This window comes from Streptomyces sp. NBC_01260 (assembly GCF_036226405.1).
Taxonomy (GTDB): domain Bacteria; phylum Actinomycetota; class Actinomycetes; order Streptomycetales; family Streptomycetaceae; genus Streptomyces; species Streptomyces laculatispora.
In genome coordinates this window covers 1-56657 of record NZ_CP108465.1, presented here as the reverse complement: position 1 = coordinate 56657, position 56657 = coordinate 1, and the positions used below count along the sequence as shown (strand labels likewise).

The following is a 56657-nucleotide window of genomic DNA, read 5'->3' as shown; positions in this document are numbered from 1 at the left end:
CCGCAGCAACACCTGGTAGCTGCTGTGGCCGGTGCTCGCCTCCTCGTTCGGCCGCACCACGTTCGCGAGCCGGACGGGACCCATTTCCATGCGGTACAGCGCCTCGGCCACGATCGTCGTGGGCGCCTCGATCCGCTCGATGCCCCGCGGACCGCTGAGCACCAGTGCCTGGCCTTCCTCGTCCCACCCGACCGCCGTGTCCTCGTGCAGGGACCACAAATGGTGCAGGTGCAAGGGGGAGTCTTTCGGAGGTGGAATCATGGACAACAAACCTCCTCGGGCCGCTGGAGCCGCCCGACAGGCCGCCCCCTCGCCCGGGATACACGCGCATCCCACAGCATGAACCCCCGTGCGGCGGTTCCGTAGCGAACGAGTCACATGGAAAGCATGAGGAATTCATGGGGCCACGGAGTGAACACTAGGCGGCGACCGCGCCTTGCGCGCTCCTGGGACGTGCGGCGGCCGAGTCGTCCCCGGCGGACTGCAGGCACTCCTCGAAGAAGGCGAGTGCGCGCAGGTGGTAGGAGCGGGCGGCCAGGCCGAGGCTGATGTTGTGGCCCGCGCCGGGCTGGCGCTCGACCCTCAGGACGGGGGCGTTGGTCAGCCTGGAGGTCATCTCGGCGATGTCCGGCTCCTCGTTGCGCCACCAGGTCTCGTACTCGGCGAAGGTCAGCCGCAGTGGAACAGCGATCTGCGGTGCCAGTTCCTCGAACTTCTGCGGCCACTGGGCCACCTCGGCGGACTCCCGGACCGGGATGGGTGCGACCAGGGCCTCGGCCGCGCGGAACGTACCCGGCGGATAGAGACCCAGCGGGCCCCAGTTGTGCTCCCACTCCAGATGACGTCGCAGGCGCCGCCGGTCGGCCGCCTCGACGCCGTAGCGGTGACCTGTTCCCGAGACGTCCACGGCGAGCAGGCCCGACGTCCGCGCGGCGGTCGTCAGGGCGAGTTTGCCGCCGTAGGAATGGGCAAGCAGCAGGAAGCCGCGCCCGACGGGATGGCCGTCGGCGAACGTCTCCAGCGCCCCGGACAGCACGGCGGCCTGTTCGTCGAGGGTCATGCCGTCGGGTATCCGGGCCGCGGACCGGCCGTAGCCGGGCCGGTCCAGGGCCAGCACCGTGAATCCGAGCCGGGCGCCGAGCGTGAGCAGGGACAGGTCGGCGTCGGCCTGCCCGTCGAAGTACCCGGCCCGCATACCGCCGCCGTGCACGGCGACGACGGTGGCGCGCGGCGGCCCGTCGGCCGGCTCGGCCAGCAGGCCCGACAGGGTCAGGCCCGCGGACTCGAGCAGGAGCGGGCGCACCCCGGCCGAGTGGGTCTCCGACGGTGCCTTCCGGTCCGTCCTGGACACGCTCATGAGTGATGGTCCTTGTCGGTCGGCGATGAACGGGACCCGGGCCGGCTCAGGCGAGCTGGCGGGCGAAGGTGTCCAAGTCGAAGTACAGCGTCTCGTCGATCAGGACGTCGCCGTCGAAGTGGAAGAAGACGGCGACAGGGGCCTCGACGGTCTTGCCGCGGTTGGGTATGCCGCGCCAGTCCGCCTCCTGCTTGGCGCGCATCTGCGCCTCGAGGATCACCGCGGTCGGCGTGTGGTGGACGATGAACAGGTCGTGCTCGGGGTTCGGGAAGGCCTTCTGCAGCTCCGCGAAGTAGCCCTTCTTGATGGCCTCCTCACCGATGAACGGGCTCTCCTCATACGCCATGACCCGGTAGACGCCGCCGCGCGGGAACGTGGCGAGCACGCCGTCGATGTCCCAGGCGGACTCGGCGATGGTGTGCTCCGCGACAACGGCCTCGCGCCGCTTGCGCAGCTCGGCGTCGGGCTGCGGAAGATCCGCGCCAGGCAGCTTGAACTCGTGCTCCTCGGAGGACATACGGGCTCCTTCAGACTTCGGCTGGTTCGGTATGGAGAGCGACGCTAGGGCGCGGCCCTCGTCTGCCCCTCGCACCCCACTGGAGCGTGCGCAGCCGGTGCCGGACGGTGCCCGCCGGCGCGGGGCGCGGGGTTCGTCGCAGGGCGCCGACCTGCCCGTACACCGCTGCTCAAGTCGCCCTCCAGTCCCGCACCCATCGCGGTGCCCCACGGTTGCTCCCGAGGCCCATACGCGACACGGCGGCTCCGTCACCGCCCTCACTCAACCGACCAGGGAGACGTTATGGAACGCCCGCGTCCTTCGGTGGACAACCTCTACGGGTTGCTCATGGAGCCCGTGGCCGTCGCTCCGGACAGGCCCGCGGTGGTGGAGGCGGACGACAAGGGAGTCCTCCACGAGACCTCCTACCGCCGCCTCGATCTTCTGATCCAGGAGTACGCGGCCGTTCTGGACGGCCTCGGCCTCGACGTCGGTGACCGGGTGATCGTCGAGGCGGACACCTCGGCGGCATCGGTCGCCATGCTGCTCGCCTGCTCGATGCTGGGCCTGCCGTTCGTGACGGTGAGCCCGCAGACCCCGGACACCCGGCTGCAGACCATTGTGAGCGCGGTAGAACCCGCTCTCCACGCCCGCGCCGACGGTCTCGCGCCCAGGGAGCGGGTGGACGTGGAGGGCAGCGCCCACTTCAGCCCGGACGGGCTGGTGGTGGAGCGGGCGCCGGCCCGCCGGGTGCGCCGGCGCCGGAACGTGCTCGCCACCGACACCGCGTACATCGTCTTCACCTCCGGCTCGACCGGACGCCCCAAGGGCGTGGTGATGAGCCACCGGTCGATCGTGACGTTTCTGCGCGCGATGCGGACGGACGAGCTGGCCGGGCCCGGCGACCGGGTGGCCGGCACATCGCCGCTCCAGTTCGACTTCGCGCTGTTCGGAATCGGTGTGGCCCTCAGCAGCGGTGCCACCCTCGTCCCGGTGCGGCGGGAGGACCTCTCCTCGCCTCGGCGCATGATCGGCTTCCTGCGCGACGCCGAGGTCACCCAGGTGCACGGCGTCCCGTCGCTGTGGCGGCCGGTCCTGCGTCACGACCCCGACCTGCTCAAGGAGCTGGAGCCCCTGCGCTCGGTCGTCTTCGCGGGCGAGGAGTTCCCGATCCCCGAACTGCGCCGGCTGCAGGAGATGCTCCCCGGCGTCCGCGTCGTCAACGGCTACGGGGCGACGGAGTCGATGGCCGCCTCCTTCACCGACGTACCCGATCCGCTGCCGGCCGGCCTGGAGCGGCTGTCGATCGGCTACGCCCACGCCGGCGCCGAGATGACCCTTGTGGACGGCCGCGGCGGGATCGTCACGGAGCCTGGGCAGACCGGCGAGATCTACCTGCGCAGCCCGGCGCTGTTCACCGGCTACTGGAACGACCCCGAGGCCACGGCCGCGGTCCTGGTGCCCGACCCGGCCGATCCGCGGCACGGGCAGAAGGTGTTCAAGACGGGCGACCTGGCCCGCTTGGGCGCCCAGGGCGATCTCTCCTTCGTGGGCCGGTCCGACCACCAGGTGCAGATCCACGGGAACCGGGTGGAGCTGGGTGAGATCGAGGGCACCCTGACCCGCCTGCCCAGGGTGACGGCGGCCGCGGTCACCCTGGTGCCGCGATCGGGCGACCACGTGCTGACGGCGGCCGTCGTCCTCGACGGCCCGGGCGATATCGACACCCGCGCGGCGCTCGCGTTCTGCGCGCAGCAACTGCCCGCCTACATGGTGCCGCGCTCGATCCACACCTTGGCGGAGCTGCCCCTGACCGTGAACGGCAAGGTCGACCGCGCCCTGCTCACAGAGAAGCTGGCCTCCCCCCGGAGGACATCGGACTTACGACACGCTACGAACGCTTAGGAGCCACACGTGACTTACACCCTGTCCATCGGCAAGCGGGTGCCACTGGCCGACGTCGCGTCCAGCGCGGTCTCGGCCACCCCCGTGGCCATCGACGACACGGTCCGCGAACGCGTCCACGCCTCGCGCCGGATGCTGGAGAAGTTCGTCGCCGAAGAGCGGGTCATCTACGGCGTCAACACCAGCATGGGCGGGTTCGTCAACTATCTGGTGCCGGTCACGATGGCCCGGCAGCTCCAGGAGAACCTGCTCAACGCCGTGGCGACCAATGTGGGCGCCCACCTCGACGACACCACGGTCCGCGCGATCATGACGTCCCGCATCGTGTCGCTGTCCCGCGGCAACTCGGCCATCTCCCTGACGAACCTGGACAAGCTGATCGCGGTCCGCAACTCGGGTGTCGTCCCGTGCGTTCCGGAGAAGGGCTCGCTCGGCACCAGCGGCGACCTCGGGCCACTGGCCGCGATCGCCCTGGTCTGCATAGGCCAGTGGAAGGCGCGGCTGAACGGTGAGGTGCTCCCCGGCGCCGAGGCGCTGAAGCGGGTCGGCCTCGAGCCGATGGAGCTCAGCTTCAAGGAGGGCTTGGCCCTGATCAACGGCACCTCCGGCATGGTGGGTCTGGGCAGCCTCAACATCACCCGGGCCCGACGGCTGCTGGAGACGTATCTGCTGGTCTCGGCGCTGTCCGTGGAGGGCCTCGCCGGCAAGACCAAGCCGTTCGACCCGCGGGTCCACGCGCTCAAGCCGCACAAGGGACAGCAGGCCGTCGCCACGTTCCTGTACGAGACGCTGGCCGACTCGACCCTGGCGGTCGACGAGCTCGACACCGAGCACCTCCTGTCAAGCGAGATGGGCGACACCGCGAAGGCGGGTTCGCAGTCCATCGAGGACGCCTACTCGATCCGGTGCACGCCACAGATCCTCGGGCCGGTCGTGGACAGCCTCGCCTCGATCGAGCAGGTCGTCGAGGACGAGCTCAACTCGTCCAACGACAACCCGCTGGTCGACCCCGACGAGGCCGAGGTGTTCCACAACGGGCACTTCCACGGGCAGTACGTGGCCATGGCGATGGACCACCTGGCGATCGCCATGACCACACTGATGAACCTGTCCAACCGCCGCGTCGACCGCTTCCTCGACAAGACCAACAGCGAGGGCCTTCCGGCGTTCCTGTGCAAGGAGGACCCGGGCCTGCGCCTGGGGCTGATGGGCGGTCAGTTCATGACGGCCTCGCTGACCGCGGAGACCAGGGCGAAGTGCATGCCCATGTCCATCCAGTCGCTCACCTCGACCGGGGACTTCCAGGACATCGTGTCCTTCGGCTTCGTCGCCGCCCGGCGTGCGGCCGAGGTCCTGGAGAACGTCGCCCACGTGGTCGCCTTCGAGCTGCTCTGCGCCGCCCAGGCCGTCGACATCCGGGGCATCGAGGGCCTGTCGCCGGCGACCCGGCGGCTGTACGAGAAGACGCGCGAGGTGGTCCCCTACCTCGACCACGACGTGACGATCACCGAGTACGTGGAAGAGCTCGCGCAGCGCCTGCTGTCCGAGCCGGGCCTGGGCTGAGGAACACCGTGCCTGCCCCGACCCGGACAGCGAAGGTGTTCGACGCGCTGCACAGCCCGCCGCTGACCGAGCAGAGTCCCGAGGGCACCCGGGTCACGGTGCGGGTGCCCGTGGAGCGGGCCGCCACACAGATGACCGGCCACTATCCGGGCTTCCCGATCATGCCGGGAGTGCTCCTGATCGACTCGGTGCGCCAGGCAGCCGGTTCCGCTCTCGGCGCCGAGCTGCGGCTGTGCCGTATCGACCGCGCCCGCTTCGCCCGCCCGTTGCTTCCGGGCGACGAACTGGAACTCTCCCTGCTGGTGACCCACCCGACGGACAACCAGATCACCGTCCGGGCCCGGGGCACGCGCGGCGACGGCCAGATGGCGGCGGACCTGACCGTCACGCTCGCACCGGTGGTGGCCGGTGCCTGACCACAGCCAGGTGCTCGACCACAGCCAGGTGCGCAGCCGGCTCCGCCAGCGCCCGCCCATGCTCCTGCTCGACACGGTGCGGGAGTTCACGCCGCCCGGCTCGCTCGTCGCCACCAAGGCGATCACCGGTGGGGAGGACTGCTACCGGGACATGGCCGACGGTGCAGGCATCGACGGCTTCTCCTATCCGTCGGTACTGCTGCTCGAGTCGTTCGGCCAGGCCGTCTCCCTGCTCTGGTCGCTCGCCGGGCTCGGCCCGCCGGACGAGGTCCCGCTGATGGTCGGCATCCGCGACCTGGTCCACGTGGCGCCGGCCGTCCCCGGCGATGTCCTGGAACACCACGTACGGCTCAACCACCACTCCGGCCAGGCCGGCGAGTTCACCGGTGAGACGCGCACGGCCGACGGCCGGACGGTCCTCACCGTGGGCTCGATCCTCGTCGTATCGCGCTCTTCCGCGAGCCTGCTCCCCGCCCCACCGGCACCGCACCCAGACAAGGACGGCAGATGAACGACACCGACAACGCGCTCTCACGGGTCCGCGCGATCGTGGCGGAGATCCTCGCGCTCGGTCCGGACGAGATCGACGACACCGCGGACCTCTTCGACCACTACCAGGCCGACTCTCTCAACCTCATCGAGATCGTCGCGCAGGTGGAGAAGCAGTTCCGGACGGCGCTGCCGCTGGACGAACTGCCGCAGGCGCGCACCATCGCCGCCCTGTACGGCCTGGTGACCCGGCAGGCCGCCTGATCACCAGGCCGTACCGGCCCCTCTTTTCCGGAGACACAGGAGCCAGCCAGTGACGACCCCGACCAGCCAGGTGATCGAACCGGTCCCCCTCGCCGTGCGTGCCGTGCGCGGTGCCACTCAGGTCGCGTCCGACGACCCCGCACTCATCGAAGCGGCCACCAGCGAGCTCCTCGGCGAGATCCTGCGACGCAACGACCTGAGCGACGCGGACCTGATCAGCATCGTCTTCACCACCACCCACGACCTGCGCTCCGCCTTCCCGGCGGCCGCGGCCAGGAAGCTGGGCCTGACCGATGTACCCCTGTTATGCACCGCCGAGATCGCGGTCCCGGGTTCCCTGCAGCGCGTCGTCCGCATTCTGGCGCACGCGCACAGCCCGCGGCCCCGCGACGCCATGCACCACGTCTATCTCGGTGCCGCGGCGGCGCTGCGTCCCGACCTGACCGCCCCGCCGCCGAGAACTGACTCCCCTCTGACCCAAGGAGCATGATCATGTCCGCGATGCCTGTCGCGTCACCCGTTCATGACCGCGGTCTCCCTCCGCTGGCGGCCACCGGCGTCCACCCGGACCTGCTCGTCGCCGCGGAACAGCAGCCCGTGTGGGCGGACCCGGCACGCGCGGCCGCCGTGCGGACCGAGCTCGCCGCACGGCCCGGCCTGGTGGGCTGGGAGGAGATCCAGATGCTCCGCATGCTGATGGCCGAGGCGGCCGTCGGCACCTACCAGATCATCCAGGCCGGGGACTGCGCGGAGGACCCCGCCGAGTGCGGGCCGCAGGCGGTGAACCGAAAGATCGGACTGATCGACGCGCTGGCCGGCGTCATGAAGATCAACACCGGTCGGCCGGTCATCCGGATCGGCCGCATCGCCGGACAGTTCGCCAAGCCACGCAGCTCCCCCACCGAGGTCGTCGGCGGGCGAGAGCTGCCGGTCTACCGTGGCCACCTGGTCAACGGTCCCGCGGCCACGCCCGAGGCGCGCCGCGCCGACCCCGACCGGATGCTGACCTGCTACGCCGCGGCGGACCGCGCCACCACCCTGCTGCGCCAGCGCACCGGTGCCTGGATGCCGCCGACCGGGGCACCGGTGTGGACCAGTCACGAGGCACTGGTCCTGGACTACGAGCGGCCGTTGCTGCGCCGCGCGGCGGGCGGCCAGAGCTATCTGTCCTCCACCCATCTGCCCTGGATCGGCGAGCGCACCCGCGATCCGGCGGGCTCCCACGTCCGGCTGCTCGCGCAGGTCGCCAACCCCGTCGCCTGCAAGGTCGGCCCCACCATGTCGGCCGTGGAACTGGTGGATCTGTGCGCCAGGCTCGATCCGGGCCGGGAGCCGGGCCGCCTGACGCTGATCGCCCGCATGGGCGTCGACCATGTCGCCGCACGGCTGCCGGCCCTGGTCGCGGCGGTGCGCGAGGCCGGGCACCCGGTGTCCTGGCTGTGCGACCCGATGCACGGCAACACGGTCAAGGCGCCCGTCGGGCTGAAGACCCGGTCGGTGCAGACCGTCATCGAAGAGGTCGTGGCCTTCCAGCAGGCGGTCACCGGGGCGGGCGGGATCGCGTCCGGCCTGCACCTGGAGACCACGCCGGACGATGTGACCGAATGCGTCTGGAGCCAGGTCCAGTCGGCCGACGTCGGCCAGCGCTACACCACACTGTGCGACCCGCGGCTCAATCCCCGACAGGCTGTTGCCGTCGCCGGGGCCTGGAGTGCCGCCTGACCGGTCGAGCCCGGAGGTATCCCTTGATGTCCATAGCCTATCTGGGCCCGCCCGGCTCGTTCACCGAAGCAGCTCTGACAGGGCTCGACGTACCGCCCGATGCGGCGGTGCCGTATCCGACGGTACGTCAGGCGCTTGACGCCGTGCGCCGTGGCGAGGCGGCGGCCTGCGTCATCCCGTGGGAGAACTCGGTGGAGGGGTCCGTCAACGAGTCCGTCGACACACTCACCGCCGAACGGGACCTGCGCATCGTGGGCGAGACACTGCTGCGGGTGGAGTTCGCCCTCGCCGTACCCCCGGCCGGCACCCTCGCCGCCGTCCGGCAGGTGCTCACGCATCCGGTCGCGCACGCTCAGTGCCGTACCTGGCTCAACGAGCATCTGCCACGGGCCGACATCGTCACCGCGACCTCCACCGCGCAGGCCGCGCAGGAGGTCGGTTCCGCAGCCGCGCCCGGCCGGGCCGCCATCGCCTCCCCGAACACGCTCCGGCGTTACGGCCTCGACGTCGTCGCGTCCGACATCGGGGACCGGCGGGACGCGGTCACCCGCTTCGTGAAGGTCACCCGGCCCGTAGCGGGCTCACTGCCCACCGGTGTCGACCGCACCAGTCTGGTCGTGCCGCTGGCCGACAAGATGCAGCATCTGCACTCCGTGCTCGAGGAGTTCGCCCGTTTCTGCGTACCCCTGACAGCCGTGCTGTCCCGGCCCGGTGGCCTGGGCCTCGGCACCTACTCCTTCCTCCTGGAGTGCGAGGGACACGTGGACGACGCCTCGGTCGCCCCCGTCGTCGCCACCCTCGCCCGGCGTCATGCCGCCTATGTGCTCGGCAGCTATCCCCGTGCCGATCCCGGTCTGCCGGCCCTGTCGAGCTGACTCCTGTTCCGTTCTTCCTCTCCTTGTTCTGTCCCAATGGCCTCCGTCCTGCCGGTCCAGGCCGTCTCAGACCGGTTCCATGAGCCTGGCCAGCGCACGTTCGACGACGGCGGTCTGGGCCTGCGGCGGTGCCTGTTCCTGTTCGAGCCTTCCTATTTCGACGGAGCTCTCGACCACGAACCGGCACCGCTGCTCGTGCCTGGCGGAGAACGCCGCGAACGCCTCGGGAACCTCGCCGTGGCGGGCGAGTTCCTCGGCGAGCACCAGCGCGTCCTCGACCGCGATACCGGCGCCCGAGGCCAGTTGCGGCGTGGTGGGGTGGGCCGCGTCACCGACGAGGATCACCCTCCCCCGGTGCCACGGCCCGGGCAGGCTGAACGACTCCAGTGGGCGGTACGCGATCTCGGTGTCCTCGCGGATCGACTCCCGGAACGTCGCCACGTGCCCGCCGTACGGCTCGAGCAGTCCGGCGAGCCCGCCCGGCAGCTCGTGGGGTTCCCGGAACCTGCGCGGTGTGCGCTCGACCGCGAACAGATACATCTGCGTGGCTGAGACCGGTGTCCAGCCGACCTTGACCTCACCGCCGAGGAAGTAGTGCCGACGGTCGACGCCCGGCGGTCGGGGGACGAAGACGCGCCACACGCTCTGGCCCGTGTACGCGGGTTCGGGAGCACCGGGGAAGACCTGGTGGCGGGTGCGCGAGTTGATCCCGTCCGCTCCGACCACCATGGCGTAGCGGCCCATGGTGCCGTCGTCGAAGACGACGTCGACGCCGTCGGCGTCCTGTGTGATCTTGTCGACGGACCTTCCGAAGCGCGGGCGCACCCCGCAGGCCAGTACGTGCGAGGAGAGAATCCCGTACAGCGTCGGCCGGGCGATGCCGCCGGAGCCGCGCACCCCGGCCCCGGGCGGCATCGGCGTCGGGATGTCCCGGATGTACGTGCCGTCGACGCCGCACACCCGGATGCCCTCGCCCACGTATCCCTGTGCGGCGACCTCGTCGTACACACCGAGCTGCCACAGCGCCCGCAGCGTCGGGCCGGTGATGGTGAGTCCGGCGCCGAGCACGGTGCCGTCGGGCGCCACGTCGATCAGGTCGACCGACACGCCGGTGCGCCGCAGGGCGATGGTGGCCGCCATGCCGGCGATCCCGGCGCCCACGATCAGCACGCGGCCCGTCCGGTGCGACGTCATCGTGATCCTCCCGTCCTTCGCCATGGTGCGTGTCAGCCCGCTTCCACGGCCCTGTGCAGGGCGGCGGCCCGGTCGGTCCGCTCCCAGGTGAACTCCGGGAGCTCACGGCCGAAGTGGCCGTAGGCCGCGGTACGGGCGTAGATCGGCCGCAGCAGGTCGAGGTCGCGGATGACGGCGGCCGGGCGCAGGTCGAAGACCTCGGTGATGGCCCGGGAGATCCGCTCCTCCTCGACCGTGCCGGTACCGAAGGTCTCCACGAACAGACCCACCGGCTCGGCCTTGCCTATCGCGTACGCGACCTGTACCTCGCAGCGCGTGGCAAGCCCGGCCGCCACGACGTTCTTGGCCACCCAGCGCATGGCGTACGCAGCCGAGCGGTCCACCTTGGACGGGTCCTTGCCGGAGAAGGCGCCGCCACCGTGCCGGGCCATGCCCCCGTACGTGTCGATGATGATCTTTCGGCCGGTGAGCCCCGCGTCGCCCATCGGGCCGCCGATCTCGAACCGTCCCGTGGGATTGACCAGCAGGCGGTAGCCGTCCGTTTCCAGCTTGATGCCGTCCGCGGCCAGCTCGGCGAGGACGTGCTCGACGACGTGGGTACGGATGTCGGCGCCGAGCAGCGCGTCGAGGTCGATGTCGCTCGCGTGCTGCGAGGAGGCCACCACCGTGTCCAGACGGACCGGCCGGCTCCCCTCGTACTCGATGGTCACCTGGGTCTTTCCGTCCGGCCTCAGATAGGGGACGGTGCCGTCCTTGCGGACCTGCGACAGGCGCCGCGCGAGACGGTGGGCGAGCTCGATCGGCAGCGGCATCAGGTTGGGGGTCTCGTCGGTCGCGTACCCGAACATCAGGCCCTGGTCGCCGGCGCCCTGACGGGCGATCTCGTCGTCCTGCGCGGTGTCCCCGGCCCGCGCCTCGTACGCCCTGTCGACACCCTGGGCGATGTCGGGGGACTGCGCGCCGATCGACACCGACACTCCGCACGAGGCGCCGTCGAAGCCCTTGGCGGAGGAGTCGTAGCCGATCTCCAGGATCTTCGCCCGGACCAGTTCGGCGACGTCCACGCAGGCGGAGGTCGCCACCTCTCCGGCGATGTGCACCTGACCGGTGGTGATCAGGGTCTCGACCGCCACCCGCGCGGCGGGATCCTGGCGCAGCAGCGCGTCAAGGACGGTGTCGCTGATCTGGTCGGCGATTTTGTCAGGATGTCCCTCGGTCACGGATTCCGAGGTGAACAGGCGGCGGGACATGACCCTCCCAAGTGATGTGGAAGCGGATCGCTGGACGGATGGTCAGCCGTTCTTCGTCGCACTGAGGATGCCCTGCAACGGCAGTGCGTCCGGGGGCAGTTCGGCCGGGTCCTGGGCGATCTCCCGGGTGACCGTGAAGCCCGCCTCCTCCAGCCAGGCACGGAACGTCGACATCTTCTGGGGTCCGCCCTGGCCGGTGGCGCAGCCGAGGAAGAAGGACGGGTAGTAGTCGACGCTCCAGGAGTCCTTGATGTTCTCGGTGTATATCGGCCCCAGGATGTGGACCTGCCCGCCCGGGGCGAGCGACGCGTGAACGTTGTTGAGGATCTTGAGCACGTCGTCCCTGTCGAACATGTTCAGGAAGTGCTTGATCAGGACGACGTCGAACCCCGGGGGGACGGCTTCGAAGACGTCTCCGCCGATGAACGACGAGATGCCGTCCACGCCGTGCTCCCGGAAGTTGCGCAGGCATTCCTCGCGCTTGTCCGGCAGGTCGAAGGTGGCCACCCGCATTCCGGGTGAGCCTTTGAACCGGTGGGTGTGGATCGCGCCGAGACCGGTGTGGCCCGCTAGGTCGAGCACCTGCGAGCCGGCCGGGATGTCGACGTTGCCGAAGAACCAGGGGTCGATGCGGTCGGTGACCGAGTCCATCAGCTTCGACCACGGCGCGCGCAGGTCCTCGTGCACGGCCATCGCGCCGTACAGGTCCCCGTCGAATCCGTAGAGCTCCTTCAGCCCGACGACGCTGCCGCTGCGCACGCTCTCGGTGAGGTAGTACAGCTGCCGCAGCGTGGTGGCCTTGATCTTGCCCATGAAGGCGAGCACGCGGTCGAGGTCGACGTCGGCGACGTCCGCGAGCGCGTCGAGGCGGTACGTTCCCGACGCCTCGTCATAGGCGACGAAGCCCTCCTTGACCGGCAGGTTCAGCAGTTGTTCCACCGCGTCCGGCCTGGCCCCGACAGCGACACCGAGCTCGACTGCGCTCGTCCCGGGGTGCTCCCGGAGCTCGTCGATCAGACCGAGTTCGAAGCAGGACAGCAGGTTCATGAACCGTGCGGGCCCCACCATGTACTCGCGGAACCGGGCGAGCGTGGCGTGTGCAGTCATGGAGCTTTCCCTTCGAGTTCAACGGGGTGTTGCCGGCCCGGCGTCCGTCGCCCGGTCATGTCATGTCCGCGGGAAGGTCGCGGCCGGGGCCCGTTCGACCGCCGGCCGCTCCTTCGCCCAGGTCCGGCCGGCCGCCGCTTCGATCCGCAGCCTGAGCCGTCCGCGGCGCATCCGCCCCGTGGTCTCGTACAGCGCCCTGGCCACCACGGCGTCGGTGAAGCGGAACCAGCCGAGGCGTCGTTCGTCCTCGTCGACCAGGCCCGCCGCGATCGCGCTGTCGAGCACCGCGAGCGCCGTATCGATCTCGACCGACGCCACGTCCGCGACGACCTCGATGTCGAAGTGCCGGCCTGCGACGGCCGCCACGGCCAGCAGCTCGGCCGAAGGCCTGGGCAGTTGTTCGATGCGGCGCAGCACCACCTCGCGGACAGGGTCGGGGACCGGCGCCGCGGGGAAGTCGTCCGGGCGCTGCTCGCCCACAAGGAGTTTGATCATCTCGCGCAGCAGGAACGGGTTTCCGCCGGACCTCTCGCACAACCCCTCCACGGTGGGTGCGCCGATGTCGCTGCCGATGATCGCACCGGCCAGGGCCCCGGTGTCCCGGGGCGTCAGGCCCCGCAGTTCGATCTGCGGCGGCTGCTCACCGGACGGCGCCGTCAGGGGGTCGGCCAGGACCTGCACCTCGTCGGAGCGGCAGGACACGATCACCAGGAGCCGGCTCCTGGGCACGCACCGCGCCAGATGGACCGCCATCCGCAGGGAGTCCGGGTCGGCCCGGTGCGCGTGGTCGAGGGTCACAACCAGTGCTCCGGTCCTGGACAGACCGGTCAGGTACCGGCCGATGGCGTCGAACAGTTGTGGGATATCGGCAGCCGGCTGCCGGGCGGCATCGTCCAGCAGCTCGGCCACCGCTTCCGGCACCGGCCGGTGCGGGAAGCCTGCACGGGCCGCGCGGAGGATCTGCGCCCACGGCGCGAGCGGCGGTGCGGTGAGGTGCTCGGCGCAGGTGCCCGAGAACACCGGCACGCCCGACCGGTCGGCGAACCGCCGCAGCAGGCTGGTCTTCCCGGCCCCCGGTTCCCCGGTCACCATCACCACCTGGCCGCGGCACGCCTCCGCCGCGGCCAGGGCCTCGGTCAGTTGCCTGATCGCTCCCTCGCGGCCGACGAAGACGTCCTCGGCGGTGCCGCCCGCCGACGGCAGAACGGCGGTGTGACGCCGGAGCGACCCCCGGGCCCCCTCGACGACCGCACGCGTCGGGTGTGCCGATACCGGACGCCAGTCCAGGTCGGGGTCCTGGTTCAGAATCCGCTGTGTCAAGTGCTGCAGCCGCACAGTGGGGTCGACTCCCAGCTCCTCGGACAGGCTGGCCCGGACGGACCGAAGCACCTGGAGTGCGTCGGCCTGCCGTCCCGCCCGGTAGAGGGCCAGGCTCAGCAGTTCGCAGCCGTACTCCCGCAACGGGTGGGACTGCACGAAGGCCCTCAGTTCGGCCACGGCCACTTCATGGGCGCCCAGGGCCAGCAGCATCTCGCAGCGCATCTCCACGACGGACAGCTGCACCTCCTCGAGCCGCGCCACCTCGGGCACGACACAGGAGACACCGCTCACCTCCGCGAAGGGCCGGCCTCGCCACAGCGCGAGCCCCGCGTCGAACTCGCGCATCGCCTGGCGCAGATCCCCACGGTCCCGAGCCCGCCTGCCCGCCTCGGCGTGCGCGACGAACCGGTGCACGTCGATGTCGGCGTCCCCGGATTCCAGCAGATAGCCACCGGGACACGTCCGCAGGACCGTCGCCGGTGTTCTCGGCGCGCGGCCCGGTTCCAGGATCTTGCGCAGTTTGGCCACGTACGCCTGCAGCGACGTCATCGCCGACGGCGGCGGGTCACCCTCCCAGAGGGCTTCGAGAATGACGTCCGTCGTCACGGTCCGGCCCGCCTGGCTCACCAGCAGAGCGAGAAGTGCGCGTTGCTTGGGCGCCCCCGGCTCCACCAGTCGCCCGGAAACCAGTACCTCCACCGGGCCCAGCGCATGGAATTCCGTCATGATGAGCCCTTCCGGTTAGCCGTATTCCGGGTTCCGTCCGACAACGCAGGCCAAAATTCTCCTCGTTGGCCGACGCTACGGGCACCCCTTAAAAACTCACTCGAGTACTCCTAGGAGTTCGCTCGGATTCCGCTAACCCATCTGGTAAGCACCGCACTTCGGATGCTAATAACAAGTTCAAAGCAACGCGGAAGAGAGGCCGATCATGAAGGCAGTGCGTTTTCATTCCTACGGCGACCCCGACGTTCTGGTCCACGAGGAGGCGGACCGTCCCCGGGCCGGTGCGGGCCAGGTCGTGCTGAAGGTCGCGGGGGCGGGGGTGAACCCCGTCGACGCCTCCCTGCGTGCGGGGTACGTCAGGGAGGTGTTCAAGCCCTCCATGCCGCACGTGCCGTGCTATGACGTCGCCGGTGTCGTCACCGAGGTCGGCGACGGGGTGAGCGACTGGAGCGTGGGCGACGCCGTGGTGGGCTGGCTGCCGATCGACGGGCCCGGCGCCGCCGCCGAGTACGCCGTGGCACCCGCGCAGGCGCTGACGCCCGCCCCGCGCACGGTGGAGCCGGCCGACGCCGCCGCGCTGCCGTCCGTCGCGCTGACCGCATGGCAGGCGCTGTTCGAGCACGTCGGGCTGACGGCGGGGCAGAGCATCCTCGTCAACGGCGCGGGCGGCGCGGTCGGCGGGTACGCCGTGCAGCTCGCGGCACAGGCCGGCGCGTCGGTGACGGCGACGGCCAGTGCCGGCAGCCGGGACCGTGTCCAGGCCTACGGGGCCGAGCGGATCATCGACTACACCGCCACTCCGCTTCCGGAGGCGCTGGCCGGAGAACGGTTCGACGTGGTGCTGAATCTGGTGTTCCTCGCCCCGCCGGAGCTCGCCCGGCTGCTGGACCTGGTCGTGGACGGCGGCGCCTTCGCCGACACCGTTCCCCCGGGCCTGACGGAGACCGCGCGCGGGGTGCGCATCCTCCCGGTCTTCGGGCGCAGCGACGCCGCACAGCTCGCCGACCTGGTCGCCAAGGTGGACGCCGGTGACCTGAAGATCCACGTGGCCCAGCGGCGTCCGCTGGCCGAGCTGCGCACCGTGCACGAGGAGCTGGCCGCTCAGAAGCTTCCCGGCAAGACCGTCCTGATCCCCTGAACCGTAGCCCGGCGAGGGCCGCGGCCACACGAACGAGGAGCACTTTGTCCATGTCTTCCACCTTGGAATCGGACGCTGTCGCGGCAACCCTGAACCGGCTGCTGGCAGCAGAGGACGAGCAGGATCTGGCGGCCGAGTGGGCGGCGGCCGGCGTAGATCTGGGCGGTGAATTTCCCGTCGGGATGGGCGCCGCCGAGATGGCGGAACGCACGAAGGACATCATCATGTCCGTGTCCAGGGAGGGCGGGCGTCTGCTCTACCTGCTCACCAGGGCCGTCAGGGCACGCACCGTCGTCGAGTTCGGCACCTCCTTCGGGATCTCGACGCTCTATCTGGCGGCGGCGGTGCGCGACAACGACGGCGGTCAGGTGATCACGACCGAGCTGCAACAGGACAAGGCGCGCAAGGCGAAGGAGAACTTCGCCGCCGCGGGGCTCGGCGATCTCGTCGATCTGCGGCTCGGTGACGCCCGGGAGACGCTGCGTGAGCTGCCCGGTCCCGTCGACCTGCTGCTGCTCGACGGCTGGCTCGATCTGCGGCTGCCCATCCTGCAGGTCGTGGAACCACGGCTGCGTCCCGGCGCCCTGGTCGTCGTCGACGACGTCGACCTCGACATCGGCCGCGGAGTGTACGAGGAGTTCCGCGATTACATCAACGACCCGGCCAACGGGTACCTGTCCATCACGCTCCCGGTCCATCAGGGAGTCCAGCTGGCCCTCAAGCTCGGCTGACGCACACGCGACAGGCCGCGGCCACCGGGTTCTCGCCCGGTGGCCGCGGCCTGTCGCGTGCGGGGGCTACTCCCCCGCCGCGATCACCCGTGCCACGGTGTCGTCGACGATGCGCTCGGCGCGCTCCCGGGAGACGGCCCCGTCGATGTAGGTGAAGTTCCACGAGAGCTGCCCGTGGCTGGTGGTCACCGAGGACCCGAAGTAGCCGACGACGGAGATCCCGCCCACGAACTGCGCCTCGGACAGCTGCCAGTCGCCGAGTTCATCGGGGAACTCGAACCGCCCGATGTTGGACACGAAGAAGTTGAAGGGCCCGTGCTCCTCGAAGTGGCGCACGAAGGGTTCGCAGTCGACGACGCCGGTCGGCCCCTGGGCCGCGAGCAGGCTGAACACCGCGTACTGTTCGCCGAGCTGCTTGCGCGCGGTGATGTCGTTTTTGATGAACCGGGCCATCGACCACAGGTCCTCGGGCTGCTGGCGCACCACCGAGTGCAGCGCTGACACGAAGCAGCCGACCTCGTCCTCGGACACCGGGCGCCGCAGCTCGTCGCGCAGGGCGACCGGGGAGCCGACCGCGAAGGGCGCGAGCGGCGCGGCCCCGGCATCGTCGGCCACCGCACAGACCAGCGCCGCGGCCAGCAGACCGTGCAGCGTGGCCCCTTCCCGCTTGCACGCGAGCGTGAGCTCGTCCAGCACGTCACTGGTCAGCGACCGGTGCAGCATCCGTGTGCGACGCCGGTCGAAGGGCACGAACCGCTCCGGCTCCAGCCGGCTCACGACCTCCGGGGCCGCCGCGGTGTCCGCCTCGTCGGCCGCCGGTGCCTCGGACAGCGCGGGGGCTCCGACCCGAAAGCGCTCCGGGAAGAGGGTCTCGAACGGCTCGGGTGCGGGCCCGGGCGCGGCGGTGGTCCGGCCGGGGGCCGGCGTCGCGGCGGCGAGCCGGACCCACCTGCGCAGCAGGGAGAGCGCGGTGGTGCCGTCCGCGATGCAGTGCGGGACGGTGAGGAGGAGGTCGTGGGTCTGCTCCGGCCCGCTGATGAGGACGGCGCGGGCCAGCGGGCCGGACCGCCAGTCAAGGGGCTCGGTCAGCTCGTGGCCGTCCACTTCGCTCACCCACCGCTTGTCATCGGGACTGGTCAGGCGCACCTCGCGCAGCGGGATCGGCCGGTCGGCCGGTACGAACCGCGGACCGTCACCGGCCTGTCCGGGCGTGGTCTGCGCTATGGCCGTACGCAGCTGCGGATGCCGGTCCTGCAGCGCGCCGAGCGCGGAGCGCAGCTCCCGGGCCGAGAGCTCGCCCTTGATACGGACGTGGGCGCAGATGTTGAGCGTGGAGAGCTGGTCGATGATCCAGTACCAGCGTTCCCCCGGGCTCAACACGCGTGACATGGAAACGAGTTCGCCGGTGTCGTCGTCCTTCAGAGCACTCGGTGCGTTCATGGCCGCCACTCCCCATCGTTTTTCCTCGCACGTCGGCCGATGCCGCATCGGCCAGGCGCAGGAAGTTAGCAACGACTCATCGAATATCGATCGAGTATTCGACGAGTCGGCCGGCGCAGGCGATAGACCTGCGCATTGTGGTCCGTGGATAGTCGTTGGTTAGTCGTTCCCAAGTGAGTTCTGGTGACATTTTCGACTCACGCTCAAGGCGGCCAGGATCGGGACTCAACTCGGCCAGATCCTGGCTCCATCAGCCAGGAGGACGTCGCCATGACCGACACGACGATCAGTCAGGTATCCCAGCCGCTCTTTGCCATCGACCCGTCGGGTGCCGACCGTCATGGCGAGGCGGCCCTGATGCGCAAGATCGGCCCGGTCGTCCACGCCGTGCTGCCCGGTGGCGTCCGCATGTGGGTGGTCACCGACTACACGCTGCTCGCCGAGCTCACCGCCGACCCGAGGGTGGGGCGGGACTGGCGCAACTGGGAGGCCCTGCGCCGTGGCGAGATCCCCGACGACTGGCCGCTGCTCAGCATGATCCGGCTGAATAATCTGATGGCCCGGGACGGCACCGAGCACCGGCGGCTGCGCCGCCCGCTGACCCGCGCCTTCACCCGGGCCCGGGTCGAGCGCATGGGCCCGCGCATCGACCAGATCGTGGCCACGATGCTGGACGACCTGCCCCGGCAGACCGGTTCCGACGGCACGGTCGATCTGCGACGGCACTACGCCTACCCGTTCCCCATGCAGGTGATCTGCGAGCTCATCGGGGTGCCCGAGGCGTGGTGGTCGCGGTTCCGCGCGCTCATCGATACCGTGATACGCGCCGACACGACCGCGGAGCAGTTTCTCGCCTCCCAACAGGAGCGGCACGAACTGTTCCAGCGCCTGTTCGCGATGCGACGCGCGGCGCCGACGGACGATCTGACCAGCGCGCTGCTCGCCGCCCGCGGCGACGAGGACGACGACGCGTTCACCGACGAGGAGCTCGAGGACACGCTGTGGACGCTCATCGGCGCCGGCCACGAGACGTCGATCAGCCTGATCGTCAACGCGACGCGCGCCCTGCTGACCCACCCCGACCAGCTGGCGATGGTCCGCGACGGCGGCACCGCCGTCTGGAACGAGGTCGTCGAGGAGACCCTGCGCTGGGACTCCCCGGTGGGCAACTTCCCGGCCCGGTTCCCGACCGAGGACATCACGGTGGCCGGCGTCACCATCCCCAAGGGGGACGCCATCCTAGCGCCCTGGAGCGGCGTCAATCGTGACCCCCGGCAGTACGGCGAGGGCGCCGACCGGTTCGACATCACCCGGACGGTCAAACGGCACATGGCGTTCGGCAGCGGGCCGCACGTCTGCATCGGCCCCGCCCTGGCCCGGTTCGAGGCGATGGCCGCGCTGCCCCCGCTGTTCGCCCGCTACCCCGAGCTCCACCTCGCCGTCGACCCCGCCGATCTGACCCCGGTCCCGTCGCTCTTCTCCAACTCCGTGATGGGCCTGCCCGTGCACCTCGGCCCGAGGAAGCGCTGACCCCTGCCTCAGGACCCGCACGGCACGAGGCCCCGTACATTTCGTACGCGGCCTCGCTCCTGCCCCTGCCCGAAGGCTGAGGCAGGAGCAGGCAGCTCAGCTGCCGTCGCCGCCGGACGTGGTCGGCGGGATGTTGTGGTTGAGCCGGAAGAGGTTCTCCGGGTCGTGGGCGGCCTTGATCTCGGTGAGACGCCGGTAGTCCTCGGAATCGTACGCGGAACGCACGTACTCGCTGTCCCGCTGTCCGTTCAGGAAGGTCAGGGCCCTGCCCCCGGTACTCCACGGCGCGAGCGCGCCGATCAGGCGCTCGTGCGCGGGCTGGATGTCGGCGAGGTCGGCGCGCTCCAGCCGCGACACCACGTTCACCAGGTACTGCGCGTCGCGGTTGCCGACCGAGTTCGAGACGTCGGCGGGGCGGGCGAGCCGGCCGCCCAGGTGGCGCAGTTCGACGACGTGCGGCACCGGCGCGTGCGGTCCGACCAGCTCCAGGAAGGCGCCCACCGCGTTGGCGTCGAGCTCGCCGAGCAGCGTCGTGGCCGAATCGAAGGAGCCCGCGCCGGGCGGGTCGTTGTGGATCGTGCCGACCTCGGCGTAGGGCAGCTCACGGACGGTGTCGTTGAAGGGGCCCAGCGCCCGCAGCGGCGCCACCAGGTCCTTGCCTGGGCCGAGGTCGTCCGCCGAGTAGGCGATACGGATGTGCAGCACATGTCGGCCGCGCAGCGGCGGCGGGAGCATCGGCACGTCGGGGAAGGAGATCACCGCGAGCGAGGAGGTCATCTCGTCGGGCAGGTCGGCCGTCCAGCGTACGTACGCCTCCAGCACCTCGCGGGCAGACGCGTAGTCGAAGAACAGGCCGCCGCCGTAGAGCGTCGGGACCGGCATGAGGTCGATCTCGATCCCGGTGACCACACCGAAGTTGTCCCGGCCGCCGCGCAGCGCCCAGAAGAGGTCCGGGTCCGACGCCGCCGTGACCTGCCGCAGCCGCCCGTCCGCCGTGACGACGTCGATGCCGCGTACGTGGTCGGCGGCGTATCCGTACCGCCGCGACAGCAGTCCGAGGCCGCCGCCCAGGGTGTACGACACCACGCCGACCGACGGGGCCGAACCGGCCAGCGGCGCGAGGCCGGCCGACGCCGCCTCGTGGATCACCTGGTCCCAGCGCACTCCGGCGGCCACCCAGGCGGTGCGCTCCCGCGCGTTCACCCGGACGCCGGTCATCCGGGACGTGTTGATGAGGACGCCGCCCTCGGCGGCGACGGCCGCCAGCGCGTGCCCGGTGCCCTGTACCGCGACCGGCAGCCCGTGGCAGTGAGCGAACTTCACGGCCTGCTGCACATCGGCGGGGCCGACCGCGCCCACCAGGATCTCGGGCCGGTGCGAACGCGCGATCTGGTTGCCGGAGCACTCCGCTTCGTACGCCTCGTCCGCGGGTGTCAGAACCGGCCCCATCACCCGCGTGGCTAAGGCTTCGACAGCCTCACCGTCGAAGCCGGTGGTCCTGCGGTTCTCCTCGCCCGAAGTGCTCATAACTCTTCCCTTCACAACCGGTGTGGCGCCGTGTCTCGCGGCCGGGATGCCGGTGCCGCTAGCTTTAGTCAAGCAACCGTACTACTTTTTAGTCAAGCCCCCTGACTACTTTCCTGTACCGGAGAGGTGCCCCCGAAATGACCACGCGGCCGGAAAAGCCGTACGAGCGCCAGGTGCCGCTGCCCACCCTGCTCGCACAGGCCAAGGACCTCACCATCGACCAGCTCCATCGACAGCTGCACGAGGAGGGGTACGAGGGAGTCCGGTTCCGGCACGGCTCCGTCTTCCGGTTCGTCGACCCGGAGGGCACCCGGCTCACTGTGCTGGCCGACCGCTCCGGGTTCAGCAAGCAGGCCATTGCCGAAGTGGTCGACGAACTCGAACGGTTCGGCTACCTCGAGCGGACCGCGGACCCGCGCGACCGCCGGGCCAAGCTGATCCACCTGACCGAACGGGGCCGGGCGGCCCAGCTCGCCGCCGCCCGGATCCTCGGGGACATGGAACGGATGTGGGCCCGGCACTTCGGCCGGGACGGGATCGACATGATGCGACGGATGCTGGAGGACATCATCACACGCCGGATCGAATAGCGGCATGCGCCGCCCAGCCCGCCCGAGGCCGCTTCAAGCCGCTTCCGAGCGCACTGGACAAAGGTATTGAGGTGTCGAACTCCGATCCGGCCCTCAGAAGGTGGACTTCACGGATATGCCAACGCTATGCAAACCGGCGGTGGATGTGCCGGAATACGTCATCACGATGGACGAGACCCTGAAGTTCGCCGAAGATACCCATAGAGGGAAGCCACAACTGCCCCTCGCGCTTCGGCTGATCAAGAACACGGGTGTGCAGAAGCGACACGTCGTGCAGCCGATCGAAAAGACGCTGCGCCACCCCGGCCTCGAGGAACGCAACCGGATCTTCGAGGCCGAGGCCAAGAAGCGGTGCCCCAAGGTCATCGAAGAGGCCCTGATGAACGCCGGGCTGACCGCCCGGGACATCGACGCGATCATCTTCGTGTCCTGCACCGGGTTCATGATGCCGTCGATGACGGCCTGGCTGATCAACAACATGGGCTTCCGCACCGACACCCGGCAGATACCCATCGCCCAGCTGGGCTGTGCCGCCGGCGGCGCCGCGATCAACCGGGCCCACGACTTCTGCATCGCGTACCCGCAGAGCAACGTACTGATCGTCTCCTGCGAACTGTGTTCCCTGTGCTACCAGCCCGGCGACGACGGCATCGGCTCACTGCTGTCCGACGGCCTGTTCGGCGACGCGGTGGCGGCGGCCGTGGTGCGCGGCAACGGAGGCACCGGGGTGTCGCTGGAACGCAACGCCGCGTACATCATCCCGGGCACCGAGGACTGGATCTCCTACGCGGTGCGCTCCACCGGCTTCCACTTCCAGCTGGACCGCCGGGTGCCCGGAACCATGGAACCGCTCGCCCCGGTGCTACGGGACCTCGCGAGAAGCCACGGCTGGGACGTCGGCCGCCTGGACTTTTACATCATCCACGCCGGCGGCCCGCGCATCCTCGCCGATCTGAGCACGTTCCTGGGCGTCGATCTGCACATGTTCCGGCACAGCTGGGCAACGCTCACGGAGTACGGGAACATCGCCAGCGCGGTCGTGCTCGACGCGCTGCGCAGGCTGTTCGAGGAAGGCACGATGACGCCGGACGCCAGCGGTGTGATCGCGGGATTCGGCCCCGGCATCACCGCCGAGATGGCCGTCGGCAGCTGGCGCGTGGACGCCCCGGCGATCACCGCGGACCTACGTCGGCAGCCCATGCCGGCATCCCTGTGAGGAGAAGGAAAATATGACCGGCAACCTGCCTTCCCCGAGCCGCATCCTCGAGATCGCCAGCGGCTACTGGGCCACCGGACTCCTCGGCGTGGCGACGCAGAACTCCCTGTTCACGCTCATCCACGACGGCGTCGACACCGCCGGCCGGCTGGCCGAGAAGACCGGCATGGCCGAGCGCGGGGTGCAGTCCCTCCTCGACGGACTCGTCGGGCTGGGGCTGCTGCGCACGCACGATGGCACCTACCACAACACCCCCGAGTCCGAGCTCTATCTGGTCGAGGGCAAGCCCACCGACATCAGCGGCTTCGCGCAGCTCAAGCTGGCCGAGATGGACAAGCTCGCCGGCCGGCTCGAGGTATTCCGCGCCGGGGGCCCGCTGACGGAGCCCATGGTGGAGGTGGCCGACAACCCGCACTGGGAGAACGTCGTCACCGCCATCGCCGGCCTGTCGGTCACCGCCGCCCGGACCGCCGCCGACGTGCTGGGCCTGGCCGAGCGCGAGAACCTGTCGATCCTCGACGTGGGCGGTGGGTCGGGCATCTTCTCGTCCGTCTGGCTCCGGCTCAACGCCACCGCCCGCGCGACCCAGCTCGACTGGGAACCCATCAACGCCATCGCGCGCCGGCTGCTCGCACAGCACTCCCTGGCCGACCGGTTCACATGCCTGGACGGTGACTTCCACGCCATCCCGCTCGAAGCCGCCGCCTACGACGTGGCCCTCTACTCGCACGTCGCCCACCAGGAAGGGCCCGAGGACAACGTGGCGGTCTTCGCCAAGCTCCGCGAGGCCCTCAAGCCCGGCGGCGCCCTCGTCGTCTGCGACTACATCGTCGAGGACGACCGCAGCGGCCCCGCCTTCCCGCTCCTGTTCGCCTCGGAAATGCTGCTCAAGAGCAACCATGGCGGAACATGGCGCCGCGCCGACTATGCCGCCTGGCTGGCCGAGGCCGGCTTCGAGAAGGTTTCCTTTCACCCCACCGCCTCCCCCGCCTCGCTCGTCATCGCCCACTGAACCCTTCTCCAGTCCTTCACTGAACCGGAGAAGGACTGGAGAAGGACTGGAGGCTAGCTGGAGGGAAGCTCAATTACCTCCAACTACGTTTCCAAATCGCTTGGTTCATGTTGCACGGCCGTAGGTCAACCGGGTTGGATCGTAGATATGACTTTGCGTCTGTCACTCCTTTCCCTGCGTATCACCATCGGATTGCAGGCGATCCTGATGTTCGTCGAGGTCGCTCTGGCCGGAGGATTTCTCGGCGGCCATTACGATCTGCTGGCGATCCACGGAACGCTCGGCCGGGTCCTGACCGTGGTCACCTTCCTGACGACCGTCGCCGCCTTCTTCGTGCGCCGCCTCGGAGGGCCCCGGTCGGTCTTCCCCGCATCGGCCGTCATGGTCGTGGCGCTCGTGGGCCAGATTGCTCTGGGCATCGCCCACAGCGTCACCGCCCATGTCCTGCTCGGCGTCACGCTCGTCTCCACCGGCGCGGTGCTGGCCCACCAGGTGCTGACGACTCCGCTGCCCTCCGGGGCTCCGGACCCGGAGGTCCTCGCTCCCGCCTCCGACGAGGCCGACGTGGAACCGGAGCCGGCCAAGTGAAGCGGCGCGCGCTCCTGGGCGCCGGCGGGGCCGTGCTCGGCGCGGGTGCCCTGACCGCGGCCGGCTGGCCGGTGCTGAGCCGCTACCTGCGCGAGGGCCTGCCCGGCAAGGTGATGGCCAGCCAGGCCAAGCTGCCGCCCGCCTTCCGTACGCCGCTGCCAATCCCCCGGGTCCTCAAGCCGACGTCGACGAGCGGCACCACGGACACCTACGACATCACCCAGCAACACGCCGAGCTGGAGATCCTGCCCGGACTGCGCACCAAGGCATGGACGTACGGCGGCACCTTCCCGGGGCCGACGATCGTCTCGCGTTCGGGCCGCCGCACCGTGGTGCGCCACCGCAACGAACTCGACCGCCCCACCGTGGTCCACCTGCACGGCGGCCACACCCCGGCGGCCAGCGACGGCTACCCGACCTCCCTGATCCTGCCTGCCGACGGCTCGTACGACATGCGCCGCGCCCACCAGGACATGAGCGGCGGACCGCACGGCATGACCATGGACCACGGCGCGATGGACCTCGCCGAGGGCTCGCGTACCTACACGTACCCCCTCGAACAGCGCGCCACGACGCTCTGGTACCACGACCACCGCATGAGCTACACGGGCGCGGCCGTCTGGATGGGGCTCGCCGGGTTCCACCTCGTGCACGACGACGAGGAGGAGCGGCTGCCGCTGCCCAGCGGCGACCGGGACATCCCGCTGATGATCACGGACCGTTCGTTCGCCGAGGACGGGTCGTTCCAGTACCCCTGGCTGGACAGCGAGTTGCGCACCCCGGGGGTTACGGACGCCTACATGAACGGCGTGCTCGGTGACGTCGTCCTGGTCAACGGCGCGCCCTGGCCGGTGCACGAGGTGGACCGGCTGCGCTACCGGCTGCGCATCCTCAACGCCTCCAACGCCCGCCTGTACAAACTGGAGCTGGACCCGCAGCCCGAGGGCGGCGGCGGCTTCGTCCAGATCGGCAGCGACGGCGGGCTGCTGGACGCGCCGCGCCACCACGACGCGCTGGAGATCGCCCCGGGCGAACGCTTCGACGTCGTGGTCGACTTCTCCCGCTACCGGCCGGGCACCAAGGTGCGCCTGCTGAACCGCTTCGGGGACGGCTCGACGGCCCAGGTCATGCGCTTCGACGTCGGCTCGGGCTCCCCGCGCGACGACACGAAGGTGCCGCAGAAGCTGAGCGAGGTCCGCCGGCTCGACCCGAGCCGCGCGGTGGTCACCCGTGACTTCCACTTCCGCGGCTCCAGCGCCGGGTGGACGATCAACGGCAAGGAGTACGAGCCGGGGCGCGCACTGGCCCGCCCGAAGCTCGGGCAGGTGGAGGTGTGGCGGTTCACCACGAACTTCCACCACCCCGTCCATCTGCACCTGGACCCCTTCCAGGTGGTGTCGCGCAACGGGCACGGCGTCGGCGCGTTCGACCACGGCTGGAAGGACACCGTGGACCTGCGTCCGGCCGAGGCCGTCGAGGTGGTCACCCGGTTCACGGACTACCCCGGCGCCTTCATGATCCACTGCCACAACCTGGAGCACGAGGACATGGCCATGATGGGCGACTTCGTCACCGAGTAGCCCCTCCCCCGGCCTTCGGGGGACTGCCGGACCGCCGCGTCCGCGTCAGTCCCCCACGCCCGCCCGGTCCATGGCCTCGGCCAGGGTGCGCAGGGTGGCGATGCCCTGTTCGGCGTCATCGGGGAAGATCATGGCCGAGAGCGTGGTGACACCCGCCTGCGCATAGGCCTGGAGCCGGTCCGCGACGCGGTCGGCGGACCCCAGCAGGGCCGTACGGTCGAGGTACTCCTGCGGCATGGCCTCGGTGGCCGCGCGCAGCTTTCCGTCCAGATAGAGCTTCTGCACCTGCTCCGCCTGGTCGGGGAAGCCGCTTCGGGCCATGAGCCGGGTGTAGAAGTTCTGCTGGCGCGACCCCATGCCGCCCACATAGTGCGTGGTGAAGGTGCGCACCCGGTCCGCACAGTGTGCGAGGTCGTCGCCGAACGCCACCGGCACCGCCGCGACCACGTCGAACCCCCGCAGATCACCGCCCCGGCGCGCGGCCCCGGCACGCAGTTCCGCCATGAACTCGTGCCCGGACTCGGGCTGGAAGAAGATGGAGAGCCAGCCGTCCGCGATCTCGCCGGCCAGGCGAGTGCTGGCCGGGCCGACAGCCGCGAGGTAGAGCGGCACCGCCCTGCGACGTGGGCGCATGCCCAGCTGAATGGCCTTGCCCGGCCCGTCGGGCAGCGGCAGCGGGTAGTGCTCTCCGCCATGGTCGACCACCTCACGCCGCAGCGCCATCCTGACGATGTCGACGTACTCGCGAGTGCGGGCCAGCGGCTTGTCGAAGCGGGCCCCGTGCCACCCCTCGGCGACCTGCGGCCCCGACACCCCGAGGCCGAGGCGGAAACGGCCCTCCGAGAGCAGGTCGAGGGTGGCGGCGGTCATCGCGGTCATCGCCGGCGAGCGGGCCGGGATCTGCATCACCGCGGTGCCCAGCTCGATCCGTGAGGTCTGCGCGGCGAGCCAGCCGAGCAGCGAGACGGCGTCCGAGCTGAACGCCTCGGATGTCCAGGCCACCGAGAAGCCCAGGCGCTCGGCCTCGCGGACATAGCGCGCAGAGTCCCGGGGGGCCGCACCGGCACCCAGAGGGCCGAGATAGCGGAGATTGAGTCCGAGCCTCATGAGGCGGGGTGTCCCTTCACGTGTGGTCGAGGACTCCGGCACCGTCCGGGGCGGGTCCGGAGTCCGGGTGCTCAGATCACCAGGCCGCCGTCCACGCCCAGGACCTGCCCGGAGATGTACCGGGCGCGGTCGGAGACGAGGAAGGAGACGAGGTCCGCCACGTCGTCGGGCCGGCCGAGGCGGCCGAGCGGGACATTGTCGAGAATGTCCTTCCTGGCCGCCTCGGTCAGGCCGGCGGTCATGTCGGTCTCGATGAGACCGGGCGCGACCACGTTGGCACGTACACCGTACTTTCCGCACTCCTTGGCGAGGGACTTGGTGAAGCCGATGATGCCCGCCTTGGAGGCCGCGTAGTTGGTCTGCCCGGCATGGCCGTGCACACCGGTGATGGACGACAGCGTCACCACACAGCCGGTGCGGCGCTTCATGAACGAGAAGATCGCCGCGCGGCAGACGTTGTACGTGCCGTCGAGGTTGGTTCCCATCACCTCACGCCAGTCCTCGTCGGACATCCGCAGCAGGGAGTTGTCGCGGGTCAGCCCCGCGGAGGTGACCACGGCGTCGAGCGGGCCGAGCTCGTTCTCCACGGCGGCGGTGAAGGCCCGGACCTCCTCCAGCGACGCCACGTCGACACGGTGGGCGATGACGCGCGCCCCCGTACCGGTGGCCTCCTCGACGGTCCGGGCGGCCGCTTCGGCGTTCGAGCGGTAGCAGAAGGCGACGTCGAACCCGTCGTGCGCCAGTCGGGACACGACGGCGCGGCCGATGCCGCGGGAGCCGCCCGAGACGAGTGCCACCGGTCGCTGGGTGTCCGGCACAGGTTCCTCCTGGAAGGCGTGTCGAGCAGAGGGCGTAGGGCGTCAGGCGGCGAACTGTTCCGTACGCCTGTCGGATATCAGCCGCAGGACCTGGGGAAGCGACGAGACGTTCTTCAGGTCGCGCTCCTCCAGCTTGACGCCGTACTGCCGCTGGAGCCGGACGACGATCTCCAGCACCATCAGGGAGTCGACCTCCAGGTCCCGCACGAAGTCGGCGTCGTCGGTGATCTCCTCCACATCGAGATCGAGAATGTGTGCGATGAGGGAGCGCAGCTCTTCCTTGTCGAGTGCGACCTGGGTATTGCTCGTCATGTGCGGTCATCCCTTCGATGGCATGTCGGTGGACGGGTGTGCCGGTCCCCGGTCAGTCGCGGGCGGCGGCCGGCCGGCGGCGCCGGGCGGTCAGCGGCATGCCGTTCTTCGGCCGGATGGTGATACGGGCCAGCGTCTCGACCGTGTGCCCGGGCACGGGCTCGAACTCCCAGTCGCGCCCCACGGTGGCCAGGGCCATGACGCCCTCCATCCACGCGAAGGTGTTGCCGATGCACTGGCGCGGGCCGCCGCCGAAGGGAATGTAGGACAGGCGCGGGCGACCGGGCCGGAGCGCGTGACCCGTGAGTTCGTCCGCCGCGTCGGCGGGCGTCGGGTCCTTGAGCCAGCGCTGCGGGGCGAAGCGCTCCGGCTGCGGCCACCACTGCGGGTCGCGGTGGATGACCCACGGGACAACGGCGACGAAGCTGTCCTTGGGGATGTGGTGACCGCAGAGCTCGAAGTCGTCCAGGGGGCGGCGGGCCATGCCCATGATCGGCGGGTAGAGGCGCATCGCCTCGTTGAGAACCGCGTCGGTCCACACGAGACGGGGCAGGTCCTCGACCGTGGGCAGCCGGTCGCCGAGCACCTCGTCGATCTCCTGGTGCAGACGCTTTCGTACCTCGGGGTGGGTGGCGAGCAGGTGGTACGACCAGGTGAGGGCGTTGGCCGTGGTCTCGTGACCGGCCATCAGCATGGTGACCGCCTCGTCGCGCACCTGATGGTCCTCCATCGGCTTCCCGGTGTCGGCGTCGCGCGCCTCCAGCAGCAGCGAGAGCAGGTCGGCGCCCTTGGCTTCACTTTGCCTGCGCTCGTCCATGAGCCGGTAGACGATGGTGTCGAGCTGGTCGCGGCCCGCGAAGAAGCGCTTGTTGCCGGGCAGCGGAAGCATCGCCAGGTAGCGGGCGAAGGGCAGGGAGTCCCAGCGCAGCGGACCCTCGTCACGCGGAATGGAGGTGCGCACGGTGTGCGCCATATCGCTGTCGAGCGAGACGTCGAAGATCGTGCGGGAGACGACGCCGAGGGTCAGCTCGGTCATCTCGGCCGCCATGTCGAGGCGCTGCCCGTCCTTCCAGCCGGACTGGATGCCGTCGGATATCTCGGCGAAGGCCCGGCCGTAGCCGGCGATGCGCTCGTGGTGGAACATCGGCTGGATCAGCCGCCGCTGCTTGCGGTGGTAATCACCGTCGCTGGTGGTCAGACTGTTGCCGAAGATCACCGAGAGCGGGGCTTCCCACTTCCCACGTCCGGTGCTCATGGTGGCCTTCGTGAACTTGCGGTGCGAGTTGACCAGGATCTCCGAAACCGCCTCCGGGTCGCTGACCAGGAACAGATTGCGGAGGCCGAGCGGGACGCTCACGACGGCGCCGTACTGGTCGCGCAGCCCGGTGAAATAGTCCATCGGATTGCCGGACATGGAGAGCATGGCGCGCAGCCGGCCGGTGGGGCCGGGGACAGCGGTGGCGGCCACGGGGGCGGTGGAGACCTGGGTCATCGAGGGACCTTCCTGAGGTGTGGTCACATGTGGCGCGGCACGCCGGGCACGGGCCGGGTCACTGCCTGACGAACCGTCGGAGGGCGAGCGAGACGTTCTGCCCGCCGAAGGCGAAGGAGTTGGACAGGGCCGCCCGGACCTCGTACGGGCGGGCGGTGTTCGGTACGTAGTCGAGGTCGCACTCGGGGTCCACGGCGTCCTGGTTGATGGTCGGCGGGATGACCCCGCGGTCGATCGCGAGTGCGCAGAAGGCCGCCTCGGTCGCGCCGGCCGCGCCCAGCAGATGGCCGGTCATCGACTTGGTGGAGCTGACGGCCAGGTTCTTGCTGTGCGGGCCGAAGGCGGACTTGATCGCCTTCGTCTCGGCGGCGTCGGAGAACAGGGTGGAGGTGCCGTGGGCGTTGATGTGGTCGATCTCCTCGGGCGCGAGACCGGCCTCGCGCAGCGCGGCGAGCATGGCGCGGGCGGCGCCCTCGCCGGTGGGGTCGGGGGCGGTGACGTGGTAGGCGTCGCTGGTCTGGCCGTAGCCGCAGATCTCGGCGTGGACATGTGCGCCTCGGGCCTCGGCCGACTCCGCGGTCTCCAGGAGCAGCATGGTGGCGCCCTCCCCCATGACGAAGCCGTCTCGGTCCGCGGTGAAGGGACGGGAGGCGCGGTGGGGTTCGTCGTTGCGGCGCGAGAGTGCGCGCAGGTTGGCGAAGCCCGCGATCAGCGGCGAGATGACGCACGCCTCGGCGCCACCCGCGAGGGCGGCCCCGGCGTAGCCGTCGCGGACCATGCGGTAGGCCTGCCCGATCGCGTCGGCCGAGGAGGCACAGGCGGTGACGGGTGCGGCGCCGGGGCCTCGGAAGCCGAAGCGCTGGGCCACGGTGCCCGCGCCCATGTTGACGATGGAGCTGGGCACAAAGAACGGGGAGACCATCTGGGGGGCCTCCGCGTCTTTCAGCGCCCCCGCCATCATGGTGGCGGCGCCGCCGATGGCGCTGCCGATCACGGTGGCGGCGCCGTCCCGGTCGATGCCATCGAGGCCCGCGCGCTCCACGGCGAGTTCGGCCGCGGCGATCGCGAAGTGGCAGAACCGGTCGAGGCGTCTGGCCTCCTTGTGGGTCAGCCAGTCGGTGGGGTCGAATTCCGTCACCTCGGCGGCGATCCGCACGGGCAGCCGGCCGGCGTCGAAGCCTCGGATCGGTCCGACGCCCGAGGCCCCGGCCAGCAGCCGCGACCAGACCCGCTCGGTGCCGACGCCGAGCGGGGTGACCGTGCCGATGCCGGTCACCACCACCCGGTGGCGTGCGGGGAGGGTGCTCATCCGGATTCACCCGGTGCGGCGAGCCCGAAGAGCGACTCCATGCGCATCGCGAGGTGTACGTCCCCCTGGATGCGCAGCCTGCCCTGGAGCAGCAGGTCCATGCCCTGGGACGCGGCGGAGGCCATCTCCACGAAGCTGACCGCGTCGAGGGTGAGGGTGACCGCGGGGGCGCCCGAGATCCCCACCTCGCACGCGTCGCAGGTGTCCTCGCTCAGCACGAGGTCGCGGGCGAGGGTGTCCGCCGACGGCCGCTCGACCTCCCAGCGGACGGTCTGCGGACCGTCCATGGGGCCTCCGGTGTACCGCTCGGGCATCTGCTCGAAGACGGTGCGCAGCACGTCCTCACCGTCGGATGTGGCCAGCCAGGCCGCCAGGTCCTCTCGCGGCAGCCCGTCGAGGGCGGCGCGGACCTCGGAGAGTGCGCCGGAGCGCAGTCCCGCGAGCCGCTTCGGGGAGAAGGCGGGTCCGGCCGTCATGACTGCCCTTCCGTTCGTGCGGGCACCGGCCCGCTGTTGACGATTCGGTCGGCAGCCCGCCGCAGTTCCTCGCGGGGGGCGACGCAGGGCAGCCGGGCGAGGACGTGGCCGTCGGGCCGTACGAGTACCGCTTCCGCCCCCTTGAGGGCGTAGATGTCGGCGAAGGTCCCGCTCGTGTCGCGCAGTCCGCCCCTGTCCGCGGTGATCACGGACGCGGTGAGGGGCAGGCCCATGAAGTCCGGAGCCCCCTGCACCACCTGCTGCCAGACGGTGCCCTCGGCCCCGGTGAGCAGGGCGAAGCCGGTGCGGGTCAGGTCGGTGGTGGAGATCCGGTCGCCGGCCCGGTCCAGCCAGGCGTGCGGGGCCCGGTGTCCGGCCTGCGCGCTGGGCCGGTAGTTCACCACGTCCCGGACCACCGGCTCGCCGGGGCCCGGATCGTAGGTGAAGCCCAGTGTCTGTCCCTCGAAGTCGAAGTGCGGCCGGTGTTCTTCGATGTTCCGGGCGAACTCCGCCGGGTCGGCGTCGGTCTGGAGCAGCGCCCGCTTCTGCAGGGCGTTGGTCTCGCTGTGCCGGGCGTTGAACTCGGCCACCGGGCGCCGCTCGCGCTCGTAGGAGTCGAGCAGCGTGTCGGGGGCGCCGCCGCGCAGCACCGCGGCCAGCTTCCAGGCGAGGTTGTGGGCGTCCTGGATGCCGGTGTTCATGCCGAAGCCCCCGGTGGGCGGGAAGGTGTGGGCGGCGTCCCCCGCGGCGAGCACCCGGCCGTCGGCGCTGCGCCAGGACTCGAGCCCGGTGGAGCCCATCACCCAGTTCCGTACGGAGTGGATGCGCAGCCCCTCGATCGCGTCGCCCGTCACGCCGACGGCGGCCTCGATCAGCTTGTGGTGGTCGACTTCCTGCCCGAAGTAGGTGTGTTCCTCGTCCGGGGTGAGGGCGGGTATCTCCAGGAGCCATTCGCCGCGCTTGGGGTCGACGGTGACGAGGACGCCGCGCACGGTGTCGGTGAGCAGCCAGTACAGGGCGCTCTCGCGGCCCGTCGTCCAGGGCGTGAGGTCGGCGCTGAAGTGGATGTCGAGGAGCCTGCCGAGCGGTGTGGACGCGGTCTGGCGCAGGCCGACGGTTTCGCGCAGCGCGCCGTGCAGGCCTTCGGCCAGGATGGCGTAGCGGGCCTCGACGACGGTGGGGCGCTCCCCCGAGGCCGTCACCCTGACACCGGAGGGGGTCCGGGTCAGTTCCTCGGCCTTGACGCCGCGGATCACCCGTGCGTTCTCGGGGAGCCGGTCGACGAGCAGCGCCTCCACCCGGTTCTGTGAGCAGATGACGGGCAGGACCGGGCTGTTGACGGCTCGCTCCATGAGGGCGTCTGCGGAGGCGATGATGTCCAGACCGGCGAGTTCGGTCCCGGCGAGTGCGGTGCACCAGGTGATGCGTGCGGTGTTCTCCAGGGGCACCCCGGCCCGGCGCACCTGGGCGTCGACGCCCAGGTGCCGCAGCAGTTCCATGGTTCGCGAGTTGATCACCGTGGCGCGTGGGTGACCGGACGGTGTGAGGCGCTGCTCCAGGACGACCGTGCGGATGCCCAGTGCGGCGAGGAAGTGGGCTGCGGCAAGGCCGGTGGGCCCGCCGCCGATCACCACGACGTCGGCCTCCACCTGCTCGGCGGCCCGGGGCGGATGCTTCACGGCTGTAGTCATCGGTGGACCTCCGCGAGACGGGCGACGACCGGTGCGAGGCGCCGGGCGACCGCGGCGTCGAAACCGGCCTTGAACAGGATGCGGGTGACCACGACGGTGGGCAGCCCGGCCAGGATGGCTCCGGTCAGCCAGAGAACGAACATGCCGCTGAGTGCGGTGCGTTGGACCTCTCCGCGTCGGCCGGCGGCTCGGATGACGCGGCCCCAGACCCGGAAGACCCTTCCGGCCAGGAGGTCGGCGGCGGCCAGCGGAAAGTTCACCGGGGCGGCGTCATGGGCGGCAAGCGCCTCGCGGATCCGGTCGGCCAGGGCGTCCTCGGAGACGGACCCGGTCGTGTCCTGTACCGGGGCGGGGCCGCTCTGCGCGGGTGCGAGTTCGGCGATGCGTTCACCGAGGATCGCGAGCCGGTCCAGTTCGTCCTTGCCGACACCGGCACGCGGGAACCCCCAGGACGCGTCCCGCTTTCCGGCGAGCAACCAGCGCAGTGTGGTGACGAAGGTGACCGCGGCGGACGCGGTGTCCACGGAGGCGATCGTGCCGACGTAGCGGGCACCGGCACCCTGGAGCAGCCGCTGCGCCTCGATGGCGGCCGAGTACCACATGTTCCGGCAGGCGATCAGACCGATGACGGCACGCCCGTCGAACGCCTTCGGTTCGGCGCAGATGAGCGCCCGCATGGGCAGCGCCGGTGCCAGGTACCAGACCGGGTAGGCGAAGACCACCAGGTCCGTGTCGTCGTCCTCGGACACCGGCGGCTGGACGGTGATCGGCGGCGCGGCGTCGGGGTCGACCGAGGCGGGGAACACGCCGAAGAAGCGGCGTACGGGCCAGGGAAAGGGGAAGGCCTCCCGGGGCCTGATCTCCACCAGGCGTACGTCCCAGCCCGCCTTCTCCAGCGGGCCGGTGACGGCGGCGACGGATTCCAGGAGCTGGCCGGTCTGCGAATACCAGTAGGCCGTCACCCGGGGCTGTGCACCCACGGTCTCAGACCTCCCCGGCACGGACGGCCGTCAGATGCGCGAAGGACACCGCGAACCGGCCGGACTCGGGGACCATCACCAGGAGCTTGTCCCCCGGGGCCACCAGCCCCTCGTTGAGCATCTCCTCCAGGATCACGTAGATGCTCGCGGACCCCATGTTCCCGACGCGGGGCAGGTTGCTGTACCACTTCTCGACGGAGGGGCCCCGGACCTTCTTCCGCTCGACCTCCTTGAGCACCATGGTCTTCATACGCTCGCTGGAGTAGTGCACGGGGAACCAGGTGAGCTCGTCCGGGTCGAAGCGGCCCTCATCGAGCAGCCGCTGGTACTCCTTGACCCCGATCCGTACGAGATGCGGCAGCAGGCCCAGGTTCTGCCGCAGGGCCAGCGCGCCCGCGCCGGCGGCCTCGGCCGCGCAGGGGTAGTCCCACCATGTCCGCTCCGCCGAGTTGTCGGCCGAGCCCATGTACATGCAGGTGTCCTCGGTGTTGGCGTAGGAGGTGAGCGAGATCCAGTCGATCCGCAGGCTCACACCGTCGGCCGCCGGGCGGTCCTGTACCACCGCGGCGCCGGCACCGTCCGAGAGCATGTAGCGCAGGAACGCCATCTCCATGGCGATGGCGCCGTCGTCCGAGACCCTCTCGACGCCTTCGAACCACTCGCTCTTCATGAAGCGGGAGGCCAGTTCGGAGGCGGAGGCGACCGCGTTCTTCTTCTCCCCGGCCGCGACTTGGAGGTAGGCGTTCTTGAGCGCCATCATCCCGGAGCTGCAGATGCCGTGGGTGGTGACGATCTCGCAGGGCGGGCTGCCCAGGGCGCCGTGGATGGAGCTGGCTATGCCGGGCGCGACGAGGTCCGGCACGGCGGTCGCCGCCGAGATGAGGTCGATGTCGTCGAGGGTGATGTCCGAGCGGTCCACCGCCTGGCGGATGGCCTCGACTGCCATGTCGGTGTTGGAGAACAGGGTCTTGTGCTGCTTGTCGATCGCGTAGTGCCGCGTCTTGATCCCGCAGTTCTCGAGGATCTGTTCGCGCAGCCCCGAACTCGCCTGGCCCACACTGCCGATGTAGTCCTCGATCTCCTCGTTGGGCACCGGCTCGCCTGGCAGGAAGCGTCCCATGGCCGTGATGTACGCAGGCATTGCAGGATCTCCCCGTGGTCTAGACGGTCGCTTCGGTTTCGATCTTCGAGACGGCGAATTCCACGATGTCGCCGACGGTGCGGAGTGCACCGATGCGCTCGTCGTCCATCGACACGTCGTACGCACTCTGGAGGGTCTGCGCCATGGCGACGAGATCGAGCGAGTCGATGCCGACCTCGTGGTAAAGATCCGATTCCGCGGAGAGTTCATCCGGATCGGCATCGCACTTGGCCTGCAGGAATCCTGTGATATCGGCGTAGAGATCGGTCCTCAAGGACATGTCCACCTCCCGTGACCCACCCCTTGTGGGTCACGGGATCCACTCTCGCCGGAGCCTCCGGGACAGGGCATCAGAGCCATTCATGAGGCCACTCTGAATTTTTCCCACCGGCTTCCTTCCACTTCCGGCCGGCGGCCCGGGACACGCCGAAGCCCCGCAGCGGGCTGCTGCGGGGCTTCGGCGTCGGATTCGGGACCGGGGTGTCAGACCGAGGTCGTGGCGCGCTCCGTCTCGCTGGCCGGCGGCTGCTTGGCCGCGTTCAGCTCCTTCAGCCGATCGCCGATCCGGATGAACAGCAGGACGAGCCCGACAGTGAGCAGGATGTGGCCGAGCCCCGCGATGAGCGGCACCGCCTCCGGCACGTCGTCGTGACCCAGGACAGTCATCGAGCCGTGCACGCCCATCATCCCGACGCTGATCACGATGCCCACGTTGTAGAACCAGAAGAAGCTCGTGAAGAGCTTCGAATTCTCCGAGAGCTGGAACACCTTGTCCAGACCGAGGACGATCAGAAAGACCAGCATGCCGAGCGCCAGCAAGTGGGTGTGCATCACGGCCAGCTGGGTGTCGCCGGTGAAGTCCTCGGCCTTGGTGAATTCGCGGTAGAAGAGCCCCGAGAGCACTCCCACGATCATGTAGATGTGCGCTGCGTGATACGACTTCCGCATCGTGATTCCCGCCCCCTGGCCGCGTTCCATGCCGACTGATCGCTTCCGTACTGACGTCCGCCATTCAACATCAAAGAGCACTGCCCCGCCAGCGGATCACGTGCGGCCCGCACCGTCGGCCGGCGCACCCGTGGCGTACGTCCCGCCCTGCCGTCTCCCGCGGCCCGGTCCGCCGAGCAGACCGCAGACCTGGAGCAGCAGACAGCGTTCAGTCCCGCGGGGCTCGGTCCCGTCCCGGTCCCGCTGATAAAAGCGCAGGTCAGAGCGTTTTCACCACGAGGCACGGGACTGACGGGGCTGGAGGTCGTAGTTATCAGCTACGCAAGAAATATACGCTCACGCACGCGTACGCGTGTTCTAAAGTTATCTATGTAGCTGATAACTACGACCTCCAGCCCCGTCAGTCCCGTAGTTGGGGCGCTTACGGGTCTGACCTGCACTTTCTCCGTACGGGTCCAAAGGGGCCGAACCCTGCGCGGGACTGAACAGTCCCGTCGCCGCGAGCCTCCGGCGACGGGACCACGCACCACGGGACTCAACTTTCCCAACAACTACCGCAACCTCTCAGGAAACAGGTTCGGTGGTCTACGCTCTCTGCCCTGTGAAAGCTTCAGTCCCGTTGGGCCCGACGGAACTCCGCAACTCCATGATCATCGAGTCCGCTCCGTCCACCGGCGTGCAGCGCACGCTCCCCCCTCGAGGATGCTCATGAGCGCCGAACCTGTACGCTTCGACGCCGAAGCCGCAGCACGACAGATGCGCAGGCAGAGCCTCTCCCCGGCCCTGACCCGGCCGAGCCTGCCCCCCGGGCAGAGCGACGGGTCAGCCCCTCCGCCGGTCGCCTCCGCAGTCCTGCTGCCCGGCTCGCTCACCGACCGGGGCAACGCCAAGCTGTTCGCACGTCTATACCAGGACCGGTTCCGGTACGTCATCGGTATGGGCTGGCACTCCTGGGATACGTACCGTTGGAAGCTGACGGGTGGCGAGGAGACCGCCGTGTGGGCGGCCGGAGAGATGGCCGAACAGATCCCTGAGCACGATCCCACCGGCCGCTTCACCGACCGTCAACTGGCCGCGCACCGGCGCCATTCCGAGTCGACCGCAGGCCTCAAGGCGATGCTCTTCCAGGCCCAGTCCGCCCCGAGCCTTCGGCTGTATCCGGACACACTCGACGGCGACATCTACGCGCTGTGCACGCCTTCGGGCGTGGTTGACCTGTGTACGGGGGAACTGCGCAAGCCCGATCCGCTCACCGATATGCATTCGCGCGCTACCACCGTTGCCCCGCTCAAGATGCCGGTTCCGCGCTGGGACAGCTTCCTGCGGGATACCTTCGGCGGCGACGCCAAGGGGCTGGAGACCACCCGGTTCCTGCATCTGCTGCTCGGTTACTCCATCACCGGCGACGTCGGCGCGCAGGTGATGCCGTTCTTGTACGGTTCCGGGGCCAACGGCAAGTCCGTGCTCCTGGAGGTCATGACGCAGATCCTCGGCGACTACGCGAATGCGGCGCCGCCGGGATTCCTGATGGAGAAGGGCAAGTTCACCGAGCACTCCACCGAACTGACCGAACTCCACGGCCGGCGCGTCGTGGTGTGCAGCGAGCTCAGGCCCAATGACAAGTTCAACGAAGCCCGGGTCAAGTTGCTGACGGGCGGTGACACCATTACCGCGCGGCGTATGCGGCAGAACTTTTTCACTTTCTCCCCGACCCACAAGCTCTGGCTGCTCGGTAACCATCGCCCCGAGGTTGGCACGGGCGGGCACGCGTTCTGGCGCCGGATGCGCATCATTCCGTTCGAGCGGCGTGTTCCCAACGCACGGAAGATCGACAACCTCGCCGCCGAACTCGTCGCTGACGAGGGCCCCGGCATCCTCCAGTGGCTCATCGAAGGCGCCCAGCGCTACCTGGCCACCCGTGACCCGCTCGCCGGACCCACCTCCGTACAGATTGCCACGGCCGCGTACGAAACCACCGAAGACCACATCGGGCGGTTCCTGACCGAACGATGCACCAAGGGCGAGGGCGAGGGCCCCAACCCCGATCTCCGCGTCGAGCAGAAGCTGCTGTACGAGACCTACTGCCGCTGGTGCGCCGATGAAGGCATTCGCTTCTCCACATCGCGCGCCTTCGCCAGCCGCATCCGCCAGGAACTCGGCCTGGCCTCACCAGCGGAAATGATCAAAAATAATGCGACCAAGCTCTACCCGGGAATCGCGCTGCTCCCGGAGGGCGCAGCCGAGGGGGGCGCACGATGACGGACTGCGCCCTGCCCGAGATTCTCGGGCACCCGTACGATGGAGGCGGACGTTCCGGGCGGAGCACCGCCCCTTGGGGCACCAGCCTCGCGAACGACACACCAGCAGGCCGACCCGCGGCCGCCCGCATGCAGGAGGGCCCGATGAGCGCACTGCCCCAGGAAGGCGATGTCGCCCAGGAGGCCGAGGTCGTGTGGCTGGAGGACCCGAACGACCTCGACTACGTCCGCCAGGCCCTGGACAAGGTCAACACCCGCAAGGGCAAGCCCCGGTATGAGCGCGACGGTCGTCTCATCGGCTACTCCAACCTCGTGCCGAAGGCGCCGCGACGCGTGGACAGCGGCCTGTTCGCCCGCCGTACGTTCTATCTGCTGCCGCACGACCGCCCCAACCGGCCCGACGACCCCGAGTGCCCCTACTCGGTCGGCTCCCCGCTGGAGGCCGTGGACCCCAGCACTGTCGCCCCCGGCAAGGTGGGGGCGAAGACAGCACGCTCCCAAGGGACCTCACAGACAGTGCCCGCCGGGCCCGACCGGCTCGGAAGGTGACTTGGTCGGACCTCCCCGATTGGCCGCACCCGCGCCGGTCGCCTGGAGCGGGGTGCGATCCGCGACGGCGTACGCCCCCGCCTTCCACCAGCTCGACGGCAGCGGCTCCGACGACGCGCTACGGGCTGGGCGCCCCGCCCGTAGCGCCAAGGGCTGAGGCATCAGCCGGACACGCCGCAGTCCGGGTGCGTCACGCGACCGGACCGTGGCCGAGCGTGGTGGACGGCAGCCCCGCGCCCAGGCGGACAGGTTGGGCGCCCGCCGCCGCAACCAGGGCGCCCAGGCGGGAATCCGTCAGATCCGTGAGGTAGAAGTCCTCGAAGCGCAGAGGCGTCCCGTCCGCCCGGTCGTCGAGCGGAAGCTCCGAGAGGTCGAGACTGCTGAGGGCGCCCAGGTGCGTCCTTCCGACCTTGATCAGTGCTTCCTTGCGCACCCATTGACGCAGGAAGGCGCGGCTGGGGTCTGCCTCGGCGGTCACCAGGGCACGTTCGGCAGCCGTGAGCGCACGGTCCATGACCTTGAGGCTCTGGGCGCGGCCCAGCAGCTCCACATCGATGCCCACCGAGACACGACCGGCGACCGCGGCCACCACTCCCTTGGCGTGGGAAAGGCTCACATGCACGTCAGGACGGCCCACGAGCAGCGGCCTGCCGTGGTCGGTCCCGTGGCACCTCGGACACCGCTGGGCGAAGGGCACCTCGGCCGGGGCAACCCCCAGCAGCCACCCCGCGCAGAACCGGGCAAGGACATGTGCGGCGAGGAAGTCCCGAGCTGCCTGCTCCGAGCAGAAACGCGTGAGGCGCCCGCGCTCCTGCTCGTTCAGCAGATGGGTCCCCGCCGCCGGATGCCGCAGTATTTCGCCGGTGCTCACGGCTACCGCCACCGGACCGCCCGTGTCAGTGCACTGGGACACGGAGTCTCCTCAGGGCCGTGCGGAAAGTGAGCCGCTGCCTGCGTAGGTGCGCTCTTACACTCTCTGCAGCCGCATTGGACAAACCCTTGAACGGCGCTGGAGTACAAACCCTCTTGAGCAGGTTCTCCCGCAGGGACCGGGGAAGCCGATGCGGAAACAGGCGAGTTCGAGCAGGCCGTTGCCGAGCGATGCCCGCTCGAAGTCGACAGTCGCCGGCGTCCTCACGGGCCACGCCCACACCGCGGCCGCCACGACCTTCGCCGGGCGCCCCTTGATCGTCGGACCGGCCATCCAGGGTTACACGCTACTCAGGTTCGTCCGGGGTCAGGTCTCGGTGCAGCCCCGTGCCCACGGTCGTGCCCACGGGGCTGCTTCAGGAGCCGGCGGCCGCTATGGCGACGCTGCCCTGTTGGGAACGGGGGGTCTTCTCTCCTACGCGGTTGGGTTCGATGGTCCGGGGGTCGACGGCTTCTCCGGGGGCGCCCTGGCGATAGACCCCTTCGGGGTCGGAGTCCCGGTCGTGGGGCAGGAGGAAGAACACCCTGCGTCGGTACAGGCCGCTGTCCGGGTCGGCTTCGGCGTCGGCGCCGAGCTCGATGTAGCCGATCATCCGGCCGTCGCGGGCGTAGCGGGGCTTGTTCTTGCGGCGGGGTGTCTTGTCCAGGGCCTGGCGGACGTAGTCGAGGTGTTCGGGGTCTTCGAGCCATACCACGTTCGCTTCGTGGGTGAGGTCACTGTCGGTCAGTAGCGAGCTCATGGCCGCGACCTCTCCTTCGTCGGCGTGCACCGGGTGAGTCGGTGCCTGCGTGTTGTATCTGTTCCCTGGGATGGGGCCAGGCAGTCGTGCCCGCCGTCTTGAGGGCTCGGGCTCGTGGGGGCGTCCTGGGGTTCGGGAAGGAGCTGCAGGCGGCGGAGCGCCCTCCCATCGTAGAACGGGCCGATGTCCTGGTGCAGGAGGCTCAGTGCCGGCGGAGGCTGGTCTGCGTGCTGGTTGTTCATTCTTCGGCCGCCAGGGCGAGGTTGGGGTAGAACTTGCGGCCGTTGGATTTGATCATGTCGGCTGGTGAGGCGAGTCCGACTTCCTGGCGGACCCGGGTGGCGAAGGCTCGGGCGGTGCCGGGGCGGATGCCTTCGCTGTTCGCGCACCAGCTGCTGTATGAGGCGTAGAGAAGGCCCTGTTCGGCGCGGAGCTCGTTGTTGTCCGGGTCGTGGATGCAGCACTCGGTCAGGAAGCGGCCGATGTGGTCCTCGGTATTGGCGTAGGCCGTGGTCGCGATACGGACGCGGTCCGGGCCGGCGAGGGTGTCGCGGGTGGCGAGGTAGCGGCGGGCGCCTTCGGTGAGCCAGTGCAGGATGCCGGGCCCTTCGTCCTCGACGAGTTCCACGGCGAGATTGTCGATCTTACGTTCGTCGGGGACGATGCGCTCGAAGGGAAGCAGGCGGATGCGGCGCCAGAACGCGAAGCCCCCGGTGGATACCTCGGGGCGGTGATTGCCCAGGAGCCACAGTTTGTGGGTGGGGGTGAAGGAGAAGTAGTCCTGCCGCATCCGGCGGGCTTTGATCTTGTCCCCTCCGGTGAGGAGCCGGACACGGGCTTCGTCGAAGCGGTCGTTCGGCTTGAGTTCGCTGCACACGATCAGGCGTCGCCCGTGGAGTTCGGTGAGCTCGGTGGAGTGCTCGGAGAAGGCGCCTCGGTCCATGAGGAAACCGGGTGGGGCTGCATCGGCGTAGTCGCCGAGGATCTGGATCATCACGTCGAGGAGGACGGACTTGCCGTTCTTTCCCTGGCCGTGGAGGAAGGGCAGGACCTGGGCCCCGACGTCACCGGTGATCGAGTAGCCGAGCAGCAGGTGCAGGAAGTCGACCATCTCCCTGCCTTCGGCATCCTCGCCGAACGTGTCGTCCAGAAAACGGTGCCAGCGGGGGGTCGGCGTGTCCTGAGGGGCGACGCTGGTGGCCCGGGAATGGAAGTCCCGGGTGGGATCCGGCTTGCGGATACGGCCGCTGCGGAGATCGACCACGCCGTCGGGCGTACACAGGGCGTACGGGTCACCGTCGAGGGTATCGGGATCCAACGAGAGGTCGGGGGACGCTTTGGCCTGGGTGAGGAGCGCCTTCATGCCGGTGGTCGACATGGTGCGCTTCTTGTGGTGGAGGAGTTCCCGGTCGCTGAACAGGCCTCGGGGGTCGGCGTCCGGGATCTCCTCGGCCATCTCCCCCGCAGCCCACAGGGCAGCCTTCTCACCTCCGGTGCGCTTCCACCGGTAGCCGTCCCAGGAGTACCAGCCAAGGCCTTCTACGTGGCGGAACTGGTCGCGGTAGAGACGGACGAACAGCTTGGCGTTACCTCGGTCGGTGAGGGTTCCCGGGATTTCGCCGGGCTGGAGGCCCGTTGTGGGGGTGTGCACCATCTCTGCAACGGTCTGGGTGGGAAACGGTGGTGTTGGGGCTGGGAGGGGTTCAGCGACGGCTTCGAGGGCGAGCATCTGCTGAGCGGCGGCAGTTGCGTCAAAGCGCGGGCTTTCGGCGCTGCTGCTCATGAGCGTCCTTTGAGGTGGAGCGGTCGGGCGGCCCCTGCTGCGAGACCGTCGTGAATGATCTTCTCGTTCTGGGATGGCTGATGGGGCCTGGCCGCGTGCGCGGTAGCGGTCAGCAGCTCGCGTATAGCGGATTCCTCCAGATGCCCGGCAGCGGTGAGCCCGCCGGCGGTGAAGGCGGCTCGGTTTAGCTTCTCGGTGAACGCGGCGCCTTCCGCGACAGTCCCGCACCGGGCGACTTCGTCGAGCAGCGGGTCGAGGACCCGGTGTGCGGCCGCCGGCCTTCGAGAGCCTCGGGCAGGGGGAACGACGGCGGGCGGGGCTTGCCGGGGACTGACAACGTGTCCAGTGCGGGAAAGCTCGTTCGCGAGCCAGGCAGGGAGAGGCGCGGGGAACCGGACGGTTCCCAGGGGCTCGTACGTTCCCTGTCTGGTGCGCGTGGTGGGGGCCACGATGTAGCCGCCTTCGGCTCGTACGTCGACCTGCCAGGCAAGCGCGACCTTCGGGCTGGATCCCGCGGACGATCGGTACCGAACCTTGTAAGCAGGAAGCCGGTACCAGACGTGAAGCCCGCCTGAAGGGGTGCGCACCCGCAAGGTGGTGGTGTCTTGGGCGGGGTCGGGTTCCTGCCGGTATGCGGCCAGGAGCGCCATGGTGTCGAAGCCTGAAGCGAGGCCTCTGAGGTCGACCGCGTCATGGATCGGGATCCCTGGCAGAAGACGGCTTCGGTCGGGAACGGGGGCGCTGTGGGCGTCGATGTCGATCACGATGAGGTTGGCTGGTCCGCAGGCGACGCCCACTCCGGAGTTGGGGCTGGCAGTCCACCAACTGTCGATGCTCCGCGGGTCCGTGGTGCCGGCGTGAAAGCCATGGCACGGGCGGCCGGCACTGGGACAAGGACACGTTCGGGGGTCGTGGTGCTGGGCCTTGCAGTCCGGGCAGTTTCCCAGAGGGGTCTTCATCCCGGGCGCCAGCGGGTGTACTGGCCATCCGTTTCCTGCGCACCAGCGAGCCAGCACAATCGGAGGCACGATCCGGCCAGGAAGGCCGGAAGGGCTCGTCTCGCCGCAGCGCTGCACGTAGTTGTCCTCGTCCATCAGGTTGCAGACCTTCGGTCCCTGCTGTCCCTACGGGGAAGTGGCTGGTCAACCGCTTTCTGTACCTGCAATAGGGACTGAAGGGACTGTCTTTCGGAATGAGTGTAGGCGGCTGCCCTCCGTATTCGTGGGTGGGTCGACTCCCCCGCGCGCCGCTATCCGAGTCCTCAGTCCCTTCAGTCCCTTCACGGATCACTCCTACCAGGGGGAAGCACTCCCGGGGGAGGCAGGTTCTGTCGGTCTCGAGTGGCTACGAAAGTGCCTCAAGGGGCTCAGGGCTGGCCTCCAGCCTTCAGTCCCTCCGTTCAGTCCCTCAACGTTTGCGCAGGTCAGGACATGTTTCATGCCTCCATCAGGGACTGAAGGGACTGAACTTCCTAATTATCAGCCAGCACGTAATAAGTAAGACTAGATACATGCGCCCGCGTGTACGCGCACACGTATTCACGCTATAACCCTCAACTTGAGTCCCTTCAGTCCCTGATCCGCAGGGTAAACAGCCTCTGACCTGGTGTTTTTGGCAGGGACTGAACGCAGGGACCGAACGCAGGGACCGAACGCCCAGCCCCTGCACGGTCGACCTGCCCTCCCCTCCTGCCGGACCATCTCACGGTTGTGGATTGACTCCCCCTCGCGCTTCGATCGGGGGGTGAGGAGTGGTGACGCTGAGTGGATTTTCGCTTCGGCCGCATCAGGCTGAGGCAAGACGATCGCTGCTGCGACGGCTGCCCTGCGGATGGCTCCGGACGGGCGCGTCGGTCATCGCGCCGACCCTGGAACTGCTGACGCAAACGGTCGAGGCGCGGCGAGCAGTCGGGCAAAAGGGTCCGGCGGTCGTGTTCGCAACGTACGCCGACCTCCCGCCCAGGGCCTGGAGGACGACCAGGGCGACGAGGACGAAGCAGTGGCGCCGGGCGTCCTGGAGCGGGCGATGCGCGGGTCGTTCGGTCAGATTGGAGCCGCGCTCCAAGGACTCAGGGCTCAGGGCTCATGACGACATGAGCATCGAGCGAATGCGCCTGAGGACCACCCCCGCCCGCGGGAAGGGCGGCTCCGTCCTCGGACTCGCCCCGCAGCCTGGCGCACCGACCTGTTGAACGAGCTCGGCATGACCTGGTCGATCGCGGACGCCCGGTTCTGGAAGAACCTGTCCGCGGCCCACGGCAGTCGGACGAGAAGCCCGCACAGACCAGTCCTCCGCGCCCACCTCGAAGAGACCGTCATCAACGGCCACCCGGAACCGACACCCGTCAACTCGGAGTATGGGTCTCGAACACCCGGGCAAGGCGAAACAAGCTCGCGCCAAATCAGCTCGCCGAACTCGCAGCACTCGGCCTGGACTGGGCGTGACACCGCGGCCCGGCCCTTCTCTGCGTTCTGCGCCAGGTGACACACGTCTGCGTACGCAGTGACCGCCTTGGACGACGACCCCACAGGGCACTTCAAAACCGGGTTTTGAAGTGCCGCCCGGCCAGCCACTGGGGCAGCGAAAGCTGCCGCGGCTTCAAAACCCGGTTTTGAACGGCACGCCGAGGTGCCCATTGCCAAGTCGCTCGTGGCATCCTGTTTCGGTCCGCTAGTACCGACCCACCTGGGCCGGGAAGCATACGGAGCATCAGGAGTACCACCCATGGCACGGATTACCGCGCTCATCAACCGCAAGGGTGGGGTCGGCAAGTCGACCCTCACTGTGAACACAGCGGCCATCACCGCCCATGTGCTGGGCCAGGCCCCAGACGGCGATCCGCACTTCGTTGCCGCAGTCTCCGCCGACCCTCAAGGCTCGACTACCTGGTGGTCAGAGCGAGTAGGCGAGGATCTGCCGTTCTCCTTCGAACAGATCAACTCCAGAGACGACCTCGAACTCTTCGCGCAGCTGAAGAAATCTCGGAAGGTCCGGCACGCCTTCATCGACACCCCTGGATGGATGGACCTCCCCGAGGACGAGAAGGAGGACGCTGGCGACCCCTTCGGCCAGAGCACAGCCGCCGACGCCATGCGCTCCGTCCTCGCCAACGCTGACGACATCATCGTCCCGGTCGAGCCTGAGCCCCTCGGCTTCATGCCCACCCGCGACACCATCGAAGAAGTCGTCAAGCCGCTGGGTATCCCCTACCTCGTCGTCATCAACAACTGGGACCCCCGCGACGGCGAATCGGATCTTGAGCAGACCAAGGACTTCGTCCGGAGCCAGGGATGGAAGCTGGCCAACACGGTCATCCGTCACTACAAGGTCCACACCCGGGCAGCCCTCGAAGGAACGGTCGTCACCCAGTACAAGAAGAACCGCGTGGCCATGGAGGCCCGAGAGGACTTCTACCAGCTGGCCCTGGAGCTCGGAGCAGGCAAGAAGGACCGCCGCTGATGGCAACGAAAAAGCCCTGGGCAGAACTGCTCGATGGCCCTGGAAAGGCCACGAAGAGCGACAGGACGACCGAGCGAGCTGCTGCCCCCGAAGCGCCGCCGACCACCGTCTACATGCACACCGTCATCGGCAACCCCGGGAACCCGCGTACGGACCTCGACTACACGGATGAGGATGCAGAGTTCCGTGAGCTGAAGAGCTCCATGCGCTCAGTAGGCCAGCTGCAGCCCGCCGTGGCGATGTCGAGCGCCGCTTTTCGGCAGGCCAAGCCAGAGCACGCCGAATCATTGGGGGACGCCGACTGGGTCATCGTTCTCGGCAACAGGCGCTACCACGCAGCCAAGCAGCTTGGCTGGACCAAGTTCGAGATCCGAGTCCGGGACCGTCTTGGACACGCGGAGGACGACAAGGTCGATGAAGCCGTCATCATCGAGAACATCCACCGCAAGAACATCCCCCCGTATAAGGAAGCGGAGTTCCTGCAGCGGATGGTGGAGCGTCATGGTTCACAGGAGAAGGTCGCGGAGCGCATCGGGAAGTCCCAGATGTACGTTTCCAACAGGCTGACCCTGCTCAACCTGACACCAGAGCTCCGCGACGTCGTCGACAACAAGCAGATCAAGGTCAAGACGGCACAGCAGATCTCCAGGATCAAGGACCCTGCGGCGCAGAAGGCCAAGGCTGCAGAGGAGATCCTCAAGAGCTCTCAGCCCAGAAAGCCCCGCAAGGAGCGGAAGAGCACTGCGAACGACGAGCAGCTTCAAAACCCGGTTTTGACACCAGCCGCGGCCGGCGCGAAACGTAGCGCAGAAGACGAAGGTCCGGACGGGCCGGACGACCATGATGCACCCCCTCAGAACCGCGTTCCCGAGCCACGGCCCAGCCACACGACCGACGATGAACGCGAGCCGTACGCCCCCCCCGGGCCGCCTTGGGACGACGGGGCCACGCTCATGGACACCGCCTTCCAGAAGCTGAACTCCGCCCAACGCAGTGCGTTCATTCAGCGCTACTTCGTGCTCAGCCGTGGGGTCGACACAGTTACCGCGGACCTGAAGGGCACACTGACCCCTCAGGCCCGTGCATCGCTGGCGACCATCCTGCGGGCAGTCGCCGACGGGCTCCTGGACGACGCAGAGTCCTAGTAGTGCTTGGTCATGTGGGTGCGGGGTCTGGCATGTCGCGGTGACAGGTGGGGCAGGCGCCGGTCCAGGTCGCGAGGAGTGTCTGCAGCTCGCGGACGACTCGGTGGAGGCTCAGGCCGACGCCGTCTCTTTTGGGGATCGGCTCAGTCGTTGCAGGGTGCAGAAGGCGTGTGCGGCCGGGACGAGAGTGACGTGGTGGTGCCGGCCTGGCCAGGTTCGGCCTTCGAAGTGGGCCAGGCCCAGGGCCTGTTTCATCTCGCGGTAGTCGTTCTCGATGCGCCAGCGAAGTTTCGCGGTGCGCACGAGGACGGGCAGCGGGGTGGTCTCGGGCAGCTTGAACCGTTCCGGGTTCGGTAGAGACTCCGGATCAGGTGGCCACGTAGGTGAAGTCCACAACCCATACTTGAGCGGGACTGCCTCGACTTCGCTGGGACCGGACAGCAGGCGAGCGTGCCGTACATCTCCAGGAAGCGCCGCCACCTCTCCGTTTTGCACGCGATTCGTACGCCAAACGTACGGGTATCGTACGCTTCATGGGGTAGGGTGCGAGTCAGGAGGTAACCCATGTCCGAGTTGTTCGACGCGGTCGACGCCCTGCTCGCGTCCCGCGCCACGCTCCCGCCGCCGGCGGAGCGCAAGCGGCTGCGCTCCGCCCACGGCCTGACGATCGACGAAGTGGCCACCGCACTGAAGGTGCGCCGGGCCACGGTCAGCGGGTGGGAGTCCGGCAAGACCGAGCCCCGCCCGCCGGAGCGTGACGCCTACGCCCGGCTGCTGGACAGGCTCGCGGAGCTCTACCCCGCCCCGGCCGCCGCGGCCGTGCCCGCCGCTGACGCTGCGGTGCCGGCCGCGTTCACCGCCGTGCCCGTCCCGGCGAAAGCGCGGCCTCTATCCACAGGCCCGGCGCCCGAGGCTGCGGACATGACTGAAACCGAGAACACACAGACCCCTGCTCCCGTCGCCGCTGCGCCGCGTCCGGCGCGCACCACCGGGCCGACGTCGTCGACGTCGCGTCGTCCGGGTGCGAAGAAGGCGGCCCCGGCCGGAACTCCGGCAGGCGAGGTGGACCCGCGGTTCGAGAACGGTCCGCTGGCGGTCGTGGATGTCGAGGACGGGAAGGTGCTGGCGTACTGCGTCGGCGGCCTGGTCCTGGACGTGCCCGCCAAGTCCCTGCCGTCCCTGGTCGACTGGACCCTCAAGGAGGCCAAGCTCGGGCAGCCGAAGCTGTCCGGCCCGGGACGGCCCGCCGATCCGCTGCTCGTGCTCACCGCGGCCGCGTGCGAGCGCTACGGCCTGCCCGTCGCGTTCACGGAGGAGGAGAAGAACGCCGGGCGGATCCCGGAGGGCCACAAGGTCATCAAGCAACTGACCCGCGCGGACTGGAAGCTGACCAAGCGCGGGTTCGGGCCGTGGGCGCGGATCTACCGTCCGGCCAAGGGCTCGGACCGCCAGTGCGTGCAGCTGTGCATCCCGTCGTGGAACGCGCTGGACCCCCGGTTCTGGGGCGCCGCCGCCCAGCTTCCGCCGGCGGAGCTCGCCCGCGTCCTGGGCGTGTACGCGTCGAGGGTGATGACGCCGCGCGGCTCCACCGCCGTCACCGGCCTGGAGCTGATGACCGCGCTGCACCCGCCGACCCACGCCGTACGCGATGAAGAGACCGGCGTCCTGCGGCAGGCCGAGAGCAAGACGCCCGGGTCGCTGGGCAAGGACCCGGTGGACTGCGCGCCGTGCGAGGCCCCGGACGGGCACCCGGTGCTCAACAAGCTGGAGCTGCCGCGCTTCCACGTGCGCGGCCCGGCGGAGAAGCTGTTCGAGGAGGCGTACGACTGGGCGCGGCCGATGACCGATGACGAGTGCACCCTGCGCTACCTGGTCGGCCTGGACGTGAACATGGCCTTCGCCGCCGGCGCGAACGGGCTGACCGTCGGCCTCGGGGAGCCGACGCACGTCACCAACCCGGTGTTCGACCCGAAGCTACCCGGCTCGTGGCTGGTCGACCTGTCCCACGTCGACCTGTCGAAGGTGAAGGTCGGCAAGGAGCGGGTGGAGCTGGACGGCAGCCTGTTGCCCTCCCCGTTCACACCGAAGGGCGACCGCCCGACGGGCCCGGCCTGGTACGCGACGCCCACCGTCGCCTACGCCCAGGAGCTCGGCTACGACGTGACGCCGATCGAGGCGTGGGTCCGGTACGAGAACGGCCGCTACCTGGACGGCTGGTACCAGCGGCTGCGTGACGCCTACCTCGCCACGATGACCGACCTCGGCGTCGACGCCGACCTGTCGCCGGCCGACTTCCTCGCCGCGATGGACGGCTACAAGGAACGCGACCCGGAGCTGGGAATCGTCGTCTCGGCGATCAAGGCGACGGTCAAGGGCGGCCTGGGCAAGCTGCGCGAACGTCCGCGCGGGGAGGGCTGGCGGCCGGGCGAGCGGTGGCGGGCCCTGGAGCGCCCGACGTGGCGGCCGGACATCCGGGCGGCGGTCATCTCCCGCACCCGCATCAACCTCCATAGGAAGATCGTCAAGCACGCGGCGTTCACCGGCCAGTACCCGATCGCGATCCTGTCCGACTGCGTCGTCTACGCCGCCGCCGGGCCCTCGCCGCTGGACTTCGTGCCCTACCGGGAGGGCAAGCCGCTGCCCGGCGGCTTCAAGCTCGGCATCAACCCCGGCCTGGTCAAGCACGAAGGCACCCAGACCGTGCTGTGGGGCGAGGAAGTCCGCGAGCGGTTCAACGCCCCGGAGCTCAACCTCGCCCGGTCCATCAAGGACGGCACCGTCACCGACGTCGACAACGGAGAGTAGGAGAAGGCCACGATGAGCCTGATCGGGGACGGCCTGGACACCGCGGTACAGAAGGCATTCACCCGCCCGGCGCCGAAGAGCGCGGGCCCGCAGATGCGGTACCTGGTCAAGCAGCTCGGCGGCACCAAGGCGGTCGCCCAGATGCTGCGGGTCTCCCAGCGCACCGTCGAGCGATACGTGAAAGACCAGATCAAAAAGCCCCGCCCCGACCTCGCCGCGCGCATAGAGCGCGAGGTGAAGAAGCGGTGGCAGCCGCAGATCCGGGCCAAGGCCAAAGCGAAGGCGGCGTCCACGGGCGGCATCGTCATCGACACCCGCGCCCGCATGGGCTACACCGCGCCGATCGGCTCGACGGACGAGAACCGCATCCGACACCTGACCGTCGCCCTGCCACCCGTCTATGCCGCCCGCCTCTTCGACGCCCAGGAGCAGGGTGCCGGCGACGCCCGCCTCCAGGAGATCGCGGCCGAAGCACTCAAGGAGGTCTACTTCCAGGACGGCGGCCGCCGCGCCGGAAGCCTGGACGAGGTCCGGATCACGGACATCGAGCACCTCGAGTTCGACCTGTAGATCGCCCCGCAGCACGGGCCCGAACCGCCTTATGGGTTCGGGCCCGTGCTGCTGCTCCTGGCTTTGCCGAGCTGGTGGGACAGAGACTGTCAGACACCGCTCCTAGGATGCGGCCGTGGATCGAGACTGGATGCGACAGCAGCTTGAGGCGTTTACTGACCTGGCCCTGCGCTACGAACGCAGTACAAGGCCGGGCGACTACATAGGTGACCGAGCGCTGTATGAGCAGCTGCACCGCGCAGAGCCCACGGTCAAGCAGATCCTGCGGCTCCTGGACCCGCAGCTTGCCGTCGCGTCGTACGGCGCCGGGCGAAGGGCATGGACGCCGGAGCCGTCGCGGCGGCCCTCGAGGAAGCCCGGTTCGACGCCCGGCAGAACTCACGGCACGAGGATCTGGGCGACGACGTCCGGGGCCGGGCGGAGCTCGCGGAGTGGGAGCGCCTCACCCAGCTGCTCGCCGACGCGGCGCCGGGCACCGTCTACGCCCCGGAGGCCGACGACGTCGTCCGGGCCGAGCTCGCCGCCGCCGCGGCCGCCGCCGCCCGGGAGGCCGAGCTGCGCGAAGCCGCCCGGATCGCGGCCCGCGCCGATGAGCTCCAGGCGCTGCGCGAGCTCGGCACACTGGAGCAGACCGAGCCCCGCCACGGTGACGAAGCCGTACGCGACGAACTCACCCGCCGCGCCGGGTCCTACGTCCAGGTCGACGTCGACGCCTGGTTCGCGTACGCCCTGGCCGCGCACCTCGGGCACTACCGCGACCCGGCCGCCCGCGAGGATGCCGCCGGCCTTCTGCCCGCGCCGGTGCTCGCCCACGCCGCGCTGCTCGCCGAACTCGCCCGCCTGGTCCCCGGCGTCGGCGTCGGCGTCGACCAGCTGGCGTTCGCGGCCCGGCTCGCCCAGGCCGACCCGGCCGCCACCGCGCAGCTCGCCGACTTCCTCGTCCGCGTCCCGGCCTGCGCCGAAGGAAGCCCGGCGTGAGCGACGGCCAGGAGGTGGTCGTCGTGCGCTGGGAAGAGCACCACCGGCCGACTGCCTGCGGGCCCAGAGCCGGTGTCACGCTGACGGAAAGTGACTGTCACGCTCCTTCGCGATGTCAGATCTTACGTGTCACGCTGCCCCAGTTTTGGCCCTGTTTGTTCGTTTCTCGGGGCCGTAGGGCTCTCCAGAGGCCGTTTTCGGGGGTGGAGCGTGATACCCAAGATTGAACATCCCGCGCACTTGTGAGTAGTACGGAGCGTAGTTGCGGGCCGGGTTCGGCCGGAGTGCTACCAATGCCACCGACTTTGTGGCCTTCCACGACTCTCTGGCCGAAGCATCGTCACAGGTCAGCTCCGGGGCCACGCCGGCAGGCTCATCCCTGTCCGGCGCCACTGAACGTTGACCGTTTGCCACCAAACTTTGACGAACGGTTGTTTCCTGCCACTGAAGTTTGACCAGCTGGGACTCGGGGCGACTTGCACGGGCAGCGGGGGCACCGGCAGACGTCGACGTCAGCCTGCTGCTACGTCTTCGGACCCTGCCGAGTGGAGACTGTCAGCCGCCTGTACCCGATCACCGCGCGAACCAAGATTGCCGATACGGCGGCGCCGACCGCAGCAAAACCACCTCGTTCCCACCAAGTAACTCCGGGGCCTCGGGCAGTGAACGCACCAATCAGCATGACCGGCCCCGAGAGGAGCAGCGCGAACATCCGCCAGTTCGTCCACTCGGACCACGACTGTCGTTGGCTACCGTCGATGTCCACGGGAAAGATCCAGGTGGCAAGCCGCATGGACCGCAAGGACTTGGAATCTTGTTGTCTGGCACCAGGTATGGAACGAGTGTCCCAGACAGCGGTCGCCGGGCGCCGTGGTGCCGGTCAAACTTCAGTGGCAACCGCTCAAGGTTCAGTGGCACCGGACAATCCCTCTCCACCGAGCCGCCCCGTCACGCCGCGTCTCGCCTCGCCGATCCCGTTCGTCGGGCGGGCGGCGAACCGGCGGGCCCGCGCAGGCGTCCTCCTCGACTGACGGGGGGTCAATTCCTGGACCGTCCGGCCGAGACGAAGGACGTACTCAGATGCAGATGGACGCTCGTTCCCGCCGGGCCCCGCGTGGGGCGCTCGCGTTGGCGGCGGTGGCAGTGCTGGCCGCCGGGCTGGCCGGCTGTTCCGAGGACAAGGAGACACTGGCCAGCTGGTCCGCCAAGGGCGGCAAGGAACAGGCCAAGGTGATCGGCGACGACATCCATACCCTGCTCCAACTTGTCGGCAACGGCGACGCGGCGCAGTGCCGGCAGGTGCTCGACCACGTCAAGACGGCCAGGGCGTTCCGGCGGCTGCCCGACGGGGACGCGCAGAGCAGTTGGGAGGAGACGCTCAACCGGATGGAGACCGCCGCCACCACCTGCGTGCAGAACCCGGCCGGCATCACCGGCGGCCCCGAACTCACCGAGGCCGCCGACGCCCAGCAGGCGTACGGCCATTTCGCCATCCGGATCACGGCCCTCACCGGCTCCAAGTCCTGACCCCTCCCGGACGGGGGATTCCCGGGTGCCGCAGGGGTTGACGGCTGATCTGCCCCCATGGCGGCAGCGGACGGTCACCGGCCGCCGCGCTCCGGGCGGGCGGCCCGCCGACCGCCGGGCCGTCGCCGAGGCGCTCGCGGCCGCGCACGCCGCCGGAGTCGTACACCGTGACCTGAAGCCCGACAACATCCTCGCGGTCGGCGAACGCGTGAGGGACGGCTCCAGTCGCACGCCGACCTGTGGCTGACGCCCCTGACCGGAGTCGACCCGGCGGTGTGTGGTCCGACTTCCTGGACCAGGCCGACCGCGTGCTGCTCGCCCGGGTCGAAGAAGCCGCTGCCGCCGGCGAGGACAGCCCGCTGCAGAACATGGTGGCGTCGATGGCCGTGGCCCGGCGGACCGCAGCCCAAGGCGATCTCGGAGTGCCGGCAACCTCCCTCGGGCACTGCGAGACCCTCGCCCAGTACCTGTGACCTCGCTCGACACCCGCCCTTGCACCCTTGCACCCATCGCCCGGGTGGCCGATCCAGGAACCATGGCCAGCGGTTCGTGCGGGGCCCGGTCCGCAGACGGCCTTGCACCCCAATGTAGGTAGGTACTTGTAGTACCTATTCTGCGGGTTGAGTTCTCTTCCCTCTGAGAGCGGAGCTCGCCGCGCGGGCATCATCATCTGCCGCTCACCTGTACCGACGCCCCGTCGCCGTCCGGCGCACATGATCCTTCCCGGCGCTGGGCGGCCGTCTGCGGCGTTCTGCCGCCCTCCGGGCTCCCGAGCGACGATCAAGGGCCCCAGAGGCGCTCACAGCGGCGAACAGCGGTTTGAGCGGGCTGGGGAGTGCTTGGCCCTCGGCAACGGCGCCACGACCGCGTCGCCACGCCTCCCGATCTCGGAGCTGCACCCTCGCTGTTCCCGGCCCGAGCTCTGCTCTCAGGGGGAAGGAAGTTCAACCCGCAGATAGGTACTACAAGTACTTACCTACATTGGGGTGCAAGGCCGCTCCCGCCAGGGCCCCGGCAGTCGAAGGTCGTCACCAGCCGGTGCAGCACCATCGCGCTGCTCTGCCCGCGACGTCCTGCTGCTCCTGGTGGTGAGGGGTGCAAGACGCCTCCTGCAAGTCCGCTGAGGAGTGCAGCGCAGTAGTCGCACGGGCCCTGCTGCATGCAGCCAGCGCCTGCTGCCCCGGGGCATCAGCAGGGTGGCGAGCCGTCCCGGCCGTGCTGCATGAGTTCGCGGTTCTGCGATGTTCCGCACGAGATTCATGCACAGCTGCTGCATGCAGCGGGCCGCCCCCGAGCCGTCATCGGTTGTTCTGCTGCTCCAGAACAATCCGGTTCACCTGGTGCTACCGCGAGCCGTCCGGCGCCGATCGCGGAGCAGCTCGTGTTTGTTCTGCTCCTCCAGAACAAGGCGGTTTAGGTAGTGCTACCGGCACGGCTGTGGGAGGACATGAAGAAGGCGCCGCACCAGGGGTGCGGCGCCTTGGACCTTCGGTGGGGCGGTCAGCCTGTGGCGGCCAGGTTGGCCATCTGCGCGGCGAACCGGGCCCGGCGTTGCTCGGTGAAGCGGCCGGGTTCGGCGGCCTTGATCTCCGGGACCTGCATGACGGGGGAGGAGACCGCGCCGCCGGTCAGCAGCGGGTGGAGCTGGTAGAGGCCGTCCTCAAGGCTCCAGGCGAGTCCGCACTCGCGTAGCTCCTTGAAGCCGCGGTTGACGGTCGGCTTGCTCGCGCCCAGCTCGACGCACATCTCGTTCTGGCTGATCGAGGCGGTGCCGGTCTCCGGGTCGCTGAGGTACAGCAGCTGATCCAGGACGCGGCGGCCGGCGGTGGAGACGTCGACCAGGGCCAGGAGGCGCAGGACGTCACGGGGGATCGTGACGGGGGCCTCTGTGGGAGGGCTGGGGACGTAAGAGCTGCTCACGGAGCCTCACCACTTCCGATCAGGTCGAGACGCTGTAACGAGCATATGCCGCGCGAGGTCATGCGCTCGCCTTGCGTACGGGACGCCGCTGCCGGAGCGTGACGACCTTTTCCTTGCGGCGGGCGGACTCAGCGAGCTTCTTCTCCGCCTCCCGCGCCTGGCGCCACTCGGTGGGGTAGTCGGAGTGCGGGATGACGCAGGCCGGGCCCTTCGCGCTGTTCCAGAGCGCCTGCCACTTCTCCTGCTCGCCGGAGGTGCCGGCCACCGTGAGCCACGGGTTCAGCTGGAGGACTCCGCGCTTGGCGGTCCGCATCCAGCCGATGTGCGCGAAGAACTGGCTGGCCTCGTTCACAGAGGCCGCCGACAGGTTGCACCGGGCCTGAAGGTCGCGCTGGTTGGTCTTCACGAAGCCGCGGGCGGCGCCCCGAAGCTGATCGTCGGCGCGGTTGGCGTTCTGCAGCGCCACCATCTTGCACCAGACCTGGAACCAGCTCCCGGGCATCTTCAGGCTGCCCAGCACATCCATCAGCAGCCGGGCGTCCAGCACGTAGCCGCTGCACTCCGCGCTCGCGGCGAACTCGCGCCCCTTGATCTTCTCCACGCCCAGGATCAAGCCGCCCTTGCCGTCCGACCGCGCAACCACGCGCTCGCCGGGGCGGACGATCGGCAGCTGTTCCATCAGCACAGTCTCCAAAGATGATCAACGTTTCGGGAAGCACGGTAGCACTAAGTAAACCGGCTTGTTCTGGAGGGGCAGAACAAACGGTGGCTCACAGTCACCTGATGCCCCGTCAAGTACGGAGGGTGTTTGTTCTAGATCTCCAGAACACCCAGAAACCGTTTGTTCTGGAGATCTAGAACAAACGGTTTCGCATCACCGCAGGTCAGAGCCGGTTTCAGCCCGGAACGCTCTTATGTGTCACTAGAGCTCAACCACCACTCGAACCCCGGCCGACAGGCCTTGGCGCGTACGGGGCAAGCAGTTGGCAGCAACGGGTGTGTCGCCGTCGAAAACCACCGGATCGAGGGGGCCGACCTCTGTGGCTGAGCTGGCTTCGCGTGCGGCACCGCGTCTCGGTGCGGGTCGTGGACAGCAGCAGCGGCTCTGAGTCTCGGGTGGTGCCGACCGTGACGCTCAAAAGCGAGGAAGCGTGGCCGGTGCCGGTGGTCGGTTCCGCCGCCCGGCCCTGGGGGGCCGTTCGACTCCGGTACCTCCGCACGCCGGAATTCAGTCTTTCCGATATCTGAGGTCCCGTTCTGTGGCTCGGGTCCACAGCTTCCCAATTCGTTATTCCTCGCGTGGAGTGGGTGGACCGAATTCCTGTGCTGACCATTTATCAAAAGGCGCACCCCGTTCGGGTGGGTGGGGGGTATCCCGTGTTTCCGCCAACGGTACATACTGTATCAACCTGATGCGCGCGCTATACTGAAACCCACACGAACGAGCGACCCCCACCCCTCGTAGCCAGCCAGGCCCTCGCCAGCGGGCCCCAACGGTCCTGGAGGCACAGCCGGAAGGACCGTCAGGCGAGGGAGCGCAGCGGACCCGCCCAGGAAGTGCGAAGCACTCCCTAACTCCCGTACCAGAGGCCCCACTAGTCGCACTCGACACCCCGTCAACTGTCCCGCGCGCTGCGCGCGCCCTGCCGGACGCGCTGCGCGCGGGCCCCCCTCAACTCCCGG

At 69.3% G+C, this 56657-nt stretch carries 52 protein-coding genes and 2 pseudogenes (1 of these 54 running past the window's edge); 27 read left to right on the top strand and 27 right to left on the bottom strand.

The window, feature by feature from the left end; genetic code table 11:
- The 3 genes from OG322_RS41055 to OG322_RS41045 all read right to left on the bottom strand — a co-directional run.
- Positions 1-261, bottom strand: partial view of an NADH oxidase gene (locus OG322_RS41055; RefSeq protein WP_148085591.1) — the 5' portion only. Its footprint begins 369 nt before the window's first position; 261 of the gene's 630 nt are visible here — the first part of the coding sequence; its start codon is at positions 259-261; the stop codon falls past the left edge of the window.
- A gap of 157 nt (positions 262-418) precedes the next feature.
- Positions 419-1357 (bottom strand): alpha/beta hydrolase family protein, encoded by a 939-nt coding sequence (locus OG322_RS41050; RefSeq protein WP_123471646.1) that lies wholly within the window; start codon positions 1355-1357, stop codon positions 419-421.
- Between the two features lie 46 nt (positions 1358-1403).
- On the bottom strand, positions 1404-1874 hold the full coding sequence (locus OG322_RS41045) for a nuclear transport factor 2 family protein (RefSeq protein ID WP_123471644.1): 471 nt from the start codon (positions 1872-1874) through the stop codon (positions 1404-1406).
- Between the two features lie 282 nt (positions 1875-2156).
- Between OG322_RS41045 and OG322_RS41040 the strand changes: the two genes are divergently transcribed.
- The 8 genes from OG322_RS41040 to pheA are packed head-to-tail and all read left to right on the top strand — an operon-like array spanning position 2157 to position 9087.
- Positions 2157-3758 (top strand): AMP-binding protein, encoded by a 1602-nt coding sequence (locus OG322_RS41040; RefSeq protein WP_123471642.1) that lies wholly within the window; start codon positions 2157-2159, stop codon positions 3756-3758.
- Positions 3759-3767: 9 nt separating this feature from the next.
- Positions 3768-5321, top strand: coding sequence for a phenylalanine aminomutase (D-beta-phenylalanine forming) (locus tag OG322_RS41035; protein ID WP_266413545.1), 1554 nt, complete (start codon positions 3768-3770; stop codon positions 5319-5321).
- A gap of 8 nt (positions 5322-5329) precedes the next feature.
- Positions 5330-5737 (top strand): 3-hydroxyacyl-ACP dehydratase FabZ family protein, encoded by a 408-nt coding sequence (locus tag OG322_RS41030; protein WP_124286613.1) that lies wholly within the window; start codon positions 5330-5332, stop codon positions 5735-5737.
- Positions 5730-6248 carry a 3-hydroxyacyl-ACP dehydratase FabZ family protein gene (locus tag OG322_RS41025; protein ID WP_123471636.1) on the top strand — a complete coding sequence of 173 codons (519 nt, stop codon included), beginning with the start codon at positions 5730-5732 and terminating at the stop codon, positions 6246-6248. Before OG322_RS41030 ends, OG322_RS41025 begins: the two co-directional genes overlap by 8 nt.
- Positions 6245-6490, top strand: a complete 246-nt coding sequence (locus tag OG322_RS41020; protein ID WP_123471635.1) for an acyl carrier protein — start codon at positions 6245-6247, stop codon at positions 6488-6490. The genes OG322_RS41025 and OG322_RS41020 overlap by 4 nt, the downstream gene beginning before the upstream one ends.
- A gap of 49 nt (positions 6491-6539) precedes the next feature.
- Positions 6540-6980 carry a chorismate mutase gene (aroH, locus tag OG322_RS41015; protein WP_241200539.1) on the top strand — a complete coding sequence of 147 codons (441 nt, stop codon included), beginning with the start codon at positions 6540-6542 and terminating at the stop codon, positions 6978-6980.
- Between the two features lie 11 nt (positions 6981-6991).
- Positions 6992-8212 carry a 3-deoxy-7-phosphoheptulonate synthase gene (locus OG322_RS41010; RefSeq protein WP_123471736.1) on the top strand — a complete coding sequence of 407 codons (1221 nt, stop codon included), beginning with the start codon at positions 6992-6994 and terminating at the stop codon, positions 8210-8212.
- A 26-nt stretch (positions 8213-8238) separates the two neighbouring features.
- Positions 8239-9087 carry a prephenate dehydratase gene (gene pheA, locus OG322_RS41005; protein ID WP_164494605.1) on the top strand — a complete coding sequence of 283 codons (849 nt, stop codon included), beginning with the start codon at positions 8239-8241 and terminating at the stop codon, positions 9085-9087.
- A gap of 66 nt (positions 9088-9153) precedes the next feature.
- On the opposite strand, the gene OG322_RS41000 is transcribed toward pheA, so the two are convergent.
- Genes OG322_RS41000 through OG322_RS40985 form a run of 4 tightly spaced genes read right to left on the bottom strand, consistent with a single transcriptional unit; the run spans position 9154 to position 14684 of the window.
- Positions 9154-10281, bottom strand: coding sequence for an FAD-dependent monooxygenase (locus tag OG322_RS41000; RefSeq protein WP_123471734.1), 1128 nt, complete (start codon positions 10279-10281; stop codon positions 9154-9156).
- Between the two features lie 32 nt (positions 10282-10313).
- On the bottom strand, positions 10314-11531 hold the full coding sequence (gene metK / locus OG322_RS40995) for a methionine adenosyltransferase (protein ID WP_123471631.1): 1218 nt from the start codon (positions 11529-11531) through the stop codon (positions 10314-10316).
- 42 nt (positions 11532-11573) lie between these two features.
- Positions 11574-12638 carry a methyltransferase gene (locus OG322_RS40990; RefSeq protein WP_260147627.1) on the bottom strand — a complete coding sequence of 355 codons (1065 nt, stop codon included), beginning with the start codon at positions 12636-12638 and terminating at the stop codon, positions 11574-11576.
- A 60-nt stretch (positions 12639-12698) separates the two neighbouring features.
- Positions 12699-14684 (bottom strand): AfsR/SARP family transcriptional regulator, encoded by a 1986-nt coding sequence (locus OG322_RS40985; protein WP_164494604.1) that lies wholly within the window; start codon positions 14682-14684, stop codon positions 12699-12701.
- Between the two features lie 205 nt (positions 14685-14889).
- On the opposite strand from OG322_RS40985, the gene OG322_RS40980 reads away from it, so the two are divergent.
- Positions 14890-15822, top strand: coding sequence for an NADP-dependent oxidoreductase (locus OG322_RS40980; RefSeq protein ID WP_123471629.1), 933 nt, complete (start codon positions 14890-14892; stop codon positions 15820-15822).
- A 50-nt stretch (positions 15823-15872) separates the two neighbouring features.
- A complete protein-coding gene (locus OG322_RS40975) occupies positions 15873-16553 on the top strand; it encodes an O-methyltransferase (RefSeq protein WP_123471627.1) in 681 nt (226 codons plus the stop codon).
- 66 nt (positions 16554-16619) lie between these two features.
- Here OG322_RS40975 and OG322_RS40970 read toward each other — a convergent pair whose 3' ends face one another.
- Positions 16620-17993, bottom strand: coding sequence for a condensation domain-containing protein (locus tag OG322_RS40970; RefSeq protein WP_185095750.1), 1374 nt, complete (start codon positions 17991-17993; stop codon positions 16620-16622).
- A gap of 270 nt (positions 17994-18263) precedes the next feature.
- Here OG322_RS40970 and OG322_RS40965 point away from each other — a divergent pair, with 270 nt between their 5' ends.
- Entirely contained in the window at positions 18264-19523 is a 1260-nt protein-coding gene (locus OG322_RS40965; RefSeq protein WP_329307827.1) for a cytochrome P450 family protein, read from the top strand.
- A gap of 96 nt (positions 19524-19619) precedes the next feature.
- Here OG322_RS40965 and OG322_RS40960 read toward each other — a convergent pair whose 3' ends face one another.
- Positions 19620-21050, bottom strand: a complete 1431-nt coding sequence (locus OG322_RS40960; RefSeq protein WP_123471621.1) for an FAD-binding oxidoreductase — start codon at positions 21048-21050, stop codon at positions 19620-19622.
- Positions 21051-21187: 137 nt separating this feature from the next.
- Between OG322_RS40960 and OG322_RS40955 the strand changes: the two genes are divergently transcribed.
- From OG322_RS40955 to OG322_RS40935, 5 genes are all read left to right on the top strand, one after another.
- Complete coding sequence (locus OG322_RS40955; protein ID WP_123471619.1) at positions 21188-21640, top strand: MarR family winged helix-turn-helix transcriptional regulator; 453 nt, start codon at positions 21188-21190, stop codon at positions 21638-21640.
- Positions 21641-21755: 115 nt separating this feature from the next.
- On the top strand, positions 21756-22856 hold the full coding sequence (locus OG322_RS40950) for a type III polyketide synthase (RefSeq protein WP_164494602.1): 1101 nt from the start codon (positions 21756-21758) through the stop codon (positions 22854-22856).
- Positions 22857-22869: 13 nt separating this feature from the next.
- Complete coding sequence (locus OG322_RS40945) at positions 22870-23868, top strand: class I SAM-dependent methyltransferase (protein ID WP_123471617.1); 999 nt, start codon at positions 22870-22872, stop codon at positions 23866-23868.
- A 147-nt stretch (positions 23869-24015) separates the two neighbouring features.
- The gene (locus OG322_RS40940) at positions 24016-24456 is read left to right on the top strand and encodes a hypothetical protein (RefSeq protein ID WP_241200536.1); all 441 of its coding nucleotides are present in this window, start codon (positions 24016-24018) and stop codon (positions 24454-24456) included.
- A complete protein-coding gene (locus OG322_RS40935) occupies positions 24453-26036 on the top strand; it encodes a multicopper oxidase family protein (protein WP_241200535.1) in 1584 nt (527 codons plus the stop codon). The genes OG322_RS40940 and OG322_RS40935 overlap by 4 nt, the downstream gene beginning before the upstream one ends.
- A gap of 45 nt (positions 26037-26081) precedes the next feature.
- Here the strand turns inward: OG322_RS40935 and OG322_RS40930 are convergent, their stop codons facing one another.
- From OG322_RS40930 to OG322_RS40880, 11 genes are all read right to left on the bottom strand, one after another.
- On the bottom strand, positions 26082-27143 hold the full coding sequence (locus tag OG322_RS40930) for an LLM class F420-dependent oxidoreductase (protein ID WP_123471614.1): 1062 nt from the start codon (positions 27141-27143) through the stop codon (positions 26082-26084).
- 71 nt (positions 27144-27214) lie between these two features.
- Positions 27215-27961: a 3-oxoacyl-[acyl-carrier-protein] reductase gene (fabG, locus tag OG322_RS40925; protein WP_329307826.1), complete on the bottom strand. Its 747-nt coding sequence runs from the start codon at positions 27959-27961 to the stop codon at positions 27215-27217.
- Positions 27962-28003: 42 nt separating this feature from the next.
- Positions 28004-28273 (bottom strand): acyl carrier protein, encoded by a 270-nt coding sequence (locus tag OG322_RS40920; protein WP_123471612.1) that lies wholly within the window; start codon positions 28271-28273, stop codon positions 28004-28006.
- Positions 28274-28325: 52 nt separating this feature from the next.
- The gene (locus OG322_RS40915; protein WP_329307825.1) at positions 28326-29765 is read right to left on the bottom strand and encodes a cytochrome P450; all 1440 of its coding nucleotides are present in this window, start codon (positions 29763-29765) and stop codon (positions 28326-28328) included.
- 58 nt (positions 29766-29823) lie between these two features.
- Positions 29824-31074 carry a beta-ketoacyl-ACP synthase II gene (fabF, locus tag OG322_RS40910; RefSeq protein WP_123471608.1) on the bottom strand — a complete coding sequence of 417 codons (1251 nt, stop codon included), beginning with the start codon at positions 31072-31074 and terminating at the stop codon, positions 29824-29826.
- Positions 31071-31550, bottom strand: coding sequence for an SCP2 sterol-binding domain-containing protein (locus OG322_RS40905; RefSeq protein ID WP_329307824.1), 480 nt, complete (start codon positions 31548-31550; stop codon positions 31071-31073). Before OG322_RS40905 ends, fabF begins: the two co-directional genes overlap by 4 nt.
- Entirely contained in the window at positions 31547-33241 is a 1695-nt protein-coding gene (locus tag OG322_RS40900; RefSeq protein WP_123471604.1) for an FAD-dependent oxidoreductase, read from the bottom strand. The genes OG322_RS40905 and OG322_RS40900 overlap by 4 nt, the downstream gene beginning before the upstream one ends.
- Positions 33238-34221 (bottom strand): hypothetical protein, encoded by a 984-nt coding sequence (locus OG322_RS40895; protein ID WP_124286609.1) that lies wholly within the window; start codon positions 34219-34221, stop codon positions 33238-33240. Before OG322_RS40895 ends, OG322_RS40900 begins: the two co-directional genes overlap by 4 nt.
- Before the next feature lie 4 nt (positions 34222-34225).
- Entirely contained in the window at positions 34226-35362 is a 1137-nt protein-coding gene (locus OG322_RS40890) for a 3-oxoacyl-[acyl-carrier-protein] synthase III C-terminal domain-containing protein (RefSeq protein WP_123471601.1), read from the bottom strand.
- Between the two features lie 19 nt (positions 35363-35381).
- On the bottom strand, positions 35382-35642 hold the full coding sequence (locus tag OG322_RS40885; protein WP_123471599.1) for an acyl carrier protein: 261 nt from the start codon (positions 35640-35642) through the stop codon (positions 35382-35384).
- 203 nt (positions 35643-35845) lie between these two features.
- On the bottom strand, positions 35846-36310 hold the full coding sequence (locus tag OG322_RS40880) for a DUF2871 domain-containing protein (protein WP_123471726.1): 465 nt from the start codon (positions 36308-36310) through the stop codon (positions 35846-35848).
- Between the two features lie 708 nt (positions 36311-37018).
- On the opposite strand from OG322_RS40880, the gene OG322_RS40875 reads away from it, so the two are divergent.
- Both OG322_RS40875 and OG322_RS40870 read left to right on the top strand, forming a co-directional pair.
- A complete protein-coding gene (locus OG322_RS40875) occupies positions 37019-38569 on the top strand; it encodes a DNA primase family protein (protein ID WP_124286608.1) in 1551 nt (516 codons plus the stop codon).
- A 143-nt stretch (positions 38570-38712) separates the two neighbouring features.
- Positions 38713-39117 (top strand): DUF6009 family protein, encoded by a 405-nt coding sequence (locus tag OG322_RS40870; protein ID WP_123471595.1) that lies wholly within the window; start codon positions 38713-38715, stop codon positions 39115-39117.
- A gap of 190 nt (positions 39118-39307) precedes the next feature.
- On the opposite strand, the gene OG322_RS40865 is transcribed toward OG322_RS40870, so the two are convergent.
- Entirely contained in the window at positions 39308-40030 is a 723-nt protein-coding gene (locus OG322_RS40865; protein ID WP_329307823.1) for a 4'-phosphopantetheinyl transferase family protein, read from the bottom strand.
- 208 nt (positions 40031-40238) lie between these two features.
- Between OG322_RS40865 and OG322_RS40860 the strand changes: the two are divergent.
- Positions 40239-40322 (top strand): annotated as a pseudogene (locus tag OG322_RS40860) (phosphodiesterase); the annotation flags it as partial.
- 81 nt (positions 40323-40403) lie between these two features.
- Here the strand turns inward: OG322_RS40860 and OG322_RS40855 are convergent.
- From OG322_RS40855 to OG322_RS40845, 3 genes are all read right to left on the bottom strand, one after another.
- A complete protein-coding gene (locus OG322_RS40855; RefSeq protein ID WP_266413572.1) occupies positions 40404-40787 on the bottom strand; it encodes a DUF6009 family protein in 384 nt (127 codons plus the stop codon).
- A gap of 238 nt (positions 40788-41025) precedes the next feature.
- Entirely contained in the window at positions 41026-42570 is a 1545-nt protein-coding gene (locus OG322_RS40850) for a DNA primase family protein (RefSeq protein WP_329307822.1), read from the bottom strand.
- The gene (locus OG322_RS40845) at positions 42567-43583 is read right to left on the bottom strand and encodes a bifunctional DNA primase/polymerase (protein WP_123471722.1); all 1017 of its coding nucleotides are present in this window, start codon (positions 43581-43583) and stop codon (positions 42567-42569) included. The genes OG322_RS40850 and OG322_RS40845 overlap by 4 nt, the downstream gene beginning before the upstream one ends.
- A 1711-nt stretch (positions 43584-45294) precedes the next feature.
- On the opposite strand from OG322_RS40845, the gene OG322_RS40840 reads away from it, so the two are divergent.
- Together OG322_RS40840 and OG322_RS40835 are read left to right on the top strand one after the other, a co-directional pair.
- On the top strand, positions 45295-46029 hold the full coding sequence (locus tag OG322_RS40840; protein ID WP_123471589.1) for a ParA family protein: 735 nt from the start codon (positions 45295-45297) through the stop codon (positions 46027-46029).
- On the top strand, positions 46029-47174 hold the full coding sequence (locus OG322_RS40835; RefSeq protein ID WP_123471587.1) for a ParB/RepB/Spo0J family partition protein: 1146 nt from the start codon (positions 46029-46031) through the stop codon (positions 47172-47174). Before OG322_RS40840 ends, OG322_RS40835 begins: the two co-directional genes overlap by 1 nt.
- 111 nt (positions 47175-47285) lie before the next feature.
- Here OG322_RS40835 and OG322_RS40830 read toward each other — a convergent pair.
- Positions 47286-47489, bottom strand: a pseudogene (locus tag OG322_RS40830) (transposase); the annotation flags it as partial.
- A gap of 249 nt (positions 47490-47738) precedes the next feature.
- Here OG322_RS40830 and tap point away from each other — a divergent pair.
- The 6 genes from tap (at position 47739) to OG322_RS40800 (ending at position 53527) form a co-directional block, all read left to right on the top strand.
- Positions 47739-49979 carry a telomere-associated protein Tap gene (gene tap / locus OG322_RS40825; RefSeq protein ID WP_329307821.1) on the top strand — a complete coding sequence of 747 codons (2241 nt, stop codon included), beginning with the start codon at positions 47739-47741 and terminating at the stop codon, positions 49977-49979.
- A gap of 12 nt (positions 49980-49991) precedes the next feature.
- On the top strand, positions 49992-50549 hold the full coding sequence (gene tpg, locus OG322_RS40820) for a telomere-protecting terminal protein Tpg (RefSeq protein WP_124286607.1): 558 nt from the start codon (positions 49992-49994) through the stop codon (positions 50547-50549).
- A 318-nt stretch (positions 50550-50867) separates the two neighbouring features.
- Positions 50868-51527 carry a hypothetical protein gene (locus OG322_RS40815; protein ID WP_124286606.1) on the top strand — a complete coding sequence of 220 codons (660 nt, stop codon included), beginning with the start codon at positions 50868-50870 and terminating at the stop codon, positions 51525-51527.
- A gap of 1086 nt (positions 51528-52613) precedes the next feature.
- Positions 52614-53054 carry a hypothetical protein gene (locus OG322_RS40810; protein WP_124286605.1) on the top strand — a complete coding sequence of 147 codons (441 nt, stop codon included), beginning with the start codon at positions 52614-52616 and terminating at the stop codon, positions 53052-53054.
- A gap of 25 nt (positions 53055-53079) precedes the next feature.
- The gene (locus tag OG322_RS40805) at positions 53080-53301 is read left to right on the top strand and encodes a hypothetical protein (protein ID WP_124286604.1); all 222 of its coding nucleotides are present in this window, start codon (positions 53080-53082) and stop codon (positions 53299-53301) included.
- Positions 53302-53329: 28 nt separating this feature from the next.
- Positions 53330-53527 (top strand): hypothetical protein, encoded by a 198-nt coding sequence (locus tag OG322_RS40800; protein ID WP_241200534.1) that lies wholly within the window; start codon positions 53330-53332, stop codon positions 53525-53527.
- A 1027-nt stretch (positions 53528-54554) separates the two neighbouring features.
- Here OG322_RS40800 and OG322_RS40795 read toward each other — a convergent pair.
- Together OG322_RS40795 and OG322_RS40790 are read right to left on the bottom strand one after the other, a co-directional pair.
- Entirely contained in the window at positions 54555-54974 is a 420-nt protein-coding gene (locus OG322_RS40795; RefSeq protein WP_123471577.1) for a helix-turn-helix domain-containing protein, read from the bottom strand.
- Between the two features lie 58 nt (positions 54975-55032).
- Entirely contained in the window at positions 55033-55653 is a 621-nt protein-coding gene (locus tag OG322_RS40790; RefSeq protein ID WP_123471575.1) for a hypothetical protein, read from the bottom strand.
- Between the last annotated feature and the right edge of the window lie 1004 nt (positions 55654-56657).

Bases quoted from the DNA above. Each gene is read 5' to 3' on its own strand.
- OG322_RS41050 (WP_123471646.1), bottom strand. From the start codon at position 1,357: ATGAGCGTGTCCAGGACGGACCGGAAGGCACCGTCGGAGACCCACTCG.
- OG322_RS41045 (WP_123471644.1), bottom strand. From the start codon at position 1,874: ATGTCCTCCGAGGAGCACGAGTTCAAGCTGCCTGGCGCGGATCTTCCG.
- OG322_RS41040 (WP_123471642.1), top strand. From the start codon at position 2,157: ATGGAACGCCCGCGTCCTTCGGTGGACAACCTCTACGGGTTGCTCATG.
- OG322_RS41020 (WP_123471635.1), top strand. From the start codon at position 6,245: ATGAACGACACCGACAACGCGCTCTCACGGGTCCGCGCGATCGTGGCG.
- OG322_RS41010 (WP_123471736.1), top strand. From the start codon at position 6,992: ATGCCTGTCGCGTCACCCGTTCATGACCGCGGTCTCCCTCCGCTGGCG.
- pheA (WP_164494605.1), top strand. From the start codon at position 8,239: ATGTCCATAGCCTATCTGGGCCCGCCCGGCTCGTTCACCGAAGCAGCT.
- OG322_RS41000 (WP_123471734.1), bottom strand. From the start codon at position 10,281: ATGACGTCGCACCGGACGGGCCGCGTGCTGATCGTGGGCGCCGGGATC.
- metK (WP_123471631.1), bottom strand. From the start codon at position 11,531: ATGTCCCGCCGCCTGTTCACCTCGGAATCCGTGACCGAGGGACATCCT.
- OG322_RS40990 (WP_260147627.1), bottom strand. From the start codon at position 12,638: ATGACTGCACACGCCACGCTCGCCCGGTTCCGCGAGTACATGGTGGGG.
- OG322_RS40985 (WP_164494604.1), bottom strand. From the start codon at position 14,684: ATGACGGAATTCCATGCGCTGGGCCCGGTGGAGGTACTGGTTTCCGGG.
- OG322_RS40980 (WP_123471629.1), top strand. From the start codon at position 14,890: ATGAAGGCAGTGCGTTTTCATTCCTACGGCGACCCCGACGTTCTGGTC.
- OG322_RS40975 (WP_123471627.1), top strand. From the start codon at position 15,873: ATGTCTTCCACCTTGGAATCGGACGCTGTCGCGGCAACCCTGAACCGG.
- OG322_RS40970 (WP_185095750.1), bottom strand. From the start codon at position 17,993: ATGAACGCACCGAGTGCTCTGAAGGACGACGACACCGGCGAACTCGTT.
- OG322_RS40965 (WP_329307827.1), top strand. From the start codon at position 18,264: ATGACCGACACGACGATCAGTCAGGTATCCCAGCCGCTCTTTGCCATC.
- OG322_RS40960 (WP_123471621.1), bottom strand. From the start codon at position 21,050: ATGAGCACTTCGGGCGAGGAGAACCGCAGGACCACCGGCTTCGACGGT.
- OG322_RS40955 (WP_123471619.1), top strand. From the start codon at position 21,188: ATGACCACGCGGCCGGAAAAGCCGTACGAGCGCCAGGTGCCGCTGCCC.
- OG322_RS40950 (WP_164494602.1), top strand. From the start codon at position 21,756: ATGCCAACGCTATGCAAACCGGCGGTGGATGTGCCGGAATACGTCATC.
- OG322_RS40945 (WP_123471617.1), top strand. From the start codon at position 22,870: ATGACCGGCAACCTGCCTTCCCCGAGCCGCATCCTCGAGATCGCCAGC.
- OG322_RS40940 (WP_241200536.1), top strand. From the start codon at position 24,016: ATGACTTTGCGTCTGTCACTCCTTTCCCTGCGTATCACCATCGGATTG.
- OG322_RS40930 (WP_123471614.1), bottom strand. From the start codon at position 27,143: ATGAGGCTCGGACTCAATCTCCGCTATCTCGGCCCTCTGGGTGCCGGT.
- OG322_RS40920 (WP_123471612.1), bottom strand. From the start codon at position 28,273: ATGACGAGCAATACCCAGGTCGCACTCGACAAGGAAGAGCTGCGCTCC.
- OG322_RS40915 (WP_329307825.1), bottom strand. From the start codon at position 29,765: ATGACCCAGGTCTCCACCGCCCCCGTGGCCGCCACCGCTGTCCCCGGC.
- fabF (WP_123471608.1), bottom strand. From the start codon at position 31,074: ATGAGCACCCTCCCCGCACGCCACCGGGTGGTGGTGACCGGCATCGGC.
- OG322_RS40905 (WP_329307824.1), bottom strand. From the start codon at position 31,550: ATGACGGCCGGACCCGCCTTCTCCCCGAAGCGGCTCGCGGGACTGCGC.
- OG322_RS40900 (WP_123471604.1), bottom strand. From the start codon at position 33,241: ATGACTACAGCCGTGAAGCATCCGCCCCGGGCCGCCGAGCAGGTGGAG.
- OG322_RS40890 (WP_123471601.1), bottom strand. From the start codon at position 35,362: ATGCCTGCGTACATCACGGCCATGGGACGCTTCCTGCCAGGCGAGCCG.
- OG322_RS40885 (WP_123471599.1), bottom strand. From the start codon at position 35,642: ATGTCCTTGAGGACCGATCTCTACGCCGATATCACAGGATTCCTGCAG.
- OG322_RS40880 (WP_123471726.1), bottom strand. From the start codon at position 36,310: ATGCGGAAGTCGTATCACGCAGCGCACATCTACATGATCGTGGGAGTG.
- OG322_RS40875 (WP_124286608.1), top strand. From the start codon at position 37,019: ATGAGCGCCGAACCTGTACGCTTCGACGCCGAAGCCGCAGCACGACAG.
- OG322_RS40870 (WP_123471595.1), top strand. From the start codon at position 38,713: ATGAGCGCACTGCCCCAGGAAGGCGATGTCGCCCAGGAGGCCGAGGTC.
- OG322_RS40855 (WP_266413572.1), bottom strand. From the start codon at position 40,787: ATGAGCTCGCTACTGACCGACAGTGACCTCACCCACGAAGCGAACGTG.
- OG322_RS40850 (WP_329307822.1), bottom strand. From the start codon at position 42,570: ATGAGCAGCAGCGCCGAAAGCCCGCGCTTTGACGCAACTGCCGCCGCT.
- OG322_RS40840 (WP_123471589.1), top strand. From the start codon at position 45,295: ATGGCACGGATTACCGCGCTCATCAACCGCAAGGGTGGGGTCGGCAAG.
- OG322_RS40835 (WP_123471587.1), top strand. From the start codon at position 46,029: ATGGCAACGAAAAAGCCCTGGGCAGAACTGCTCGATGGCCCTGGAAAG.
- tap (WP_329307821.1), top strand. From the start codon at position 47,739: ATGTCCGAGTTGTTCGACGCGGTCGACGCCCTGCTCGCGTCCCGCGCC.
- tpg (WP_124286607.1), top strand. From the start codon at position 49,992: ATGAGCCTGATCGGGGACGGCCTGGACACCGCGGTACAGAAGGCATTC.
- OG322_RS40815 (WP_124286606.1), top strand. From the start codon at position 50,868: ATGGACGCCGGAGCCGTCGCGGCGGCCCTCGAGGAAGCCCGGTTCGAC.
- OG322_RS40810 (WP_124286605.1), top strand. From the start codon at position 52,614: ATGGACGCTCGTTCCCGCCGGGCCCCGCGTGGGGCGCTCGCGTTGGCG.
- OG322_RS40790 (WP_123471575.1), bottom strand. From the start codon at position 55,653: ATGGAACAGCTGCCGATCGTCCGCCCCGGCGAGCGCGTGGTTGCGCGG.